Genomic DNA, 57,671 nt, shown 5'->3' with positions numbered 1-57,671 from the left:
ACAAAATCTCTTCCAAGAATTAAAATTCTGAATATACTGAGACTCTGTAACTCACTGGAACTTTTGAAGGATAAATGATGGCAACCGGAGTGCCGATAAAAATATACCCTATGGATTTCAAGATGCATCGCGGCGGCAAGGGAGTGAATCCCCGGGAGCATAGATAACTATGTGACCGGGGTGAGCGAGTGCAGCCAACAAAGAGGCAACTTGAAGGATAACGGGTATAAATTTATTTAAGAAAAGGAAACACAGCATATGCAAAATCCTTACTATATGGCAGGTAAATTCGGGTTCCCACCTTTTGATGTCATAGACTTCATATAATCATGAGAATTTCAGAATGAGCAAATCAGCTATAGTTTTAAATATCACTTATGCTATCTTTTGTGCGTTATTTATATATATGATGTCATACTTAGAAGAAGAGCATTATATCGGTGGTCAGGATATAGATAATCTCTGTACTGTTTACAGAGAGCTGATAGATGATAATCGTGATGTATTTGCTCCAACATGTTTACTGATTATGTCCCCCTTAATTTATGCAACCGTGAAGAAAAGATTCAAATCACTTTCTCTTAATGTCATTACATTTGCTTTGCTAGGATACTGGATGTGGCGATTTTTTATCAGATTAATCGTATGCGTTTAGGATAGTTTCAAATTATTCGGGTAGCGGCCACTGGGTGTTACCTGAATGTCAACTCACGCTATGCGATTATTACTAATACGATACCTTAACAGTTCAGATTTTTACGTTGCTCTTAATACTTTGATACCCTATTTCTAAGCATTTTGGTTTTATCAAATTATTCCTCTTACAAATGTAAATTATCTTAAATTTATAAATTTTTGATTGCTTTTTGCACACACCCTACAGCAGGATAAAAAAAGCACATTAGAGGAACAACCAGTATGGCAAATATCATTTACTTAACATTGAAAGGCAAAAAACAGGGGCTAATCTCCGCTGGCTGCGGCTCCTTAAACTCCATAGGAAATAATTACCAGCACGGTCATGAGAATGAAATTTTTATTTACTCGCTTCAACATTTAATGACAAGGGAACAACACGTATCCCATCATCCGGAGAAGGAACCACTGCACCTATTGAATACATTTCAAGTACCTCTATTGGTTTTGGTGTTACTAAAGGATCTAAATATGTAGAAAAGTTATATAAAGTCAGGGTTGTTCTAAGGTATTCTGAATACAATGGTAAACCATTTTATATATTAACAGCATTTCCAAAGGGCTAATTTAATGACCGGACAATATCCATTTCTAGATATTTTAATGCATGCTTACTTTAATCAGGACTTCGATATAATATCAGGTCCCGAGCTTGATGATGTTATCAATGATTTTCTTAATGATGCATCTCAAGGAATGAGAAAAGGGTTAATAGAAGAAATCAACGATCTTATTGACTCTTCTGAAGATGTAGAGAGCACATTTGATTATCATTACCATGATGCTGACGTTCTCCCCGAAGGGTGGGGTATGACAGCACTTGAGTTTTTAAAGCATGTGTCAAACAAGTCACAAGATTATTTAAACGAGCAGACTGAACAAGATGAGTAATTAAATTATTCTTAAATGAAGAAATAAAGAGGTTAAATATAATGGAAATGAGAGAACAATTGCAGTACATAGATAAGCTGACAAATGCTATTGATAGGAATGATTTTGAATCATTTCAAAAAATATTCAATGAGCTGCAAGGAAATTATATTAATATTGCACCGCTAATGTTATTGGAAAATATTAATCATCTTATCCGTGGCGCTAACAATATAAAAGGTGTTTTAGCAACCATCATGATAATAATGCTGACCCTAAGTTATTGGAAACTATTTCCGCCGTATTAGAACATCTGAATCAGTCATCAAAAATAATGCAAAGTTATACCCGTCATCTTTCAAGTTGCTTCTTTGTTGGCTGCACTCACTCACCCCGGTCACATAGTTATCTATGCTCCCGGGGATTCGCTCCCTTGCCGCCGCGATGCATCTTGAAATCCATAGGGTATATATAAACAAACACCATAAAAAGGATAAATAAATCAACCTTTAATCCATAAAATATTCAAATAAAAAACGCTTTTGAATGTAATTAATTATATATTATACTTTAAAGGCGTCATTTATTAACCAAACTTCAAAAACATTAATCACACACAAAAAAATTCATTTCACCCTCAATGAAAACAAAAAAATATGATGTTATTAAAGATATTTTAACCTCTGACTAAAAATAATTATAAAAATAACAATGAAAACATTATAAATATCCCCATGCCATATGCAAAAATTTGCTTTTCATTCAGTTTTTCTTTAATAATACTGGTTTGTTTGATATTTAATTTCTTAATATAAAACTTTACATGAGAATATTATGCAAAAAATTACATTAATTACCGGCGGATCACGTGGCATTGGTCGCGCAACAGCTTTTTATCTGGCAGAGAAAGGACACCACATTTGCATTGGCTACCACTCCAATCAAGAGCAAGCTCAGGAAGTCATAGAAATCATCCATAATATCGGCGGTAAAGCTATCGCCATTCAGGTCGATGTCGCTGATGAAAAACAAGTTGTAGAACTCTTCCAAAGAATTGATACCGAACTCGGATGCATCACAGGTTTGGTAAATAACGCCGGAATACTTAAACCACAAGCATCGATTGAACAATTAACCGCTCATCGCTTGCATGATATTTTTGCCACCAATGTCATAGGCAGTTTTCTCTGTGCACGGGAAGCGGTTAAAAGAATGTCCTTCCGGCATGGTGGTCACGGTGGATCAATTGTCAATGTTTCATCCGCAGCATCTCGACTGGGATCACCGCACGAATATATAGATTATGCCGCATCAAAAGGAGCGATCGATACTTTGACTATTGGCCTGTCTCTGGAAGTGGCAGATCAGGGAATTCGGGTCAATGCCGTTCGTCCTGGATTCATCTATACCGATATGCACGCTGATGGCGGCGAACCAAATCGAGTTGATCGGGTGAAAAATTCCTTACCAATGAAACGCGGTGGACAACCGAAAGAAGTGGCACAGGCTATCGTCTGGTTGCTGTCGGATGAAGCCTCATATGTAACCGGAAATTTTATTGACCTCGCCGGAGGGAAATAACATTTAAAACAAGTAAATATTGAGCTGAATTTACCAATAACCAATATTTGGATACATGAAAAAGAAACCAGAAAATGAAAGATGCCCCATATTTTCAATTGACTTTAGATCAATATTCAGGATGTATTATTAATTAGTATGGGCTGGCATATTGATAACAGGACTCATCGCTATTTTCTGGAAAAGAATATGCCCAAGTGCCCATTCGGTTGAACGCAGGCCAAACTGCAACAACCAAAATCCTCAATACAACCAAGAGGTAAATCATGAAAAACATTGATCCAAAACTTTATCAACATACGCCCACGATTAGCGTCTACGATAACCGTGGCCTGACCATTCGTAACATCGACTTTCACCGCTCTGTCGCGGGAGGGGATACGGATACTCGTATTACCCGCCACCAATATGATGTCCGAGGACACTTGAGTCAAAGCATTGACCCACGTCTATATGACGCCAAACAGCTCGACAACTCAATAAATCCCAATTTTCTCTGGCAACACAATCTCACCGGCGATACTTTGCGAACAGAAAGTGCCGATGCCGGCCGTACCGTCGCCCTTAATGATATTGAAGGCCGTCAAGTATTGATTGTAAACGCAACCAATGCCATTCAGACCCGACAATATGAAGCTAACACCCTGCCCGGCCGTCTATTGTCCGTAAGTGAACAAGCTGCCGGAGAAAAGATACCCCTCGTTACTGAGCATTTTATTTGGGCAGGTAATACACAAACGGAGAAAGATCATAACCTTGCCGGCCAGTACGTACGCCACTACGACACAGCAGGAGTGACGCAACTGAAAAGCCTGTCATTGACAGAAAATATCTTATCTCAATCTCGTCAGTTATTGGCCGATGGTCAGCAAGCAGACTGGACAGGTAACAATGACCCCCTCTGGCAGACCAAACTCAGCAGCGAAATTTATACAACACAAAGCACCTTTGATGCTACTGGCGCTTTGCTAACCCAAACCGATGCAAAAAGCAACATACAGCGTCTGGCTTACAATGTAGCAGGTCAGTTAAAAGGTAGCTGGCTGACATTGAAAAACCAAAGTGAGCAAGTCATTATCAAATCCCTGACCTATTCCGCCGCAGGCCAGAAACTGCGTGAAGAACACGGTAATGGCGCTATCACTGAATACAGCTATGAACCGGAAACCCTACGATTGATCGGTACCACCACTCGCCGTCAATCAGATAACAAGGTGTTACAAGATCTACGCTATGAACATGATCCGGTCGGGAACATTATCAGTATTCGTAATGATGCAGAAGCCACTCGCTTCTGGCGCAATCAGAAAGTGGTGCCGGAGAATGTCTATACTTACGATTCCCTGTATCAGCTTATTAGTGCAACAGGACGAGAGATGGCTAATATCGGCCAGCAAAGCAACCAGCGTCCTTCTCCGATCCCTCTTCCTACTGATAACAACACGTATACCAACTATACCCGCACTTATGATTACGACCGTGGTGGCAATCTGGCTCAAATTCGGCACAGTTCACCCGCTAGCCAAAATAACTACACCACGGATATCACAGTCTCGAATCGCAGTAACCACGCAGCGCTGAATTCACTGACGACTGATCCGACACAGGTAGATACATTGTTCGATGCTGGCGGCCATCAGAAAAAACTACTACCGGGACAAGATCTGAGCTGGAATGCACGGGGGGAACTGCAACAAGTAACGCCGGTAAACCGGGAGAATGCCAGTGATCGAGAATGGTATCGCTACGGCAACGACGGCATGAGACGGTTAAAAGTCAATGAACAGCAGACCGGTAACAGCACACAACAACAACGAGTGACTTATCTTCCCGGATTAGAACTACGTACAACGCAAAATGGCACAACTACATCAGAAGATCTGCATGTTATTACCGTGGGAGCAGCAGGTCACGCACAAGTACGGGTTCTGCACTGGGCAACTACACCACCAGCCGGTATCAGCAATAATCAGCTCCGTTATAGCTATGATAATTTGATTGGTTCCAGTCAACTTGAACTGGATAACGAAGGACAAATTATCAGTCAGGAAGAGTATTATCCATTTGGCGGTACTTCATTATGGGCAGCAAGAAACCAAATAGAAGCCAGCTATAAAACTCTCCATTATTCAGGTAAAGAACGAGATGCGACCGGGCTATATTATTACGGCTATCGCTATTATCAGCCGTGGGTAGGCAGGTGGTTAAGCGCCGATCCGGCGGGAACTGTGGATGGTCTGAATCTGTACCGGATGGTGAGAAATAATCCAATTACTTTATATGATAATGATGGTTTGGCGCCTCCACGAGTGAGACCCCGTCATCCTGATTCAGAGGGGGAATCAGAAAGCGAAGACAGTAGCATTGGTTATCGTGCCTTGAGATCTGATGAGCATCCCTCTATACATGGCCTTCGTCCTCCAGAAGGAGCAAATCTAAATATTTCTGCTTATGCTCATGTTAGAGCAGGGACAAGTGCAAAGGTCAAATCCAGTTGGATCTCCTATAGTCGTTCTTTGAAAGTTGCAGCAAGCTGGGCAGCCTCAAGTGGTAGCGGTAGAGTTGTTAAATTCCGAATAAAGAAAAATAACCGATCTTTTGATCTAACAAATAAAAGCGATCAGATTAGAATGCTTCAGGAACAAGCTACTTCATCTCATAGCGAAATAAATCTTGATCCTAATAAACACCCAGCAATTAACTTTGCTAAAGGATCTCAGGAGGGACTTGTTTACGGAAAAGTTGATAAATCACAAATTATCGCTGAATATCAGGCTGAAAAAACTACAGAACCTGAATATTCTGAATATAAGAGCTTGAAAGAAAAAAATACTCCTGATGATGCGTGGAAGTTAATAAAATCGCGGACAACGGTTATGAAAAAGATTGATGGAGTAAAAGTTAAAACCACACCAGAACCTGTATTAATAACAGAGACTTACAACGAGAATAGTTTTTTAAATCAAGCCAGAGGAGAATGGGATGAATTACAGAAAAAAGCATCACCGTTATTAATAGGACATTTAGAAAGTGAAGGATTATCACCATACGAAATGGATTACATTTCAAATAAATCTGAATATAAAAAATATCGTGAAGATGTTCGTAATAGTATTGCTAAATATAGAAACAACCTACGTAACTAAATAATATAAAAGCTTTTGAGTCTAAACATAATCCCGTTCAATTATTCTCATCTCACTAATGGTGACCGTCCAAACGGTCACCAAACTCGATAAGAAATAGATGCCTCTTAGCCACAAAAACATCGCCTAGATCACACTTTAGTCACAAATCACCATTTCCCAACGAAAAGTACCAGCGAACCTTCCAAAAATCTATTCAAGAAAAGCCGTTCTGAGGATTCAATTAAGAAACACAAAACAAACACTAAATTAACATTTCCGTGCCAATATTGATTATATTATATCAAGACAGGCGCTTTTTATGACGACTGTGAGGTAGATATGAAACCAGAAGATTTTCGCGCCGACAAAAAACGTCCTTTCACCGGTGAAGAGTACTTGAAAAGCCTTCAGGATGGCCGCGAAATTTACATTTATGGCGAACGCGTAAAAGATGTCACTACACATCCCGCATTCCGCAATTCTGCTGCTTCAATTGGTCAGTTGTACGATGCCCTGCACGCCCCGGAAACCCATGATACCCTGTGCTGGAATACCGATACCGGCAGTGGCGGGTATACTCACAAATTCTTCCGCTTTGCTACCAGTGCGGATGATCTGCGCCAACAACGTGATGCGATTGCTGAGTGGTCACGTCAAACCTATGGCTGGATGGGCCGTACACCTGACTATAAAGCGGCCTTCGGTAACGCACTCGGCGCATTCCCTGAATATTATGGCCAGTTCGCTGATAACGCCCGTGTCTGGTACAAACGTATTCAGGAAACAGGCGTTTACTTTAACCATGCCATTATCAATCCCCCCATCGATCGCCATAAACCCATCGATCAGACACGCGATGTCTATATTAAGCTAGAAAAAGAGACTGATGCCGGTATCATCGTCAGCGGCGCAAAAGTGGTAGCAACTAACTCAGCACTGACTCACTATAACTTTATTGGTTTTGGCTCCGCACAAATAATGGGAGATAACCCTGATTTCGCTTTGATGTTTGTCACGCCAATGGATGCGGAAGGCATGAAACTGATCTCCCGCGGCTCCTATGAATTGGTAGCAGGTGTAACAGGTTCCCCATTCGATTATCCCTTATCCAGCCGTTTCGATGAAAACGATGCGATTCTGGTGATGGATAAGGTCCTTATTCCTTGGGAAAATGTCCTGATTTACCGTGATTTTGACCGCTCACGCAACTGGGCAGTTCAAGCAGGTTTCGCCAATCTGTTCCCATTACAGGCTTGTGTACGACTAGCAGTGAAACTGGATTTTATTACTGCCCTGCTACAAAGGAGCCTGGAATGTACCGGCGTGATAGAATTCCGTGGTGTTCAGGCTGACCTGGGTGAAGTGGTTGCCTGGCGTAACCTGTTTTGGTCGCTGAGTGATGCGATGTGGGCAGAAGCCAAACCGTGGAAAGGCGGCGCTTATATGCCGGATACCCAAGCAATACAAACTTATCGCGTTATGGCACCAACGGCTTACACTAAAATTAAGAATATTATTGAAAGTAACGTCACCAGCGGCCTAATTTATCTACCATCTAGTGTACGTGATATGAATAATCCAGAAATTGATAAATATCTGGCCCGGTATGTTCGGGGTTCCAACGGAATCGATCACGTTGAGCGCATTAAGATTTTAAAACTGATGTGGGATGCCATTGGTAGTGAATTCGGTGGCCGTCACGAGTTGTACGAAATCAACTACGCCGGAAGTCAGGATGAAATTCGTATGCAATGTCTGCGTCATGCTCATGGCTCTGGCAATATGAAAAAAATGATGGATATGGTTGATCGCTGCCTTGCTGATTATGATCAGCATGGCTGGCGGAGGCCACATTTATACAACAATAACGATATTAACCAGTTAGATAAGCTGCTGAAATAATCGGTAGCAGGAGGCCAATATGTCCTTAGAAAATGAACATCGCCTGCGTTTCAGAGATGCGATGGCGAGTCTGTCAGCAGCGGTGAATATCGTCACCACCGATGGTCATGGCGGATGCTGCGGCATCACGGCCACCGCAGTATGCTCAATCACCGATACGCCACCCACGCTGATGGTATGCATTAACCGTAGCAGTGCTATGAATACCGTTTTTCAGGAAAATGGCCGCCTGTGTGTCAATATTTTAAACCACGAACAAGAATTGATGGCACGTCACTTTGCCGGTATGACCGGAGTCAGCATGGAAGAGCGCTTTCGCTGGAATATCTGGCAGAAAGGAATATTAGGTCAACCGGTGTTAACCGGCACCCTCGCCAGCCTTGAAGGTGAAATTGAACAGGTTCAAGAAGTGGGAACGCATAACGTGTATCTGGTTCAGATTAAACATATCACGGTGAGCGAACAAGGCCACGGCCTCATCTATTTTAAGCGTAATTTCCGTCCAGTTATGTTGGAAATTGAAACCGCTACAGTTTAACTGCTTCTCCATCTGGCAGTGATTGTTCTTCCACTATTCAGGCCATTCAGGGCCTGAATAGTGTTCTGTTGTCAACGCATATATCTATACCCGTCATCTTTCAAGTTGCCTCTTTGTTGGCTGCACTCGCTCACCCCGGTCACATAGTTTGCTATGCTCCCGGGGATTCACTCCCTTGCCGTCGCGATCCATCTTGAAATCCATAGGGTATATTCAACTTTTTTCCTGATCATTTTTAATATTCACTTTATGAATATAGTTCTAAATTTGATATTAATTTTTATATTAGTGTGATCAACCACCAAGAACACATTTTAACCATATAATAACCTACCGAGTTCATGATAATTTGGACAAAGTTCAAAAAAACACCACGTTAGCGATACATCATGTTATAAAAATGTCAACTATCAGGCATTTTCGTATGTATTCCAACATATAAATAATGACTCATCAGAGGCAATCAACTATGAATAAACCCGCATCCATCGGTTTATTACAACAACCCAAGCCGTTCTTTATGATTTTCTTCGTCGAGCTTTGGGAGCGATTCGGCTACTACGGTGTACAAGGCGTTCTTGCTGTCTATTTTGTACAGAAATTGGGATTTTCCCAAGAACAAGCGTTTATTACCTTCGGTGCATTTGCCGCGCTGGTTTATGGTTTGATCTCGATTGGCGGTTATGTAGGTGACCACTTACTAGGAACTAAACGAACCATTGTGTTGGGTGCCATTGTCCTGGCAATTGGCTATTTTATGACTGGACTTTCTATCCTACACCCTGATTTAATTTTCTACGCATTGGGAACGATCGCCGTTGGTAACGGCCTGTTCAAAGCCAACCCGGCCAGCCTGCTGTCTAAATGCTATCCCCCCAAAGATCCTCGTCTGGATGGGGCTTTTACGCTGTTTTACATGTCAATCAACCTCGGCTCGCTGTTCTCACTCGCTCTCGCGCCTGTTATTGCGGAAAAATTTAGTTATGCCGTTACCTACAATATTTGTGGTATTGGGCTGATTATTGCTTTGTTAGTCTATATTTTATGTCGCAATACAGTACGTAATATTGGTTCTGAACCCGACCATCAACCAATCAACTATAAAAACCTATTCCTGGTATTAGCAGGAAGTGTTGTGATGGTTTACGTCTGTGCATGGCTGATGCACAACGTGAAAATAGCCAATATTGTGCTGATTACCCTATCTGCTATCGTGGTGTTTATCTTCTTCCGTGAAGCATTAAAACAGGATAAAGCTAGCCGTAACAAAATGTTTGTGGCTTTCATTTTGATGCTTCAAGCTATTGTGTTCTTCATCCTGTATGCACAGATGCCAACTTCTCTCAATTTCTTTGCCATCCATAACGTTCACCACCAGTTGCTTGGTTTTGACATTAACCCGGTCAGTTTCCAAGCGCTTAACCCATTCTGGATCGTCGTTGCCAGCCCGATACTCGCCGCCTTATACACTCACTGGGGCGCTAAAGGTAAAGACCTCACAATGCCAGCTAAGTTTGCTGTTGGTATGTTCCTGTGCTCTTTAGGTTTCCTCACTGCCGCCGCTGCCGGTTTGTGGTTTGCAGATGAACAAGGTTTGACCTCCCCTTGGTTTATTGTTCTGGTTTATCTGTTCCAAGGTGTCGGTGAATTGATGATCAGTGCATTGGGCCTGGCAATGATTGCAGCCCTTGTTCCTCAGTACCTGATGGGTTTTATTCTGGGAATGTGGTATTTAACTCAAGCAACTTCCTCCTTACTCGGCGGCTATGTCGCAGCCCTTACCGCCGCACCGAAAGGGATTACTGACCCATTGCAAACATTGCCAATCTATACCAGCGTATTCGGCAAAATTGGGATTGCGACCTTCATTGTCGCGATCATCATGGCGGTCACCGTGCCGTGGCTAAACAGTATGATGAATGAAAAACAAAAAATATGACTTGAGCTAAAATAAAAAACCTCGCCAAAGGAGAAAATACCGCTCGCTCACCCCGGTCACATAGTTATCTATGCTCCCGGGGATTCGCTCCCTTGCCGTCGCGATGCATCTTGAAATCCATAGGGTATAGAGCATCTAGAATTTAGTCGCTTTGAACATGGCAAAAGGTGGGTAACATCGTAGATCTCCAGTATCCTCTAAAGCATCCGCGTCATTGTGTTCAAAAAGCTCAATAGTTTTGAACCCGGCCTCGTTCAAGATTTGGTAATATGTATCTTTATGCCAATGCGTATCTGAAATCTTAAAAATAGTTCCATTTGACAGCTCTAAATACACTGGCTTGATTTCTCCATCATTGTATTTTTTATTTAGATCGCCACTCATAAAAGATTTGAATTTAATCCCACAAGAATCTGGATTAGTATCCAATACATAAAAAATACCACCAGGTTTTAATGTCCTGTGAACTTCCTTAGCGATTTTCAAAAGATCAGACTTTTCACTGTTAGTAACGAACACGTAACAGCATATAGCTGCGTCGAAAGTATTATCATTGAAGTTAAGGACATCAGTTGTAATTTGATGATAAGAACTATTGCCACGATTGATATTGCTGGCAGCTTTGTCCACCATGGTTTGTGAAATATCTACTCCCGTTACCGTCTTTATGCCTCCAGCAATTAGCCGACGTGACACTTTCCCACCACCACAACCGTAATCAAGAACCGATACGTTTTGCCCCAAGCTCTCCTTAAGGTTCTCAATCAACGGCGTGTACCCAAGTCTGTCCTCCAAATAATCATCATATTGATCGAATAAATTTGAAGCCTCTTCATTCATCCAGTTAGTATTCATTTGTTATCTCATATTCATATGTGTGTATACCCGTTATCTTTCAAGTTGCTTCTTTGTTGGCTGCACTCGCTCACCCCGGTCACATCGTTATCTATGCTCCCGGGGATTCACTCCTTTGCCGTCGCGATGCATCTTGAAATCCATAGGGTATATACCCGTTATCTTTCAAGTTGCCTCTTTGTTGGCTGCACTCGCATTGGTTTTTGCAATAGCTAAATCATATTTAGCAATATTGCTTTTTCTTTAAATTGATCACGCTCCTCCAAAACCCCATTGTGAAAAAAATTCAATATCAACATGACATAAATACAACTATGTGTATATGAGTATTATCTATATATTGAGCCAAATCACAATATTCCTTTTTTTACCGGAGGTTTCTTGTATATATACCTAATCCACTCGAATCCTGCACTTTCAAATTAATTGGGTATATTATCATGCTAAAAATAGTTTTAAAAAATAATAACTACATTCATTAAAAATCACTAATTTATACAGACTAATATATAGTCGCGATAATTATTAAAATAATAACCAAAAAGAAAAAATATCTTTTCTAATTATCCCCTTCGCTCATCACAAAATATTAATCACTTTACTTTCCATAAAACACCATTCAAAACAATAGCAATTATTTCATAAGTTTATCATCAATAAACTTAATTATTATTTACGTGATTATAAATTTTGTTATTGCATTGTCACAGGCATTTAGAGAAACAATAGATAATAACGTTATGAAATAGTTAATGACCGAATGATACCGTTTTATCTACCCGTTACTTTCAGCCTATTTCAACCCGTTATCAGATGTCATATTTGCTGCCTTATTTTAATGAATATCAATAACTTTTTTATTGTATCCATGATACGCAAGGCAGCATCACTACCTTATTTAACATTTAAAAGGAATAAACATGAGCACAGTCACGCCAGAACGCCCTGAAATGACACAACAGGAACAAAAAGCTAACCAACTGCATGAAGCGAGTATCCTCAAACGTGCTAATCCTCAATTACAAAATGCGGTACATCTTGCTTTAACCACACCTCATGCCGATCAACAAGGTTATAACAGTAAATTTGGTGGCCGTGCCAGCCAGTATGTCGCCCCCGACGCAGTTGCTTCCATGTTCTCTCCCGCTGCTTATCTGACTGAACTTTACCGTCAGGCACGGGATTTACACGCAGAAAGCTCCATTTATCATCTGGATAAACGCCGCCCGGATCTAAAATCACTGATACTCAGTCAGCAAAATATGGATGATGAAATTTCTACACTTTCTCTGTCCAATAAAGTGTTGCTGGAAGGGATTCAGACGCAGGCCGGACAGCAAGGCCATACTCATGTGATGAAAGCGCTATCAACCTTTCGTCCTACTGGTTCGATACCGTATCACGATGCTTACGAAAATGTACGTAAGGTTATTCAGTTACAGGCTCCGGTATTTGAGCAATTCAATACCTCCCCAGAAACAACCATCGCTAAACTGAAATACCAAACTTCCCTATTGGGGATTAATATTTCCATCTCTCCAGAACTATTTAATATCCTAACGGATAAAATTACAGATGACGAAGAGGAAATTAAAAGACTCTATAAAAAAAACTTTGACGATATTCAGCCCTCTTTAATGGCAACGTTAGAATATCTAAAAATCTATTATAACTTAACTGATGAAGAAATTAATCAGTCTATTAATCAACGAAATATTGAACGAATACATAATGAAATGAATTCAAAATATGGCAGCCAACAACCCGCTCAATATTATCTCCTCAAGCTTAATAAGATTATTCTTGTGTCACGAGCCACAGACATGGCACCAGAAATCCTTAAAAAAATTGCCTCTAGTAGAACTTATCACGCAATATCCCAACCTATGGAAGTCATCCTAGAATATAACCCTACTATATACGATGAGCTGAATGACATACCAGACATCAATACAGAGATATTAAAGAAAATATTTCGCGTTAAATACTATATGCAACGTTACAATATTGATGCTGAAACTGCATTGATACTGTGCAATGCACCAATTTCAGAAGACTACTATAGCCCTAGCCCCAATCAATTTAATCGTTTATTTAATACCCCACCATTAAATAGCCGGGATTTCTACGCTTCAGATGAAGAGATTGATTTAAGCCAAAACAGTGCTGATAGCCGGCAAAAAGAGGTACTTAAACGTGCTTTTAATGTCGATGATATATCACTTTATCAATTACTCAAGATGACTCATCGTGACAATGGAAATGGAAAAATAATCAATAACTTAACTAATATTTCTTATCTCTATCTGACCAAATTACTAGCAGATGTCCATCAATTAACTGTTAACGAGCTGAATTTACTGCTAATTGCCATAGGTGAAGGATCAACCAGTTTATCTGGGATCAGTGATGATAATCTGTCTGTTCTGATTGACAAACTTTATAACGTTACCCAGTGGTTGCATGCACAGAAATGGAATAAGTGCCTGTTGTTTATGATGACCACCACCGACTATAACAAAACCCTGACGCCAGAAATCCAAAATCTGCTAGATGCTGTCTACAATGGTTTGCAAGACCTTAACAGCGAAAACGAGGCAAATCTTCTGTTGAAGATCTCTCCCTATATCGCCGCCGCTCTGCAATTACCATCTGAAAATAGCGCTTACTATATGCTCACTTGGGCAGATCAATTAAAACCCGGCTCTGGTGCAATGACAGCAAAAAAATTCTGGAAATGGTTGCAATCTCAACACACCCCAGAACAATCAACTACTGAGACAGAAGAACAAGCCGTCCAATATTGTCAATGCCTGGCACAACTAGCGCTGATTTATCATTCCATCGGCCTTAGCGAAAGTACCTTACGTCTGTTTGTCACAAAACCACAACACTTTGGTCTTACCGCAGGAGCAACGTCAACACACAATGCATTATCACTGATAAAACTGACGCGTTTTGCTGACTGGGTTAACTCTTTGGGTGAAAAAGCCTCTTCTGTTCTGACCGAATTTGAAAAGGGAACATTAGAGACCAAACAGTTGGCTGATGCCATGAGTCTTGATAAAAATCTACTGGAACAAGCCAGTACTCATGTACAAGTTAATTTCTCCAACTGGGCATCTCTCGACACCATCCAACAATGGGTGAATATCGCGCGTCAATTAAATATCTCTCCACAAGATGTTTCTACATTGGCGCAAGTATTAGACATAGAACCTTCCACTGACTATAGCCAATGGGAAAAAATAGCGGCCATATTAACCGCCGGGCTCGATACCCAACAGGCCAACACCCTGCACACCTTTCTGGATGAATCTCGCAGTACTGCATTAAGCGCGTACTACACTCGTAAGGTCGCTAACGCAGAGGCAAAAATTAAAAACCGTGATGATCTGTACCAGTATTTATTGATTGATAATCAAGTTTCCGCCGCCATCAAAACCACCCCAATTGCGGAAGCTATCGCCAGCATCCAACTGTATATTAGCCGGGCACTGAAAAACATGGAGGGAAACGCAGTTTCGCAGGTTGCCAACCGACCATTCTTTACCGATTGGGATAAATACAATAAACGCTACAGCACTTGGGCCAGCATTGCTAAGCTCATTTACTACCCTGAGAATTACATCGATCCGACAATACGTATCGGGCGAACAAAAATGATGGATACGTTGCTGCAATCCATCAGCCAGAGTCAATTAAATACCGATACGGTAGAAGACGCCTTTATGTCTTATCTGACGTCGTTCGAACAGGTGGCTAATCTGGAAATTGTCAGTGCCTATCATGACGACATCAATAGCAATCAGGGATTAACCTACTTTATCGGACACAATAAAACAGAAGTGAATCAATATTATTGGCGTAGCGTGGATCACAATAAATTCAATGACGGTAAGTTTCCTGCTAACGCCTGGAGTGAGTGGTACAAAATTGACTGTCCAATAAATCCCTATAAAGACACTATCCGCCCGGTAATTTTCCAATCTCGCCTGTATCTGATCTGGCTGGAACAAAAGAAAATTGCTAAACAGACAGATAATAATCAAACCATCGAATGTTATTATTATGAACTAAAACTAGCACATATCCGTTATGACTGGACCTGGAATACACCAATAACCTTAGAAGTACATGACAAAATATCCGCTGTTTTGAAAACATCAGATTTATTGGACCAATTGCAAGAGTACCAAAAGCAATTAGAAGATAAACTGAAAGAACAGCAGGAAGAAGTAGAGCGACTAAAACCAATCGCACCACTAAATCCAGTAAGTCCACCACAACCTATAGCGCCACTAAAATCATTACAACTATTGCCACCGCTAATAGAACAACGGAAAAAACAACTGGCGCAATGGGAGAGAGAGTTGAATGAACAGGGGCAATCAACGACAGAGATAAGCGTAAGGGAAAAACAACTGGAATTAAACCAACAGGATATTCAGAAGGAGTTGGATCGATTAGAATCAGAGCTAATAAGAAAACAACCAGGGTTCTACTGTGCAAATCACCAAGACAATAAGTTGTTAGTCATATTTTATCAAAAACAGGATGCACTGGATAAATACACAACAGATGCGCCCATAAAAGGGCTATATATCTCCTCAAATATATTACCCGAAGATATCAATCTCGGAGATTACATACCTAACATTCGTAACCAGTTTGATACCGATATTGGCGTCAACGGTATTATTAAGGTGAATAACCGATATGAAGTCTCTTCATCAATAGAAATAAGTGACCATAATATCCTGACCCTTTACCACGACACAAACGGAGCGCAGTATATGCAGTCAGGCGGCTATCGCACTCGCCTTAATACCTTGTTTGCCCGTAAATTAGTCAGTCGCGCCATGTCTGGGATCGATACTATTTTAAGTATGGAAACTCAGAAACTATCCGAACCCCAATTAAAGGCAGGGTTTTTCGCTAATTTTACTCTTCCTAAATACGACCAAAACATACACGGCAATGAACGCTGGTTTAAAATTCACATAGGTAATATTAATGGCGATAATTCAATGAGGTTATATTACCAAGGAACACTAACGGATAATGAAACCAGCATTACCCTATTTGTCCCCTATAAAAAAGACCTCTATACTATGGAAGGCGTCAGAATAGGTGTGCAATACAAGCAAAAATTTTATCAAGATTGGTGGGAACCAGCTTTCTTCTATTTCAACGAAACTCAGCAAAAATTTGTACTCATTAATGATACTGCTCATGACTCAGCTATGACGCATGGAGGCGAACGATCACCAGTCAAAAAATACCAAGGCTTTTCTAATGTTTCTGTTCTATCCGAGCACACGGAACCAATGGATTTCAACGGAGCTAATAGCCTCTATTTTTGGGAACTATTCTACTATGCCCCGATGCTGATTGCTCAACGTTTACTACACGAGCAAAACTTCGATGAAGCCAACCGTTGGCTAAAATATGTCTGGAACCCATCCGGTTATATTGAACATGGTCAAATTCAGCACTACCGCTGGAATGTCCGCCCATTATTAGAAGATACCCGTTGGAACGACGATCCACTGAATTCCGTCGATCCTGATGCTATCGCGCAATATGATCCAATGCACTATAAAGTCGTTACTTTTATGCGCACCCTTGATCTGTTGCTGGAGCGTGGAGATTACGCCTATCGTCAGTTAGAGCGGGACACACTCAACGAAGCCAAGATGTGGTATATGCAAGCACTGCATCTGTTAGGCGATAAACCTCATCTATCGTTCAGTTCAGAGTGGTGTAAACCGAGTTTAGGTGATGCTGCCAGAACGGAAAAACAGGAGGAACACGCCCAGGCAATGACCGCCTTGCGACAAGGTGATATTAGCCGTCACAGCAACCCGACAGATCTTTTCTTGCCACAGGTCAACGAAGTGATGCAAAACTATTGGCAGAAACTGGAACAACGGCTGTATAACCTGCGCAACAACCTCTCTATCGACGGTCAACCGCTACATCTTTCTATTTATGCTACACCGGCAGATCCAAAAGCGTTGCTTAGCGCTACTGTTGCCAGCGCACAAGGCGGAAGCAAGTTACCAACACCATTTATGTCTCTGTGGCGTTTCCCACAGATGCTGGAAAACGCGCGCGGTATGGTGAGTCAGCTAACACAGTTCGGTTCCACGCTACAAAATATTATCGAACGTCAGGATGCGGAAGCCTTAAACACGCTATTGCAGAATCAAGCCGCAGAACTGATATTGACCAATCTCAGCATACAAGACAAAACCATCGAAGAGTTGGATGCGGAAAAAATCGTATTGGAAAAATCCAAAGCCGGGGCGCAATCACGCTTTGACAGCTACAAAAAGCTATACGATGAAAATATCAATGCGGGTGAAAACCGAGTGATGGCATTGCATGCCTCCATTGCTGGCCTCAGCACCGCCCTGCAAGCATCGCGTCTGGCCGGTGCTGCCCTTGATCTGGCACCCAACATTTTTGGTTTCGCTGATGGCGGCAGCCGTTGGGGGGCTATTGCCGAAGCGACAGGTAATGTCATGGAATTCTCCGCCAGTGTGATGAACACCGAAGCGGATAAAATCAGCCAGTCCGAAGCCTATCGCCGCCGCCATCAGGAGTGGGAAATCCAGTGTAACAATGCCGAAGCAGAGATAAAACAAATCGATGCCCAACTTCAATCGCTGGCAGTACGCCGTGAAGCAGCAGTGTTGCAGAAAACCAGCCTAAAAACCCAGCAGGAACAAACTCAGGCACAATTGACTTTCCTGCAACGTAAATTCAGTAATCAAACGTTGTACCACTGGCTACGTGGTCGGCTAGCGGCTATTTATTTCCAATTTTACGATTTGGCCGTAGCTCGTTGCCTAATGGCCGAAATGGCTTATCGTTGGGAAACTAATGATACCGTCGCAAACTTTATCAAACCCGGTGCCTGGCAAGGGACACATGCTGGTCTACTCGCTGGTGAAACCTTGATGCTGAATCTGGCACAAATGGAAGATGCCTATTTGAGGTGGGATCAACGCGCTCTGGAAGTAGAACGAACCATTTCACTGACGCAATTCTATGGAGCACTGCCAGAAAAATCGTTTAATTTGGCAACATGTATTTCTGCCCTGCTAGCAGGTGGTACAACTGACCCCGTTGACCATCCCCCTGTTACATTAGAAAACGACCAACTCAGTGCCAAAATCTCACTGTCAGATCTGTCACTGCATAGTGACTATCCAGAAGGCAACGGCGTAGGCAACATTCGACGTATTAAACAGATCAGTGTCACCCTGCCAGCCCTGTTAGGACCATACCAAGATGTACAAGCCATTTTGTCCTACGGAGGAAGTGAAACCGGATTAGCTGAAAGCTGTAAATCACTGGCGATTTCTCATGGAATCAATGACAGTGGTCAATTCCAGTTGGATTTTAACAATGGTAAGTTGCTGCCATTTGAAGGGATAGCGATTAACGATACCGGCACATTAACACTCAATTTCCCGAATGCGACTGGCAAACAGCAAGCCATGTTGCAGGCATTGAGCGATATTATTCTGCATATTCGCTACACCATCCGCCAGTAACCATCTTAATCAAACACTAAAAACAGGCCCCTAAACGGGGGCCTGAACCTTTCACCACATTCACCATCTGCTTTCTTACCTGTCTAGCGCTCGTTATAACAGAGATATTTCCTTTTCTCGTGAGTCCGATTACCTACTATAAAATATCAACCCTCTTCTTTTTCGTAGCATGCAATATGTAACAAATGCAACTATTTCATTTGGTTATTGTTAACTAATTATATTACTTATGATGTAATTATAATTTTTGTTATTGCATCACAACAGCCATTTAAATAAATAATAACGTTACGAAATAATTGATAGTTAAATGGTGTTTTTATTTGACCATTATTTTCAACCTAATTTCAGACCGCTATCAAACGTTACCTGTGTTGCCTTTATTTGGATGGAGATAAATAACCTTATTTATCTCCACGATATGCAAGCCAGCATAAATGTTTTATTGACTCAATATTTAAAAGGAATAAGCATGAACACACTCAAGCCCGAATATCAACAAGCGTTAGGAGCAGATTTTAATCTAACCGATATTTGCCATCTCTCTTTTGACGAACTTCGCAAAAAAGTGAAGGACAAACTCTCATGGTCACAGACCCAGAGCTTATATCTTGAAGCACAGCAGATGCAAAAGGATAACCTGCTGCATGAAGCCCGTATTCTGAAACGCGCCAACCCTCAATTACAAAGTGCGGTACATCTTGCCCTGACAACTCCTCATGCCGACCAGCAAGGTTACAATAGCCGATTTGGCAACCGCGCCAGTCAGTATGCAGCCCCTGGCGCAATTTCCTCCATGTTTTCTCCTGCGGCTTATCTGACTGAACTTTATCGTCAGGCACGAAATTTACATGCTGAAGGTTCCATTTATCATCTGGATACACGTCGCCCAGATCTAAAATCATTGGTACTCAGCCAGAAAAATATGGATACGGAGATTTCCACACTTTCTCTGTCTAATAACATGTTACTGAACAGTATTAAGACTCAGACTAATTTGGACAGCCACGCTGAAGTGATGGAAAAGTTATCAACCTTCCGCCCTTCTGGCTCAATGCCATATCACGATGCTTATGAAAGTGTACGTAAGATTATTCAATTACAGGCTCCAGTATTTGAGCAATTAAGTGTATTCCCAGAAACAACACTCTCTCAATTGAAGTATCAAGCTTCCCTGTTGGATATTAATGCTTCCGTTTCACCAGAGTTATTTACTATTCTGACAAAAGAGATTACCGGGTCTACTACTGAAACTCTTTATAATAATAATTTTGGTGATATTAAACCTTCTCTGACAAAAAAACTGGAATATCTGAAAAGTTATTACAATCTGAGTGATGAAGAGTTTAGCGACTTCCTTAAAATAAGAACTATACTTCTCCCAGAAGAAGAAATAACAATTACTGAGCCTGCATCGCATACTACTAATACACAACAAACTATCGAAAAGACTGATTATCGTGCTCTGTTGAAAATTAATAAATTTATTTATCTATTCAAAGCTATAAACTTATCACCAACGGTATTAAGTGGAATCCTCCGCAGTATCAGTCCAGAATTCAACATCAATGAAGAAGTGTTAAAAAAAATCTTCTGTATTAAATACTATATGCAACGCTACGGTATTGATGCTGAAACTGCATTAATACTGTGCAAAGCAACCATTTCACAACATAGCAATGACGGTCATCCAAGCCAGTTTGATCGTTTATTTAATTCCCCAAAACTAAATGGTCAGGGTTTTTCCACCAATGGCACTCCAGAGATTAATTTAAACCTCAGCAATACCAATGACAGAAACAAAACTGTACTTAAACTTGCTTTTAACCTCGATGATATTTCATTAAATCGACTACTAAAGGTTACCAATCCGGTCAATACTACCGAAATGATAACTAATGATATAGAGAATCTTTCTCATCTCTATCGGACAAAATTACTGGCAGATATCCATCAGTTAACTATTGATGAGTTAAGTTTACTACTAATTACCATAGGTGAAGAAAAAACCAACTTATCTACCATCAATAATACTGATCTGGTCACCCTGATTGATAAACTCTATGCCGTCACTCGCTGGCTACGTACACAGAAGTGGAGTGTCTATCAGTTATTTGTGATGACCACCACCAACTATGACAAAACCCTGACACCAGAAATCCAAAACTTACTGGATACTGTATATAACGGTCTGCAAAACTTTGACAAGAAAAAGGCAAAAACCAAAGAAGAGCTATTAAAAGCCATATCTCCTTATATCGCCGCTGCTTTACAATTACCATCTGAACATGCGGCATATTTCATACTCACCTGGGCAGATAAACTAGAACCCGGTACAGGAAACATGACAGCGGAAAAATTATGGAACTGGTTGCGAATAAATCCCGTTACCGCTCAACCAGAATTCCAAAAACAAGCTGAACTCGTGGTCCAGTATTGCCAGTGTCTAGCACAACTAGCGCTGATTTACCGTTCCATCGGCCTTAACGAAAATACCTTACGTCTGTTTGTGACAAAGCCACAACACTTTGTTATTAAAACCAAAAAAACCGAAACAATTGAGGCAACTGAAACAACCGAGACAATACCAGCACATGATGTATCAACACTCATGTCACTAACGCGTTTTGCTGACTGGGTTAACTCACTCGGTAAAAACGCCTCTTCTGTACTGACCGAATTTGAAAAGAAAACATTAACAACAGAGCTATTGGCTAAGGCCATGAATCTCGATGAAAAGCTGCTGTCACAAGCTAAGACCCAGGCAGAAACTGATTTATCCAACTGGTCATCTATCGACAGCCTATTACAGTGGATTAACATCTCACATCAATTGAACATCTCTCCACAAGGTGTTTCAGCACTAACGCAAATATTAAATACAGAATCCTCCTCTGACTATACCCAATGGGAAAACGTCGCTGCGATATTAACCTCCGGGCTGAACACCCAAAAAGCCAATACCCTACATGCATTTCTAGATGAGTCTCGCAGTGCTGCGTTAAGTACATACTCTATTTATTCTCATAACCAAAAAGATCGAGAAGAAAGAAAACATACGGTAATTAAAGACCGTGATGATCTATATCAATACCTACTAATCGATAACCAAGTTTCCTCAGCTATCAAAACCACGGAGATTGCGGAAGCTATCGCCAGTATCCAACTGTATATTAACCGCGCATTGAAAAATATGGAGGAAGATACCGACACAAGTGTCACCAGCCGTTCATTCTTCACCAACTGGGATAAATACAACAAACGCTACAGCACCTGGGCCGGCATTGCTAAGCTCCTTTACTACCCGGAAAATTACATTGAGCCAACATTGCGGATCGGCCAGACAAAAATGATGGATGCGCTACTGCAATCCATTAGCCAGAGTCAATTGAATACCGATACCGTAGAAGATGCCTTTAAATCTTATCTAACGTCATTCGAACAGGTAGCTAATTTGGAAGTCATCAGCGCCTATCATGACAACATTAATAATGACCAAGGATTAACCTATTTTATCGGACGCAGTAAAACAGAAGTGAATCAATATTATTGGCGCAGTGTAGATCACAATAAATTCAGCGAAGGTAAATTCCCCGCTAATGCCTGGAGTGAGTGGCACAAAATTGACTGCCCAATTAATCCCTACGAAGATACTATCCGCCCGGTAATTTTCCAATCCCGCCTGTATATTACCTGGCTGGAACAAAAGAAGGTAACTCATCGATCAGAAGGAGAAACTCTACCAAAAGTAGAAGCTCTATCAGAAATAAAAACTGACAAACAAGGAAGCAAAACCACCACAAGCTATTATTATGAACTAAAATTGGCACATATTCGTTATGACGCTACCTGGAATACACCAATTACCTTTGATGTAGATAAAAAAATATCTGATCTCAATCTAGAAGCGAATAAAGTGTTAGGGCTCTATTGTGCGAGTTATCAAGGCAAAGATAAGTTATTGGTGATGTTTTACCAAAAAGGTCCTGAACAGGCGAGTTATATAAATGCTCCCATGCAAGGGTTATATATCTCTTCCAATATGTCACAAGAAGAGATGAATCCTAATGATTATAAACTTAATATTCATAAACAGCTTGATACCCATACTGCAACCAATAGTGTTATAAGAGTCAATAACCGCTATGCAGAAAGCTACGAAATCCCTTCATCGGTAAACAATAATAATGGTTATGATTGGGGAGAAGGCTATCTGAGTATGGTATACGGCGGGAGTATTCTAATTACCCGCAACCAAAGCGATAATTCAAAAATCCAAATCTCACCAAAGTTAAGAATTATTCATAATGGATATGAAGGTCGACAACGTAATCAGTGCAATCTGATGAAAAAATATGGCAAACCAAAAGATAAATTTATTATTTATACCACGCTAGGCATTAACCAAAATAATTTGTCAAATAAAAAATTCATCTACCCTGTTTATCAATATGAAGGAAATGCCAGCCAGCTTAGTCAAGGAAGACTTCTATTTTATCGGGATAGTGCCACTAATTTTGTAAGAGCCTGGCTCCCTAACCTTCCCTCTGGCTCTCAAGAAATGTCCATAACCACCGGCGGTAACATTAGTGGTAATTATGGTTATATTGATAATAAACATAGTAACAACAATCCATTCAAAGAATATTTCTACATGGATGACCACGGCGGTATTGACACTGATGTTTCGGGGCCAATGTTTATTAATACAAATATTCAGCCTTCAAACGTTAAAATCACAGTGAAAACAGTGAAGGAGGATGGAACATTAACTAGTGAACCATATACAGCGAACGACAAAGTTTCAGTTAAACCACCACTCAACTTCGAAGAAATGTGTTACCAGTTTAATGGTCTCAAAGAAATAGACGTCTCCAAACTAGTATTTAAAAATAATGAAGCAAGTATTGATATCACCTTTACAGCATTTGCTGATGCATTTGAAAGTGGTCAGAAAGAACGTAACCTAGGCGAAGAACATTTTAGTATTCGTATTATCAAAAAATCGGAGACTAATAATGTCCTATCCCTTCACAGTAATTCAAGCGGGGCACAATATATGCAATGGGGAGCCTATCGCACTCGCCTTAATACGCTGTTTGCCCGTAAATTAATTAGCCGCGCCAACGCGGGGATCGACACTATTTTGAGCATGGAAACTCAAAATATTCAGGAGCTACAATTAGGAAAAGGTTTCTATGCTACATTCGTAATACCTCCCTATAACCCATCAACTCATGGTGATGAACGTTGGTTTAAGCTATATATCAAACACGTCTCTGATAATAACTCACATATTATCTATTCAGGCCAGCTAAAAGATACAAATATAAGCATCACATTATTTATTCCTCTTGATGATATTCCATTGAATCAAGATTTCCACGCCAAGGTCTATATGACCTTCAAGCAATCGCCATCAGATGGTAGCTGGTCGGGTCCTCACTTTATTAGAGATAATAAAGGAATAGTAACAATAAACTCCGGCTCCATTTTGACCCATTTTGAAAGTGTCAATGTCCTAAATAATGTGAGTAGCGAACCAATGGACTTCAACGGCGCGAACAGTCTTTATTTCTGGGAACTGTTCTACTATACCCCGATGTTGATTGCTCAGCGTTTGCTGCACGAACAAAACTTCGATGAAGCTAACCGTTGGCTGAAATATGTCTGGAACCCATCAGGCCATATTGCCAATGGTCAAAAGCAGTATCCCCACACTTGGAATGTTCGCCCATTACAAGAGGACACGAGTTGGAACGATGATCCGTTGGGTTCATTTGATCCCGATGCCATAGCGCAATATGATCCAATGCACTACAAAGTCGCTTCCTTTATGCGCACCCTTGATCTGTTGATCGAACAGGGAGATTACGCCTATCGCCAATTGGAGCGGGACACACTCGCCGAAGCCAAAATGTGGTATATGCAAGCATTGCATCTCTTGGGTGATAAACCTCATTTATCACTCAGTTCAACATGGAATGATCCAGAACTAGAAGAGGCCGCAGATCTTGAGAAACAAAAGACACATGCCAAAGCAGTAGCAGATTTACGACAAGGCCAGTCTACAGGTGGAAGCAACACAGATCTTTTCCTGCCACAGGTCAATGAAGTGATGCTGAGCTATTGGCAGAAACTGGAACAACGGCTGTATAACCTGCGCCATAACCTCTCTATTGATGGTCAGCCTTTACATTTACCTATTTTCGCAACACCAGCCGATCCAAAAGCGCTGCTCAGCGCCGCTGTCGCCAGTTCACAAGGTGGAAATAATCTTCCGTCAGCGTTTATATCAGTTTGGCGTTTCCCACACATGCTGGAAAACGCCCGCAGTATGGTCAATCAACTCACCCAATTCGGCTCCACGTTACAAAATATTATCGAACGTCAGGATGCAGAGGCATTAAACACGCTATTGCAGAATCAGGCGGCGGAACTGGTATTGACCAATCTCAGCATACAGGACAAAACCATTGAAGAGCTGGATGTTGAAAAAACTGTGCTAGAAAAAACCCGCGCCGGGGCCCAATCACGTTTTGATAGCTACAGCAAATTCTACAATGAAGACATCAACGCAGGTGAAAAACAGGCAATGGCGTTGCGAGCCTCCGTCGCTGGCATCTCTACTGCCCTTCAAGCATCACATCTGGCAGGCGCTGCACTTGATCTGGCCCCCAACATCTTTGGCTTCGCTGATGGTGGTAGCCATTGGGGGGCAATCGCCCAAGCCACAGGTAATGTCATGGAGTTTTCCGCCAGTGTCATGAACACCGAAGCGGATAAAATTAGCCAGTCTGAAGCCTACCGTCGGCGTCGTCAGGAGTGGGAAATTCAGCGTAATAACGCCGAGACAGAGCTGAAACAAATCGATGCTCAACTTGGTTCGCTGGTAGTGCGCCGTGAAGCCGCCGTGTTGCAGAAAACCAGCCTGAAAACACAACAGGAACAGACTCATGCACAACTGACCTTCCTACAACATAAGTTCAGCAATCAAGCTTTGTACAACTGGCTGCGTGGTCGGCTGTCCGCCATTTACTTCCAGTTCTATGATTTAACAGTAGCTCGCTGTTTGATGGCTGAAATGGCCTATCGCTGGGAGACTAACGATGCCGCAGCACGCTTTATCAAGCCCGGTGCCTGGCAGGGAACCCATGCCGGTTTGCTGGCAGGAGAAACCTTAATGCTGAATCTGGCACAAATGGAAGACGCGCATCTGAAACAGGAGCAACGCGTACTGGAAGTAGAACGTACCGTTTCACTGGCAAATATCTATAAAGAGAAAGGTCAATTTTCCCTGACTGAGAAAATTGCAGAACTGATGAAGAATAAATTAGTCACTGCCGGTAGCGGAAATAATACCCTGAAGTTTGGTACCGGAAATGCCCAAACGTCTCTGCAAGCATCCATTTCGTTAGCTGACTTACAAATTCGTCACGATTACCCAGAAAACAGTGGAGTCGGTAACGTTCGCCGGATTAAACAGATCAGTGTCACCCTGCCAGCACTGTTAGGTCCCTATCAGGATGTGCAGGCGATTCTGTCTTACAGCGGAGATGTCACTGGATTGGCTGAAAGTTGCAAATCGTTGGCGGTTTCTCATGGGATGAATGACAGCGGCCAGTTCCAACTGGATTTCAACGATGGCAAATTCCTGCCATTTGAAGGAATCGACATCGATAAAGGTACGCTGACATTGAGCTTCCCAAATGCAATTGGTGAAGGAAGCAAAGAAGGCAAACAAAAAACCATGCTGGAGAGTCTAAGCGACATCATTCTGCATATTCGCTACACCATTCGCCAATAACGATTTCAATTAAGTGCTAAAACAGGCCCCTAAATGGGGCCTGCAAGGAGTCTTTCATGCAAAATTCACAAGATTTTAGTATTACAGAACTATCACTGCCCAAAGGAGGAGGCGCTATCACGGGAATGGGGGAAGCGTTAACCCCCGCCGGACCGGATGGTATGGCCGCGCTATCTCTACCATTACCTATTTCTGCCGGGCGCGGTTATGCCCCGTCACTCGCCTTAAACTACAACAGCGGTGCCGGTAACACTCCATTTGGTCTAGGTTGGGATTGCAACGTTATGACCATCCGCCGCCGCACCCATTTTGGCGTCCCCCATTATAACGAAACCGATACTTTCCTTGGGCCGGAAGGCGAAGTACTGGTAGTCGCGGATCAACCGCGTGATGAATCGACATTACAGGGTATCAACCTAGGCGCTATCTTCACCGTTACCGGATACCGTTCCCGTCTGGAAAGTCATTTCAGCCGATTGGAATATTGGCAGCCCAAGACAACAGGCAAAACAGATTTTTGGCTGATATATAGCCCAGATGGGCAGGTACATTTATTGGGTAAATCACCGCAAGCACGGATCAGCAACCCATCCCAAACGACACAAACAGCACAATGGTTGCTGGAAGCTTCTGTATCACCACATGGTGAGCAAATTTATTATCAGTACCGGGCCGAAGATAACTTAGATTGTGAAACTAACGAAATTACGCTCCATCCACAGGCCACAGCACAACGTTATTTACATATAGTGTATTACGGCAACCGGACAGCCAGCGAAACGTTACCCGGTCTGAATGGTCGCGCCCCATCACAAGCAGACTGGTTGTTCTACCTGGTATTTGATTACGGCGAACGCAGTAACAACCTGAAAATGCCACCAGCATTTACAGCAACGGGTAACTGGCTTTGTCGTCAGGACCGTTTTTCCCGTTATGAATATGGCTTTGCATTACGTACTCGCCGTTTATGCCGTCAGATACTGATGTATCACTGCCTGCAAGCGCTGGATAATAAGATAAAAGAACACAACGGACCAACGCTGGTTTCACGCCTGATACTCAATTATGACGAAAGCGCAATCGCCAGCACGCTGGTATTCGTTCGTCGAGTAGGACATGAGCAAGACGGTACTGCCGTCACCCTGCCACCATTAGAATTGGCGTATCAAGATTTTTCACCGCAACATAACACTGACTGGCAACCGATGGATGTGCTGGCAAACTTCAATGCCATTCAGCGCTGGCAGCTAGTCGATCTAAAAGGCGAAGGATTACCCGGCCTGCTATATCAGGATAAAAACGCTTGGTGGTACCGTTCCGCACAGCGTCTGGGTGAAATTGGCTCAGATACCGTCACTTGGGAAAAAATACAGCCTTTGTCTGTTATCCCTTCCTTGCAAAGCAACGCCTCGTTGGTGGATATCAACGGAGACGGCCAACTTGATTGGGTTATCACCGGACCGGGATTACGGGGATATCATAGTCAACGTCCAGATGGCAGTTGGACACGTTTTACCCCACTCAATGCTCTGCCGGTGGAATATACTCATCCACGTGCGCAACTCGCCGATTTAATGGGAGCCGGGCTCTCTGATTTAGTGCTGATCGGCCCTAATAGTGTGCGTTTATATGCCAATACTCGTGACGGCTTCGCCAAAGGAAAAGATGTGGTGCAATCCGGTGATGTCACGCTGCCAGTACCGGGTGCCGATCCGCGTAAGCTGGTGGCGTTTAGTGATGTATTGGGTTCCGGTCAGGCACATCTGGTTGAAGTGAGCGCAACTAAAGTCACCTGCTGGCCTAATCTGGGGCATGGACGTTTTGGTCAACCCATTACCCTGCCGGGATTCAGCCAGCCAGAGGCTATATTTAACCCGGCTCAAGTTTATCTGGCCGATCTGGATGGCAGCGGCCCAACGGATCTGATTTATGTTCACACCAACCGTCTGGACATCTTCCTGAATAAAAGTGGCAACGGTTTTGCCGCACCGATGACATTGCGCTTCCCAGAAGGCTTGCGTTTTGACCATACCTGTCAGTTACAAGTGGCCGATATACAAGGGTTAGGTGTCGCCAGCCTGATACTGAGCGTGCCACATATGACCCCCCATCACTGGCGTTGTGATCTAACCAGCGCAAAACCGTGGTTACTCAGCGAAATGAACAACAATATGGGAGCCCACCACACCTTGCGTTACCGCAGTTCCGCCCAGTTCTGGCTGGATGAAAAAGCCGCGGCACTGGTTGCCGGACAAACACCGGTTTGTTATCTCCCCTTCCCGGTACATACCCTATGGCAAACGGAAACAGCGGATGAAATCAGCGGCAACAAATTAGTCACAACACTGCGTTATGCTCGTGGCGCTTGGGATGGGCGTGAACGGGAATTTCGCGGATTTGGTTATGTTGAGCAGACAGACAGCCATCAACTGGCCCAAGGCAACGCGTCAGAACGCACCCCACCCGCGATGACCAAAAACTGGTATGCCACCGGGCTACCGGTAATAGATAACACATTATCAACAGAGTATTGGCGTGGTGATAATCAGGCTTTTGCCGGTTTTTCACCACGCTTTACGACTTGGCAAGATGGCAAAGATATTCTGTTAACACCGGAAGATGATAACAGCCAGTATTGGCTAAACCGGGCACTGAAAGGTCAACTGCTACGTAGTGAGCTGTACGGATTGGACGACAGTACAAATAAACACGTTCCCTATACTGTCACTGAATTTCGTCCACAGGTACGTCGATTACAGCAGGCAGATAACCAATACCCGGTACTTTGGTCATCTGTAGTTGAAAGCCGCAGCTATCATTACGAGCGTATCGCCAGCGACCCACAATGCAGCCAAGATATTACGCTATCCAGTGATCTATTTGGCCAACCGCTAAAACAGGTTTCGGTACAGTATCCACGCCGAAAGCAACCAGCAATCAATCCGTATCCTGATACGCTGCCTGATGAATTGTTAGCCAACAGCTATGATGAACAGCAACGCCAATTACGGCTCACCTATCAACAATCCAGTTGGCATCATCTGACCGACAATACCGTTCGGGTGTTAGGACTACCGGATAGTACCCGCAGTGATATCTTCACTTATGAAGCTAAAAATGTACCTGCTGGTGGTTTAAATCTGGAACTACTGAGTATTAAAGATAGCCTGATTGCGGATAATAAACCGCGTGAATATCTCGGCCAGAAAAAAACCATTTATACCAATGGGAAAAATGCAGCGCCATTGCAAACGCCAACGCGACAAGCGCTAGTTGCCTTTACCGAGACAACGGTATTTAGTCAATCCACACTATCAGCGTTTGATGGGAGTATCCCATCTGCTCAATTGTCAACGACGCTGGAACAAGCCGGATACCAACAAACAAATTATCTATTTCCTCGCACCGGAGAAGATAAAATCTGGGTAGCTCATCATGGTTATACCGATTACGGTACAGCCGCACAGTTCTGGCGCCCGCAAAAACAGAGCAACACCCAACTCACGGGCAAAATTACACTCACTTGGGATGCAACCTATTGCGTTGTCACACAAACCCGAGATGCTGCTGGGCTGACAACCTCAGCCAAATATGACTGGCGTTTTCTGACCCCTGTGCAACTCACAGATATCAATGACAATCAGCACCTTATCATGCTGGATGCACTAGGCCGGCCAATCACACTGCGCTTTTGGGGAACTGAAAACGGCAAGATGACCGGTTACTCTTCACCGGAAAAAGCACCGTTTTCTCCACCGTCCGATGTGAACTCCGCTATTGAGTTAAAAAAACCGCTCCCTGTAGCACAGTGTCAAGTTTACGCACCAGAAAGCTGGATGCCAGTATTAAGTCAGAAAGCCCTCAATAGGCTGGCAGAGCAAGATCGGCAAAAGTTATACAATACCCGAATCATCACCGAAGACGGGCGCATATGTACACTGGCCTATCGCCACTGGTCACAAAGTCAAAAGGCAACCCCTCAACTCATTAGCCTGTTAAACAACGGCCCCCATTTACCCCCTCACAGCCTCACATTGACTACGGATCGTTATGATCACGATCCTGAGCAACAGATCCGTCAACAGGTAGTATTCAGTGATGGCTTTGGTCGCTTACTGCAAGCCGCTGCCCGACATGAAGCAGGTATGGCTTGGCAACGCAATAAAGAGGGTTCTCTGATGATAAGTGTCAAGCATACTGAGAATCGTTGGGCAGTGACTGGACGAACGGAATATGACAATAAGGGACAGCCGATACGCACCTATCAGCCCTATTTCCTCAATGACTGGCGATACGTTAGCAATGACAGTGCCCGGCAGGAAAAAGAAGCTTATGCAGATACCCATGTCTATGATCCCGTTGGTCGAGAAATCAAGGTTATCACCGCAAAAGGTTGGTTACGCCGAACCTTGTTCACTCCTTGGTTTACTGTCAATGAGGATGAAAATGACACGGCTGCTGAGGTGAATGAGGTGAATATGTAACTTGATCAATCCCGCCTGCCTAACAGGCGGGAAACAGAGATGGAGGTGAAAGGTGTTGCTCATAATACCGTCAGATACTCAACTTATCATCTGGTTGATCATTGGTTTTATTGCGGCCTGGGGCGGACTCGTAAGGTACCTCATTGATATGCAAAACAAACAATATAAATGGAGTTGGATCAACGTATTCTGTCAACTCATCATCTCCTGCTTTACCGGTGTACTAGGAGGATTGCTGAGTTTTGAAAGTGGCGGCAGTATCTATATGACTTTTGCAATTGCAGGTTTATTCGGCACAACAGGAAGTACCGGACTGAACTGGCTCTGGCGCCGCCTCATTACGTATCATCATGATCATGGAAGGAAGCAATAAGGCCCCACTGCCACAATAAACCATCAGTCTCTAGTTAACCTGCGAAATTATCGACTACACTATCGACTATCGTAAGAAAACTAACATACAGACAACAATTGCGATTGCAGAAAGGATTACACACAACAACCCAACAACGAGGTAACTCATGAAAAACATTGATCCCAAACTTTATCAAAAGACTCCCGTCGTCAATGTCCAAGACAACCGTGGTCTGACAATCCGTAACATCGATTTTCACCGTACCACTGCAAACGGTGATACCGATACCCGTATTACCTGCCATCAATACAATACTCACGGACACCTAAGTCAAAGCATCGATCCACGCCTATATGAGGCCAAGAAAACCAATAGTACGATCAAACCCAATTTTCTCTGGCAGTATGATTTGACCGGCAATCCCTTACGTACAGAGAGCATTGATGCAGGTCGCACTGTCACCTTGAATGATATTGAAGGCCGTCCGCTGCTGACGGTAACGGCAACAGGTGTCATACAAACCCGTCAATATGAAACTTCTTCCCTGCCCGGCCGTCTGTTATCTGTTACCGAACAAACACCAGAGGAAAAAACATCCCGTACCACCGAGCGCCTGATTTGGGCCGGCAATACCGAAGCAGAGAAAGACCATAACCTTGCCGGCCAGTGCGTGCGCCACTATGACACGGCGGGAGTTACCCGATTGGAGAGTTCGTCACTGACCGGTACTGTTTTATCGCAATCCAGCCAACTCTTGCTCGACACTCAAGCAGCTAACTGGACAGGTGATAACGAAACCGGCTGGCAAAACATGCTGGCTGCTGACATCTACACCATCCTGAGCACCTTCGATGCCACCGGCGCTTTACTGACTCAGACCGATGCGAAAGGCAACATTCAGAGGCTAGCCTATGATGTGGCCGGGCAGCTAAACGGGAGCGGGTTAACACTAAAAGGTCAGACGGAACAAGTGATTATCAAATCCCTGACCTATTCTGCTGCCGGACAAAAATTACGCGAGGAACACGGCAATGGTGTTATCACCGAATACAGTTATGAACCGGAAACCCAACGGCTTATCGGTATCAAAACCCGCCGTTCGTTAGACACCAATCCGTCAGACACCAAAGTGTTGCAAGACTTACGCTATGAGTATGACCCGGTAGGCAATGTCATCAGTATCCGTAACGATGCGGAAGCCACCCGCTTTTGGCACAACCAGAAAGTGGTGCCGGAAAGTACTTATATCTACGACTCCCTGTATCAGCTTATCAGCGCCACCGGGCGCGAGATGGCGAATATAGGTCAACAAAGTCACCCATTTCCCTCCCCGGCTCTACCTTCTGATAACAACACCTACACCAACTATACCCGTACATATACTTATGACCGTGGCGGCAATCTGACTAAAATCCAGCACAGTTCACCGGCGACGCAAAACAACTACACCACAAACATCACGGTTTCTCACCAGAGCAATCGCGCAGTACTCAGCACACTGACCGAAGATCCGACACAAGTAGATGCTTTATTTGACGCAGGCGGGCACCAGAACACGTTGATAGCAGGACAAAACCTGAACTGGAATCCACGCGGTGAACTACAACAAGTGACATTGGTGAAACGGGACAAGAGCGCCAATGATGATCGGGAATGGTATCGTTATAGTGGTGACGGGAGAAGGATATTAAAAGTCAACGAACAACGGACCAGCAACAACGCTCAAATACAACGAATAACTTATTTGCCGAGTCTGGAACTCCGTCTAACGCAAGACAACACGACCACAACCGAAGATTTGCAAGTTATCACCGTAGGAGAAGCAGGCCGGGCACAGGTACGCGTATTACATTGGGAGAGCGGTAAACCGGAAGATATCGACAATAATCAGTTGCGTTATAGTTACGATAATATTATCGGTTCCAGTCAGCTTGAATTAGATAGCAAAGGAGAAATTATTAGTGAAGAAGAGTACTATCCCTATGGTGGCACGGCATTATGGGCGGCAAGGAACAAAACAGAAGCCAGTTATAAAACCATCCGTTATTCAGGCAAAGAGCGGGATGCCACCGGGCTATATTATTACGGTTACCGATATTATCAGCCTTGGGTAGGACGATGGTTAAGCGCCGATCCCGCAGGAACAATCGATGGGCTGAATTTATATCGAATGGTGAGGAATAATCCAATTAAATATCATGATACTGATGGTAGAGCCCCTGAAATTAAAGATGTCGAACACACGGTGATATATGGTTTCAGTCATCACCGCGGATCAGAAATGGGGAAGGCATTCGCGGCTAATAAGAATCCTGTTACCATCGATGAATATAATGCTGGGCTTGGTATCATGGGTGAATTAAGTCTGTCTGATTATTTTAGAATTTCTCAAAATCTTAAAGAAGACAGTCCACCTAAATTGAATGAGGAAAATATAAGAACTAACTCAAGTAAATATCTGGTAGCAATGGGTATAGAGGAAAGTTCAGCTACTGATAAAATCAAACAGGAAGCCTATGAACAACAATATGCTTACACTGCGTCATGGAGTTTTCATATGGTAGAAAATAAAGAAAAATTAGATATTCAAAGTAAAGTAAAAAATCTTCTCCCCTCAAAAGGTCTTTTCAGTGGGTTATCCGGCCAAAAAAGATTCCAGAAATTAGATGCATTTATTTTAAAAAATAGTGATGGTAGCGATTTCACTATTCAAAGGCAGAGAGATATATTAACGAAATTTGCTTCCGCAGGAAATGCAGGAGAACTTGAAAGCACCTTATCAGCAGCAGACCAATCATGGCTAAAAAATACTATTGCAACGGCATTCTTTAGACAAACAAGTAAATTAGGTATGGATTGGTTTATAAAACAACTAGCATCACCTGATTTCAGATTTGTTATGGCTGGATATAACGGGGAAAAATTGACTATCGAGCAATTAAAATCAGAACAACCCTGGAAAACAGGAAAAAGAAGGAAAGAAGGTCCGAATGAATATGCCGAAGCAATAACTTTCTCTGAAATTCGTCACGCCTATAGAAAAAAATACGACAGTACAATAAACTTTATCCAGAAATAATTAGGGACAAGCCATGAGGAAATATTTATCTCATGGCTTGATAACTTTTAATATCAAATAATTAAAACAATATCTAACCCATTAAAATAACAATACTTTATCTCCCATTCTAAAATATCAAATCAGAAATTAATGAATTTAATGGTTCTTTATATTTATTTCTGAGAGCATAAGCACAATATCTTACCGATGGTTCTGGATATGATTCAAAATTCAGAAATGTTATACCTTTATCAATATGGGCAGAATAGCGCATTTCATTGGGGGTCATTAAACTTATCGCGACCCCTGCTTTTATCAGTTCCAATCTATTAGTAAAATCAGGGATCGTTAATAACGCTAAATTTTGGTATTCAGGTGGATAATTCAATGGCATAAAATTATCGCATTGTTTTAAAAAGGCACTATTATGCTGAACCAAAGGAAAACTATATATTATTTCATCAACATGACTCTCTGGTTCTAAAATATCATTGGATACAGCAAGAGACAACTTTTGATAAGCTCCATCTATCCTGATGATATCATCATTATCTGGATAACATTCAGTGGTCACATAAACCGTTATATCCTCTTTCATTAAGGAAGAAAATACTGCATCTTGTCTTATTAAATCATCAATGAGGAAATTGTTGATTATACAAATATCGCGGTAATGATAACGTTGCACCGCTCTTTTTACGACCGTAGATATCTTATTAACATATTCTCCACTGGTGCCAATAACCAGTTTATCTCTGCTTGATGATTTGCAATTTCTACGACAATTCCAGTTATCCTCAACTTTCTGAATTCTTTCATAACATGGCAACAACTCTTGATATAACGCCCTGCCCTCTTCTGTGAGCTTGGTTTTTCCCGGTAGTCGCTCGAATAATTGGCACCCCACACGTTGTTCCAGTTGATATACGAGCCTGCTAAGTGGAGAGGGGGTAATACAAAGTGTATCCGCTGCTAACGTGAATGACTCTTTCTTCGCTGATTCCATAAAATACTTTAGTTGCTTTGAACAAAATATCATCACACACCCTCTTGTTTTTATTCCAGAAATAGAATATTAACCATAGAACATGACAACGATGTTTCTACTTTGCATTCTTTTACATTAGGAGATGCATTAATTGATATTGGATTTCACCACCTAAATTATGAAAATTTATTTAACACTTGCATAATGGTTATGAAATAAATATAACTTACCACTATATTAGCATAATGATTTTAATTAAAATTAATATTCTGTTATTGCACATAAATATCTCATTATCATTCATATTTTACATTTCAATTAGTTGCAAAATTATCGGCAATATTCCCATTAAATGAATTTCAATATAACATTAAATAAACTATATAATTTACACTCATCATAACTGAATTTCATTATTCTTTCATTGCTCATCAATCATGATGTATACCCTATTGATTTCAAGATGCATCGCGGCGGCAAGGGAGCGAATCCCCGGGAGCATAGCAAACTATGTGACCGGGGTGAGTGAGTGCAGCCAACAAAGAGGCAACTTGAAAGATGACGGGTATAAGCAATAACAACTTATTCCTTCCATCCTTATTCAAAAAAAAATTGCAAATTTTGCAGCTGCTTTTTTTGCAACAGCTATTTGAAGAAAACAGTGGCATAGTGATGATCCTCATCTTCCTATAGAACGGAATCATTCTCTTCTCTTATTGTATCGATTTGTATCGATGGTACAGAAATCACACGGATGTTTTATTTACCTTATGATTTAAAAGGAATAAACATGAACTCATACGTGAAAGAGATACCTGATGTATTACAAAGCCAATGTGGTATTAATTGTCTGACCGATATTTGTCACTATTCTTTTAATGAATTCCGTCAGCAAGTTTCTGATCATCTCTCCTGGTCAGAGACCAACCGCTTATATCGTGATGCACAACAGGAACAAAAAGAGAATCAATTATATGAAGCAAGTATTCTCAAACGCGCTAACCCACAATTGCAAAATGCAGTACACCTCGGAATTACCCTCCCTCATGCTGAATTGCAAGGCTATAATAATGAATTTGGTGGCCGAGCCAGCCAATATGTGGCACCGGGTTCGGTTTCCTCTATGTTCTCCCCCGCGGCTTATTTAACTGAACTCTATCGTGAAGCACGTAATTTACATGCCAGTGACTCCGTTTATCATCTGGATCAACGCCGCCCAGACCTCCAATCAATGACGCTCAATCAGCAAAATATGGATACCAAGCTTTCCACTCTTTCTCTGTCTAATGAAATTTTGTTGGAAGGAGTTAAAGCTAATCAGCCTAATCTGGACAGCGATACTAAGGTGATGGCAATGTTATCCACTTTCCGTCCTTCCGGCACAATACCTTATCACGATGCTTATGAAAATGTGCGTAAAGCTATCCAATTACAAGATCCTCAACTTAAGCAATTTCAGCAATCACCGGCGGTTGCTGGATTAATGCATCAAGCTTCATTGTTAGGAATTAATAACTCTATCTCGCCAGAGTTATTTAATATTCTGACCGAAGAAATTACCGAGGCTAATGCAGAGGATATTTACAAAAAGAATTTTGGCGATATTGATCCTACCTGGCTGGCAATGCCAGAATATCTGAAAAGTTATTATAATTTTAGTAATGAAGAGCTCAGCCAATTTATTCTAAAATATCCAAACAATGAACTAAATACTCAGAAAATACATTTATTAAAAATCAATAAAATTATTTTATTATCACGATCTGTAAACCTGCCATTTGTAAAATTAGATGAAATCATTCCAGAACAGAGTATTAATCCATCGGTATTAGGAAAAATCTTTCTAGTTAAATACTATATGCAGAAATACAACATTGATACTGAAACTGCCTTAATACTATGTAATAATTCCATTTCACAATATTCCTATCGTAATCAACCTAGCCAATTTGATCGCCTATTTAATACCCCACCACTCAACGGGCAATGTTTCGTTACCGAAGACACCAATATTGACTTAAATCTGAACAGTACCAACACCGATAACTGGCACAAAACAGTACTTAAACGTGCTTTTAATGTCGATGATATTTCTCTTTATCGATTGCTCCATATTGCTAATCATGAAAATAAAGATGGTAAAATTGCTAATAATATAAAAAATCTTTCCAATCTCTATATGACTAAACTACTGGCAGATATTCACCAATTAACGATTGATGAACTGTATTTACTCCTGATGACTATCGGTGAAGATAAGAGAGATTTATATACCATTGATGATAAAGAACTGGAGAAACTCATAAACAGACTCGATAGCCTAAGCAATTGGCTGCGTACACAAAAGTGGAGTGTCTATCAGTTATTTTTGATGACCACCACCAACTATGACAAAACGCTAACGCCTGAAATTCAAAACTTACTCAATACGGTCTACAATGGTTTACAAAACTTTGATGAAAATAAAAAAGATCTTTTGACTACCATATCGCCTTATATTGCCGCAACGCTACAATTACCGTCTGAAAATGTCGCACATTCTATTCTTCTCTGGGCTGATAAAATAAAACCAAGCGAAAAGAAAATAACAACAGAAAAATTCTGGGACTGGTTACAAAATAGGGGAATTTTAGAATTATCAAAACCGCCAGAAATGCAGGAACAAATTATTCAGTACTGTCACTGTCTGGCACAATTAACAATGATTTATCGTTCTTCCGGTATTAATGAAAACGCTTTCCGCCTGTTCATAGAACAACCAACCATTTTTGGCATTTCTGATGAACCTGATAAAGCGACACCAGCCCATAATGCACCAACATTAATCATCCTAACCCGCTTTGCTAATTGGGTTAACACACTAGGTGAAAAAGCCTCTCCTATTCTAACCGCTTTTGAAAATAAAATTTTAACCGCAGAACAACTGGCTAATGCCATGAACCTTGATGCTAATTTATTAGAACAAGCCAGTATTCAGGCGCAAAATTATAAGCAGGTTACTAAAGAAAATACATTCTCCAATTGGCAATCCATCGATATTATTCTGCAATGGACCAATGTAGCAAATGATTTTAATATCTCCCCGCAGGGTATTTCATCCCTGATAGCATTGGATTATATACAACCGTCTCAAAAAACACCGACCTATTCCCAATGGGAAAACGCAGCTATGGTATTAACTGCCGGGTTAGACACTCAACAAATGAATACTCTACACGCATTTCTGGACGAATCTCGCAGTACTGCATTAAGCAACTATTATATTGGCAAGATTGCTAACCGGGCAGCAGCAATTAAAAGCCGTGACGATTTATACCAATATTTACTCATTGATAACCAAGTTTCTGCTGCAATAAAAACTACACGCATTGCCGAAGCCATTGCCAGTATTCAATTGTACGTCAACCGGGCGCTGGAAAATATAGAAACCCATGCCATTTCTGATGTTATTACTCGTCAATTTTTTATCGATTGGGATAAATATAATAAACGTTACAGCACTTGGGCTGGCGTTTCACAATTAGCTTACTATCCCGAAAATTATATCGACCCGACAATGCGTATCGGACAAACGAAAATGATGGATACGCTATTGCAATCCGTCAGCCAGAGCCAATTAAATGCCGATACGGTAGAAGATGCATTTAAATCTTACCTGACCTCGTTTGAGCAAGTCGCTAATTTGGAAGTCATTAGTGCTTATCATGACAATGTTAATAATGACCAAGGGCTGACCTACTTTATTGGACACAGCAAAACAGAAATTAATCAATATTACTGGCGCAGTGTCGATCACAGTAAATTCAACGATGGTAAATTCGCTGCTAATGCCTGGAGTGAATGGCACAAAATTGACTGCGCAATTAATCCCTACCAAAGCACCATTCGCCCAGTTATCTATAAATCCCGCTTATATCTGATTTGGTTGGAACAAAAGGAAATAGCTAAACAAGATAAAGATAATAAAGTCATTACTGACTATTACTATGAATTAAAATTGGCTCATATTCGTTATGATGGTACCTGGAATACACCAATAGCCTTTGATGTGAATAGCAAAATATCAGCATTAGAACTGGCAAAATCTCAAGCTCCCGGACTCTATTGCGCAGGTTATCAAGGGGAAGATACCTTGTTGGTAATGTTTTATAGAAAAAAAGAGAAATTGGACGATTATAAAACTGCTCCAATGCAAGGATTTTATATTTTCTCCGATATGTCCTCCAAAGAGATGACTAATGAGCAATGCAACTCTTATCGAGATAACGGTTATACACATTTCGATACTAATTCTGATACTAATAGCGTCATAAGAATAAATAACCGATATGCAGAGGATTATGAAATCCCTTCATTGATCAATCATAGCAACAGCCATGATTGGGGGGAATATAATCTGAGCCAAGTATATGGCGGTAATATAGTTATCAACTATGAAGTTGCATCAAGTGATTTAAAAATCAAGATTTCACCGAAATTAAGAATAATTCATGAGGGAAAAGAAGGACGAGAACGTATTCAATGCGATCTAATGAAGAAATATGGCAAACTGGGAGATAAATTTATTATTTATACAAATATAAATAAAAACCCAAATCACTCTAAAAATGAAAAACTTATCTATCCTGTTTATCAATACCGCGATAATGACAAAGGATGTTTGCTGTTTTATAGGAGCAACACAACTGGTACTATAAGGGCTTGGTTCCCAACAACTAAAGAAGAAATAACCGCGACTACAAGTAGTAACCAAGATTGTATTATCGATACGATTAATAATATAGATTTATTTAAAGCATATTTCTATATGGAAGATAAAGAAGGCCAGATTGCCACCGATATTAGTGGAGCAACAGATATCAACACGGGAATCTCTTCTGAAAAGGTTCAAATCACAATCAACGCTGGCAAAGAATACTCTCTTACAGCGAATAAAGATGTCTCCGTTCAACCATCACCTAGCTTTGAAGAAATGTGTTACCAATTTAATGCTCTCGAAATAGATGGCTCTAGTCTGAATTTTACTAACAATTCAGCCAGTATTGATGTCACCTTTATCGCACTGGCAGATGATGGACGCAAACTGGGTTATGAAATTTTCAATATCCCTGTTATTCAAAAGGTTAAAACCGATAATGCTCTAACGCTTTTTCATGACAAGAATGGCGCTCAATATATGCAATGGGGAGCCTATCGCGTTCGTCTTAATACCCTATTTGCTCGCCAATTAGTTGAACGCGCCACTACGGGTATTGATACGATTCTAAGTATGGAAACTCAGAATATTCAGGAACCATCGTTAGGAAAAGGCTTTTATGTTAAATTTACTCTCCCTAAATACGATCAAAACACACATGGTAATAAGCGCCAGTTTAAAATTCACATAGGGAATATTGACGGTAATACTGCAATGCGGCCATATTACCAAGGAATATTGGCTGACACCGAAACCAATGCTATTCTTTTTGTCCCTTATGAGCAACAATTTTATACCAATGAAGGCGTTAAATTAGGGGTTGAATACAACAAAGTATTCTATCAAGGTACCTGGGAACCCGCTTTCTTCTATTTCAATGAAATTCAAAAGAAATTTATTCTAATTAATGATGCCAATTATGACTCAGCAACGACTCAATATGGTGAAACAAAAGGAATTATAAAATATAAAGGCTTCTTTGATGTTTCTATTCTATCCCATTATACGGATCCTATGGATTTCAGCGGCGCTAACAGCCTCTATTTCTGGGAACTGTTCTACTATACCCCGATGCTGGTTGCTCAGCGTTTGCTACACGAACAAAATTTCGATGAAGCTAACCGTTGGCTGAAATATGTCTGGAGCCCATCCGGTTATATTGTTCGTGGTCAAATTAAAAACTATCGCTGGAATGTACGCCCGTTCCTAGAAAATACCAGTTGGAACAGTGATCCTCTGGATTCCGTTGATCCCGATGCGGTGGCACAGCACGATCCAATGCACTACAAAGTAGCCACCTTTATGCGCACTCTCGATCTGCTGATGGCTCGTGGCGATCACGCCTATCGCCAACTGGAGCGGGATACGCTGAACGAAGCCAAAATGTGGTATATGCAGGCACTGCACCTGTTAGGCGATAAACCTTATCTGCCGTTGAGTTCTGCATGGAATAATCCACGTCTGGACAATGCCGCAGACACGACCATACAAAAAGCATATTCCTACGCAATAACCACCCTACGACAAGGCACGCAAACACCAGCATTATTATTGCGCTCCGCTAATACCCTGACCGATCTTTTCCTGCCACAAATCAACGACGTTATGTTGAGCTACTGGAACAAACTGGAACTGCGCCTGTATAACTTGCGTCATAATCTCTCTATTGATGGTCAACCGCTCTATCTGCCGATGTATGCCACACCGGCCGATCCGAAAGCGTTACTCAGCGCCGCCGTTGCTACATCTCAGGGAGGAGGCTCTCTTCCACAACCATTTATGTCCCTGTGGCGCTTCCCGCATATGTTAGAAAATGCCCGCAGCATGGTCGCTCAACTCACACAGTTCGGCTCCACGTTGCAAAATATTATTGAACGCCAAGATGCTGAGGCCCTAAATGCTCTGCTGCAAAATCAAGCCAAAGAGCTGATATTAACGACGCTCAGCATTCAGGACAAAACCATTGAAGAAATAGACGCTGAAAAAACCGTACTGGAAAAATCCAAAGCCGGGGCACAATCGCGCTTTGATAACTACAGCAAATTATACGATGAAGATGTCAATGCCGGTGAACGTCAAGCTCTGGATATGCGAATAGCTTCCCAAAGTATTACCAGCGGATTGAAAGGCTTGCACATGGCTGCCGCCGCGCTGGAGATGGTACCCAATATCTACGGCTTTGCGGTCGGGGGAACACGCTTTGGGGCAATTGCCAATGCCATTGCTATTGGTGGCGGGATCGCCGCAGAAGGTTTGTTAATTGAAGCGGAGAAAGTCTCGCAATCTGAAATATGGCGCCGTCGTCGTCAGGAGTGGGAAATCCAGCGTAATAATGCCGAAGCAGAGATGAAACAGATCGATGCTCAACTTCAATCACTAACAGTGCGCCGTGAAGCGGCGGTATTACAAAAAACCAGCCTGAAAACCCAACAGGAACAAACTCAAGCTCAACTGGCTTTCCTGCAACGAAAATTCAGCAATCAAGCGCTGTACAACTGGTTACGTGGTCGGTTAGCTGCCATTTACTTCCAATTTTACGATTTAGTCGTCGCCCGTTGTCTGATGGCAGAGCAAGCTTACCGTTGGGAAACCAATAATACCTCTGCACGCTTTATTAAACCGGGAGCCTGGCAAGGAACCTATGCCGGTCTGCTTGCCGGAGAAACCTTAATGTTGAATCTGGCCCAAATGGAAGATGCGCACCTGAAACAAGAACAACGTGCGCTGGAAGTGGAACGCACGGTTTCTCTGGCGCAGGTGTACCAATCCTTAGAGGGAAAAAACTTTACATTGAAAGATAAAATTGAAGCGTTGCTACAAGAAGATAAAGAGACTTCCGTCGGTAATGACAGTAATCAATTGAAATTAACCAACAATACGCTATCCGCGACGCTAACCCTGCAAGACCTGAAACTCAAAGATGATTACCCGGAAGAGATGCAGTTAGGCAAAACACGCCGCATTAAACAAATTAGTGTCTCCTTACCGTCACTATTGGGACCCTATCAAGATGTTCAAGCGGTTCTGTCTTATGGTGGTGACGCCACCGGCTTAGCTAAAGGTTGTAAAGCCTTGGCGGTCTCCCACGGCCTGAATGACAATGGTCAATTCCAACTCGATTTCAACGATGGCAAATTCCTGCCGTTTGAAGGAATCGATATTAATGACAAGGGGACATTAACGCTAAGTTTCCCCAATGCCACCAGTAAACAAAAAACCATATTACAGATGCTGACCGACATTATTCTGCACATTCGTTACACTATTCTCGAATAACCATCACCTGCCACAGGCCCTAATCAGGGCCTGTTATTAAAAATCATCTTACATACCACTGTTATTTCAATTACCTGAATAGAAAAATTATCCCTATTATATAGAAGGATTGAATTTAACATTAGTTCACTATAACGCAGACAAAATAGCGATTGCAGAAATTATTCAACATAACAAAGGAAGTAAATGATGATGAAAAACATTGACTCAAAACTTTATCACCATACGCCGACCGTCAGTGTTCACGATAACCGTGGACTCGCTATCCGTAATATTAGTTTTCACCGCGCTACCGCAGAAGCAAATACCGATCCGCGGATTACTCGCCATCAATATAATGCCGGCGGATATTTGAACCAAAGCATTGATCCTCGCCTGTATGATGCTAAGCAGACTAACAACGCCGTACAACCGAATTTTATCTGGCAGCATAATTTGACCGGCAATATCCTGCGAACAGAGAGCGTCGATGCTGGCCGAACAATTACCCTCAACGATATTGAAGGTCGCCCGGTATTGACCATCAGCGCAACCGGTGTCCGCCAAAATCACCTTTATGAAGATAACACCCTACCCGGTCGCCTACTCGCAATCACCGAACAAGCACAGACAGAAGAGAAAACCACCGAGCGTCTTATCTGGGCCGGCAATACGCCGCAGGAAAAAGAGTACAACCTTGTTGGTCAGCGTGTCCGCCATTACGATACCGCAGGGCTCACTCAACTCAACAGCCTTGCCCTGACCGGCACCGTTTTATCACAATCTCAACAACTGCTCGTCGATAACCAAGATGCCGACTGGACAGGTGAAGACCAGAGCCTCTGGCAGCAAAAACTGAGTAGTGATGTCTATACCACCCAAAATAAAACCGATGCCACCGGGGCTTTACTTACCCAGACCGATGCTAAAGGCAACATTCAGCGGCAAGCCTATGATGTGGCCGGTCAGCTAAAAGGGAGCTGGCTAACATTAAAAGGTCAGGCCGAACAAGTGATTATCAAATCGCTGACCTACTCCGCCGCCGGACAAAAATTACGCGAAGAGCACGGTAACGGCATTATTACCGAATACAGCTATGAACCGGAAACTCAGCGGCTTATCGGCATTACCACTCGCCGTCCATCAGACGCCAAGGTGTTGCAAGACCTACGCTATCAATATGACCCGGTAGGCAATGTGATCAATATCCGTAACGATGCGGAAGCCACCCGCTTTTGGCGCAATCAAAAAGTCATCCCGGAGAATAGCTATACCTACGATTCTCTGTATCAGCTTATCAGTGCCACCGGACGTGAAATGGCCAATATAGGTCAGCCAAATAACCCACTCCCCTCCCCTGCGCTACCTGCTGATAACAACACCTACACTAACTACACCCGCACCTATAGTTATGACCGTGGCGGCAATTTGATGAAAATTCAGCATAGTTCACCTGCCACGCAAAATAACTACACGACGAATATAACGGTTTCTAATTACAGCAACCGTGCCGTATTAAGCACACTGACCGAAGATCCAACCCAAGTTGATGCCTTATTTGATGCGGGAGGCCATCAAACCAACTTATTATCCGGTCAAGTTCTAATATGGACACCGCGAGGCGAATTGAAACAAGTCAACAGTAGCGCAGGAAATGAGTGGTATCGCTACGATAGCAACGGCACACGACAGCTAAAAGTGAATGAACAACAAACTCAGAATATCGCGCAACAGCAAAGAGTCACTTATCTGCCGGGGCTAGAACTACGCACAACCCAACATGGCAGTACTACCACGGAATATTTGCAAGTTATCACACTCGGTAAAGCTGGTCGTGCGCAAGTCCGGGTATTACATTGGGAGAGCGGAAAACCCGAAGATATCAACAACAATCAACTTCGTTACAGCTACGATAATCTTATCGGTTCCAGCCAACTTGAATTAGATAGCGAAGGACAAATTATCAGTGAGGAAGAATATTATCCATTTGGCGGTACAGCACTGTGGGCAGCAAGGAATCAAACCGAAGCCAGCTATAAAACCATTCGTTATTCAGGTAAAGAGCGGGATGCTACCGGGCTGTATTATTACGGCTACCGTTATTACCAACCGTGGGTGGGTAGATGGTTAAGTGCGGACCCGGCCGGAACCATTGATGGGCTGAATTTATATCGCATGGTGAGAAATAATCCGGTGACACAATTTGATGTTCAGGGATTATCTCCGGCTAACAGAACAGAAGAGGCGATAATAAAACAGGGTTCCTTTACAGGAATGGAAGAAGCCGTTTATAAAAAAATGGCGAAACCTCAAACTTTCAAACGCCAAAGAGCTATCGCTACCCAAACAGAGCAAGAAGCCCATCAATTATTGACCAACAATCCCGGTGTAGATACTAGCCCAATTAAAGATTACACCACGGATAGCTCGCAAATTAATACTGCAATAAGAGAAAACAATATTACATCGATAGTGAAAGATTTAGATTCCTCATTATCTGCCCTGCAAGATAGACAAATGCGGGTAACTTATCGAGTGATGACCTATGTGGATAATTCCACCCCCTCACCTTGGCACTCTCCACAGGAAGGAAATAGCATCAACGTTGGTGATATCGTTTCAGATAATGCTTATTTATCAACATCGGCCCATCGTGGTTTTTTGAATTTTGTGCATAAAAAAGAAACCAGTGAAACTCGATATGTCAAAATGGCATTTTTAACCAATGCAGGTGTCAATGTGGCAGCAAAATCTAAATATAATAACGAAAATGCGGAGAAAATATTTAAGGTGGATTTAGATGATTCGAGGAAAAGCTTTGTTGAAAAATTGAAAATAAGAGCCAATGGACCAGAAGCGGGGCAAGCAGAAATACTATTCCCCAGAGAAACACCGTTCGAAGTTGTTTCAATGAGACATCAAGGTAGAGATACCTATGTATTATTACAAGATATTAAACCATCAGCGATTACTCATAGAAATGTACGTGATACTTATACCGGCAGCTTTAGATCATCCAGTACAAATTAAATTGATAAAATAGTAATTAATAAACGATCCCCTGAACTTTAATTCAGGGGATTTCACAACCAATCATTAAAATTTCAAGAAAGTTTCATTCAATCACGATAATATTTCATTAATCCAGACAAATGGTTTAATTAATGCAATGATAAATATCTCAGATCAATCCTAGACAATTAAATCGGAAATCAATAAATTCAATGGTTCTTTATATTTGTGTCTAAGAGTATAAGCACAATATTTCACTGATGGTGTTGGATACGATTTAAAATTCAAAAAGGTAATACCTTTATGAAGATCAGCAGAACAGATCGCTTCATTAGGTGTCATTAAACTTATCGCGATACCTGATCTCACTAAATCCAACCGATTAGAGAAATCAGGAACAGTTAGCAAAGTTAAATTTTGGTACTCAGGTAGACAATTCAGTAGAATAAAGCCGTCACATTGTTTCAAGAAAGCGCTATTATGCTGAGCTAAAGGCAATGTGGATATAATATCATCAGCATGACTTTCCGATCCCAAAATATCATTAGCGATAGCAAGACGCAGCACCTGATAAGTTCCATCTATTCTTATAATATTATCGTTATCAGGATAATGTTCAGTCGTCACATAGACGGTTATATCTTCTTTCATTAAAGAAGAAAATATTGCCTCTTTTCTTGCTGAATCATCAACCAGAAAATTGTTTTTTATGTAAATATCACGATAATGATAACGTTGCACCGCTCTTTTTATCACTGCCGAAATTTTATTAATATATTCTCCACTGGTCCCAATAATAAGTTTGCCGGCGTTCATTAATCTCTCGCTTCTCCGATAATGCCAGTTATCCTCAACACGCTGCATCCTCTCATAGCACGGCAATAGCTCCTGATATAAGGCCATCCCTTCCTCAGTCAGTTTAGTCCTTCCCGGTAATCTTTCAAATAATTGGCAACCTACACGTTGTTCCAGTTGATATATGATCCTACTTAAGGGAGAGGGAGTAATACAAAGCGTATCCGCTGCTAAAGTGAATGACTCTCTTTTTGCTGACTCCATAAAATACTTCAAGTTCTTTGAACAAAATAGCATCATATATCCTTCTTATTTTAACTAATCATTCCATCCTAAATAGAATGGAATATTAACAAGAAAACATTACAACGACTTTTCTTCTTTGCATTATTTAACATCAAAGTATGCATTAACTGAGATTGAGTTTTATCATCTTTATTCTTAGCAGTTATCAAACAATTTTTATTATTGTTGCAAAATAAATATACCCCCACCTTATGTTACAATAATAATTATAAAGAAATTTGACATATTATCATTACGGAAAAATAGGCGTGATTAGCTCTTTAATTAAACATTTCAATTAGTTGAAAAACACTATCATGCTCAACATGTAATGATTGCAATTTTAAAATTAAATAAACTTAATAATTTATATTAGTTATCACTGAACTTCGCTTCCCTCGTACAGTTCATCATGAGAACAACACAGCGCCATTTCCAGCCAACTCTGATTAGAAAATCAGTTGCAAATTTTGCATCTGCTTTTTTTGCAACAGCTATTTAAAGAAAACAGTGAGATAGTGATTCTCTGAGAGATCAAGATATGCCTCTTTACACCTCGCAAACTATTTCTATGCATATCTCAGCTATTTCTCAAAGCCTGTACTTAATCATCTCTTCTTCCGATGGAACGGAATCATTCTCTGATTGATCCATGATGTAAAGGCAACACGGATGTTTCATTTACTTTATGATTTAAAAGGAATAAATATGAATTCGCCTGTAAAAGAGATACCTGATGTATTAAAAAACCAATGTGGTTTTAATTGCCTGACAGATATTAGCCACAGCTCTTTTAACGAATTTCACCAACAAGTATCTGCTCACCTCTCCTGGTCCGAAGCACACGACTTATATCATGATGCCCAACAGGCCCAAAAGGATAATCGGCTATATGAAGCCCGTATTCTTAAGCGCGCGAATCCTCAATTACAAAATGCCGTACATCTTGCCATCATCGCCCCTAATGTCGAACTGATAGGCTATAACAGCCAATTTAGCGGTAGAGCCAGTCAATATGTCGCACCGGGTACCGTTTCCTCCATGTTCTCCCCCGCCGCTTATTTGACTGAGCTTTATCGTGAGGCTCGCAATTTACACGCCAGCAACTCCGTTTATTATCTGGATACCCGCCGCCCAGATCTCAAATCAATGGCGCTCAGCCAACAAAATATGGATACCGAACTTTCCACGCTCTCGTTATCCAATGAGCTATTGTTGGAAAGTATTAAAACTGAGTCTAAGCTGGATAACTATACTAAAGTGATGGAAATGCTCTCCACTTTCCGTCCTTCCGGCGCGACGCCTTATCACGATGCTTATGAAAATGTGCGTGAAGTTATCCAGCTACAAGATCCTGGGCTTGAGCAATTAAATGCATCACCGGCAATTGCCGGGCTAATGCATCAAGCCTCCCTATTGGGTATTAACGCCTCAATCTCACCTGAGTTGTTTAATATCCTGACGGAGGAGATTACCGAAGGTAATGCTGAGGAACTTTATGAGAAAAATTTTGGTAATATCGAACCGGCCTCACTGGCTATGCCGGAATATCTTAAACGTTATTACAATTTAAGTGATGAAGAACTTAGCCAGTTTATTGGTAAAGCCAGCAATTTTGGTCAACAGGAATATAGTCATAACCAGCTTATTACTCCAGTAGTTAACAGCAGTGATGGCACGGTTAAGGTATATCGGATTACCCGCGAATATACAACAAATGCCTATCAAGTGGACGTGGAACTGTTTCCCTTCGGTGGTGAAAATTATCGGTTAGATTATAAATTCAAAGATTTTTGGAATGCCACTTATTTATCCATCAAGTTAAATGACAAAAGAGAGCTTATTCGAACTGAAGGCGCTCCTCAGGTCAACATAGAATACTCTGCAAATATCACATTAAGTACCACTGATATCAGTCAACCTTTTGAAATTGGCCTGACACGAGTACTTCCTAATACTAATTACGCCTATGCCGCCGCAAAATTTACCGTTGAGGAATATAACCAATACTCTTTCCTGCTAAAACTCAATAAGGCGATTCGTCTATCCCGTGCAACAGAATTGTCACCCACGATTCTGGAAGGTATTGTGCGCAGTGTTAATCAGCAACTGGATATCAACACAGAAGTATTAGGTAAAGTTTTTCTGACTAAATATTATATGCAGCGTTATGCTATTGATGCTGAAACTGCCCTAATACTCTGCAATGCGCTTATTTCACAACGCTCATATGAGAATCAAACTAGCCAATTTGATCGCCTGTTTAATACGCCATTACTGAACGGCCAATATTTTTCTACCGGAGATGAAGAGGTTGATTTAAATCCAGGCAGCACCGGCGATTGGCGCAAAACCATACTCAAGCGTGCATTTAATATCGATGATGTCTCGCTCTACCGCCTGCTTAAAATTACCGACCATAATAATAAAGACGGAAAGATTAAAAATAGCCTAAGGAATCTTTCCAATTTATATATTGGGAAATTATTGGCAGAAATCCATCAATTAACCATTGATGAATTGGATTTATTGCTGTTCGCTGTGGGTGAAGGAGAAACTAATTTATCCGCTATCAATGATAAGCAATTGGCTAGCCTGATCAGAAAACTCAATACCATTACCGGCTGGTTACATATACAGAAGTGGAGCGTGTTCCAGTTGTTTATTATGACCTCCACCAGCTATAACAAAACGCTAACGCCTGAAATTAAGAATCTGCTAGATACCGTTTACCACGGTTTACAAGGTCTTGATAAAGACAAAGCAGATTTACTACATGTTATGGCGCCTTATATTGCGGCTACCTTGCAATTATCATCAGAAAATGTCGCCCATTCAGTGCTACTTTGGGCAGACAAGTTAAAGCCCGGCGACGGCGCAATGACAGCAGAAAAATTCTGGGACTGGTTGAATACTCAGTATACGCCAGGTTCATCGGAAGCAGCAGAAATGCAGGAACATATCGTTCAGTACTGTCAGGCTCTGGCACAATTGGAAATGGTTTACCATTCCACCGGCATTAACGAAAACGCCTTCCGCCTGTTTGTGACAAAACCAGAGATGTTTGGCGCTGCGACTGAGGCAGCTCCTACGCATGATGCACTTTCATTGATCATGCTGACACGTTTTGCGGATTGGGTTAACGCACTAGGCGAAAAAGCCTCCTCCGTATTAGCGGCATTAGAAGCTAACACTTTAACGGCAGAACAACTGGCTGACGCTATGAATCTTGATGCCAATTTGTTGTTGCAAGCCAGTACTCAAGCACAAAACCATCAACACCTTCCTCCAGTGACTCAAGAAAATGCTTTCTCCTGTTGGACATCTATCAATACCATCCTGCAATGGGTTAATGTTGCACAACAATTGAATGTCGCCCCTCAGGGCGTTTCTGCTTTGGTCGGACTGGATTATATTCAATCAATGAAAGAGACGCCGACCTATGCCCAGTGGGAAAACGCGGCGGGAATATTAACCGCCGGATTGAATTCACAACAAGCGGATACATTACACGCTTTTCTGGATGAATCCCGCAGTGCCGCATTAAGCACCTACTATATCCGTCAAGTCGCCAAACCAGCGGCGGCCATTAAAAGCCGTGATGACCTGTATCAATACTTGCTGATTGATAATCAGGTTTCCGCTGCAATCAAAACCACCCGAATCGCCGAAGCCATTGCCAGCATTCAACTGTACGTTAACCGGGCGCTGGAAAATGTGGAAGAAAATGCCAATTCGGGGGTTATCAGCCGCCAATTCTTTATCGACTGGGACAAATATAATAAACGCTACAGCACTTGGGCTGGTGTTTCTCAATTAGTTTACTACCCGGAAAACTATATTGATCCGACCATACGCATCGGACAAACCAAAATGATGGACGCATTACTGCAATCCGTCAGCCAAAGCCAATTAAATACCGATACGGTCGAAGACGCCTTTATGTCTTATCTGACGTCGTTTGAACAGGTAGCTAATCTTAAAGTTATTAGTGCATATCACGATAATATTAATAACGATCAAGGGCTGACCTATTTTATCGGACTTAATGAAACTGATGCCGGTGAATACTATTGGCGTAGTGTCGATCACAGTAAATTCAGCGACGGTAAATTCGCGGCTAACGCTTGGAGTGAGTGGCACAAAATTGATTGCCCAATTAATCCTTACCGAAGCACTATCCGCCCTGTGATGTACAAATCCCGCTTGTATCTGCTCTGGTTGGAACAAAAGGAGATCACCAAACAGACAGGAAATAGTAAAGATGGCTATCAAACCGAGACGGATTATCGTTATGAACTGAAACTGGCGCATATCCGTTATGACGGCACTTGGAATACGCCAATCACCTTTGATGTCAATGAAAAAATATCCAAGCTAGAACTGGCAAAAAATAAAGCGCCCGGACTCTATTGTGCCGGTTATCAAGGTGAAGATACGTTGCTGGTGATGTTTTATAACCAACAAGACACACTAGATAGTTATAAAAACGCTGCAATGCAAGGGCTATATATCTTTGCCGATATGGCATCCAAAGATATGACCCCAGAACAGAGCAATGTTTATCGGGATAATAGCTATCAACAATTTGATACTAATAGTGTCAGAAGAGTGAATAACCGCTATGCAGAGGATTATGAGATTCCTTCCTCGGTAAATAGCCGAAAAGATTATTATTGGGGAGATTATTACCTCAGCATGGTATATAACGGGGATATTCCGATTATCAGTTATAAAGCCACATCAAGTGATTTAAAAATCTATATCTCCCCAAAATTAAGAATTATTCATAACGGATATGAAGGTCAGCAACGCAACCAATGCAACCTGATGAATAAATATGGCAAACTGGGTGATAAATTTATTGTTTATACTAGCTTGGGGGTCAATCCAAATAACTCGTCAAATAAGCTCATGTTTTACCCCGTCTATCAATATAGCGGAAACACCAGCGGACTTAATCAAGGGAGACTACTATTCCACCGTGACACCACTTATCCATCTAAATTAGAAGCTTGGATTCCTGGAGCAAAACGTTCTCTAACCAACCAAAATGCCGCCATTGGTGATGATTATGCTACAGACTCTCTGAATAAACCGGATGATCTTAAGCAATACATCTTTATGACTGACAGTAAAGGGACTGCTACTGATGTTTCAGGCCCAGTAGAGATTAATACTGCAATTTCTCCAGCAAAAGTTCAGATAATAGTCAAAGTGGGTGGCAAGGAGAAAACTTTTACCGCAGATAAAGATGTCTCCATTCAGCCATCACCTAGCTTTGATGAAATGAATTATCAATTTAATGCCCTTGAAATAGACGGTTCTGGTCTGAACTTTATTAACAATTCAGCCAGTATTGATGTTACGTTTACCGCATTTGCAGAAGATGGCCGCAAACTGGGTTATGAAAGTTTCAGTATTCCTGTTATCCGCAAGGTGAGTACCGATAATGCCCTGACCCTGCACCATAATGAAAATGGTGCGCAATATATGCAATGGCAAGCCTATCGTACTCGCCTGAATACCCTATTTGCCCGCCAGTTGGTTGCACGAGCCACCACCGGAATCGATACAATTCTCAGTATGGAAACCCAAAATATCCAAGAATCTATGATGGGAATTGGGGCCTACGTGGAATTAGTTATGGATAAATATAATCCAGAAATCCACGGCACTGATAAATCCTTTACGATTATGTATTATGATATTTTCAAATCGGGTGATAAATTCCCTATTTATCAAGGGACACTAAGCGATATAACACCAACAAAAATACAATTATTCTTATCCCGTTTTGATGATGCTCATGGAAACAAAGATAATCTCTATGTCTATGCGGTTTATCAAAAACAGGAAACAAATGCTATCCGCTTTGTTAAAAAGGATAATAATGATGAACTCGCTATATTCGACACTACCTATAAGAATGGGACTTTCCCAGGGCTTTCATCAGCTAGAGTCGTGCCCACTTTCACAGAACCAATGGATTTCAGCGGCGCTAACAGCCTCTACTTCTGGGAACTGTTCTACTATACCCCGATGCTGGTTGCTCAACGTTTGTTGCATGAACAAAACTTTGATGAAGCCAACCGCTGGCTGAAATATGTCTGGAGCCCATCCGGGTATATTGTCCACGGCCAGATTCAGAACTACCACTGGAATGTCCGTCCGTTACTGGAAGATACCAGTTGGAACAGCAATCCTTTGGATTCTGTCGATCCTGACGCGGTAGCACAACACGATCCGATGCACTACAAAGTCTCAACCTTTATGCGTACTCTCGATCTGTTGATAGCACGCGGCGATCAGGCTTACCGCCAACTGGAGCGGGATACGCTTAACGAAGCGAAGATGTGGTATATGCAAGCACTGCATCTATTGGGCGACAAACCTTACCTACCGCTGGGTACGACATGGAATGATCCTCGACTAGACAGAGCCGCGGATATTACTACCCAAAATGCTCACGCCAGCTCAATAGTTGCTCTGCGGCAGAGTACACCAGCACTTTTAACATTGCGCAGCGCCAATACCCTGACCGATCTCTTCCTGCCACAAATTAATGAAGTGATGATGAACTACTGGCAGACATTAGCTCAGAGAGTATACAACCTGCGTCATAACCTCTCTATCGACGGTCAACCGCTATATCTGCCAATCTATGCCACACCGGCAGATCCAAAAGCGTTACTCAGCGCCGCCGTTGCCACTTCTCAAAGTGGAGGCAAACTACCAGAGTCATTTATGTCCCTGTGGCGCTTCCCGCACATGCTGGAAAATGCACGCGGCATGGTTAGCCAACTCATCCAGTTCGGCTCCACGTTACAAAATATTATCGAGCGTCAGGACGCGGAAGCACTCAATGCGTTATTACAAAATCAGGCCGCGGAGCTGATATTGACTAACCTGAGCATTCAGGACAAAACCATTGAAGAATTGGATGTCGAGAAAACCGTGCTGGAAAAATCCAAAGCGGGAGCCCAATCGCGCTTTGATAGCTATAGCAAGTTGTATGATGAAAACATCAACGCCGGTGAAAACCAAGCTATGATGCTACGAGCGTCCGCAGCCGGGCTCACCACGGCAGTTCAAGCATCCCGTCTGGCTGGCGCAGCGGCTGATTTGGTGCCTAACATCTTCGGCTTCGCCGGCGGTGGTAGTCGCTGGGGAGCTATCGCTGAGGCAACAGGTTATGTGATGGAATTCTCCGCTAATGTTATGAATACCGAAGCGGATAAAATTAGCCAATCCGAAACCTACCGTCGTCGCCGTCAGGAGTGGGAGATCCAACGTAATAATGCCGAAGCAGAACTGAAACAACTCGATGCCCAACTTAAATCACTGGTAGTACGCCGTGAAGCCGCCGTATTGCAAAAAACCAGCCTGAAAACCCAGCAAGAACAGACCCAATCTCAGCTGGCCTTCCTGCAACGTAAGTTCAGCAATCAAGCGTTGTACAACTGGCTACGTGGCCGATTGGCGGCGATTTACTTCCAATTCTACGATTTGGCTGTCGCGCGTTGTTTAATGGCAGAACAGGCTTACCGTTGGGAAATCAATGATGCCTCTGCAAGTTTCATTAAACCAGGTGCCTGGCAAGGAACCTATGCCGGTCTGCTTGCAGGTGAAACCTTGATGCTAAGTCTGACACAAATGGAAGATGCCCATCTGAAATGCGATAAACGTGCACTAGAAGTGGAACGCACGGTGTCGCTAGCCGAAGTTTATGCTGGATTACCGCAAGATAAAGGCCCATTCACTCTGAGTCAGGAAATTGAGAAGCTGGTGATTAAAGGTTCAGGCAAAGCCGGCAATGGTAATAATAATTTGGCGTTTGGCACCGGCACGGACACTAAAACCTCTTTGCAGGCATCATTTTCATTAGCTGATTTGAAAATTCGTGAGGATTACCCGACATCTCTTGGCAAAATTCGACGTATCAAACAGATCAGTGTCACCCTGCCCGCGCTACTGGGGCCATATCAGGATGTGCAGGCAATATTGTCTTACGGTGATAAAACCGGATTAGCTAACGGCTGCGAAGCGCTAGCAGTTTCTCACGGTATGAATGACAGCGGCCAATTCCAGCTCGATTTCAACGATGGCAAATTCCTGCCATTCGAAGGCATCGCTATTGATCAAGGCACGCTGACACTGAGTTTCCCAAATGCATCCATGCCGGAGAAAGGTAAACAAGCCACTATGCTAAAAACCCTGAACGATATCATTTTGCATATTCGCTACACCATTAAATAACCGTCCAAACGTACTAAAACAGGCCCCGAATCGGGGCCTGTAAGGAGTTTTCATGCAGAATTCACAGACATTCAGTGTTGCCGAGCTGTCATTACCCAAGGGCGGCGGGGCAATTACCGGTATGGGTGAAGCATTAACACCAACTGGGCCGGATGGTATGGCCGCCTTATCCCTGCCATTACCCATTTCTGCCGGGCGTGGTTACTCCCCATCGCTCACCTTGAATTACAGCAGTGGAGCCGGTAACAGCCCGTTTGGTCTCGGTTGGGACTGCAACGTTATGACAATTCGTCGCCGCACCAGTACTGGCGTACCGAATTACGATGAAACCGATACTTTTCTGGGACCAGAAGGTGAAGTGTTGGTCATAGCATTAAATGAGAACGGTCAAGCTGATATCCGCAGTGAATCCTCATTGCAGGGCATCAATTTGGGGGAAATCTTCACCGTTACCGGTTATCGTTCCCGTTTGGAAAGCCACTTTAGCCGGTTGGAATATTGGCAACCCAAAACAACAGGTACAACCGATTTCTGGCTGATATACAGCCCCGACGGACAGGTCCATTTACTGGGAAAAAATCCTCAGGCACGTATCAGCAATCCACTCAATGTTAGCCAAACGGCGCAATGGCTGTTGGAAGCCTCGGTATCATCTCACGGCGAACAGATTTATTATCAATATCGAGCCGAAGATGAAACAAACTGCGAAACTGACGAGTTCACAGCCCATCCGAACGCAACCGTCCAACGCTACCTGCAAGCGGTCCATTACGGTAACCTGACCGCCAGCGAAGTTTTTCCCACGCTCAACGGAGATGACCCACTCAAATCTGGCTGGTTGTTCTGTTTAGTATTTGATTACGGTGAACGCAAAAACAGCTTATCTGAAATACCGCCGTTTAAAGCCTCAAGTCTCTGGCTTTGCCGCCAAGACCGTTTTTCCCGTTATGAATACGGTTTTGAATTGCGCACCCGGCGCTTATGCCGTCAAATCCTGATGTTTCACCGTCTAAAAACCCTGTCTGGTCAAGCAAAAGGGGACGATGAACCCGCGTTGGTTTCACGTCTGATACTGGATTACGATGAAAACGCGGTGATCAGCACGCTCGTTTCTGTCCGTCGGATAGGTCATGAGGACAACAATACCGTCATCTCACTGCCACCACTGGAGCTGGCTTACCAGCCTTTTGAGCCAGAACAAAAAGCACGCTGGCAATCAATGGATGTACTGGCAAATTTCAACGCCATTCAACGCTGGCAACTGCTTGACCTGAAAGGAGAAGGCGTACCCGGTATTCTATATCAGGATAGAAATGGCTGGTGGTATCGATCTGCCCAACGTCAAGCCGGGGAAGAGATGAATGCGGTCACCTGGGGGAAAATGCAACTCCTTCCTATCACGCCAGCTTTGCAGGATAACGCCTCACTGATGGATATTAACGGTGACGGGCAACTGGACTGGGTTATCACCTGTCTTTCCTACACAAATATTTTAACCCGCCCCCGCGTTATTGAACTTTTCCCTCATAGATTGATCTCAATAAAAAACACGACTTGAGGTAATCTTTATGTTTTCAACCTGCGCCGAACAATGGGC

24 protein-coding genes and 1 pseudogene are annotated in these 57,671 nt (G+C 42.3%); 20 read left to right on the top strand and 5 right to left on the bottom strand.

The window, feature by feature from the left end; all coding sequences use genetic code 11:
* Window positions 1-343: 343 nt before the first annotated feature.
* From AACQ38_RS10720 to AACQ38_RS10700, 5 genes and pseudogenes are all read left to right on the top strand, one after another.
* A complete protein-coding gene (locus AACQ38_RS10720) occupies window positions 344-655 on the top strand; it encodes a YjeO family protein (RefSeq protein ID WP_011145342.1) in 312 nt (103 codons plus the stop codon).
* Window positions 656-918: 263 nt separating this feature from the next.
* Window positions 919-1,092 (top strand): annotated as a pseudogene (gene tssD / locus AACQ38_RS10715) (type VI secretion system tube protein TssD); the annotation flags it as partial.
* Complete coding sequence (locus tag AACQ38_RS10710) at window positions 1,080-1,262, top strand: RNase A-like domain-containing protein (RefSeq protein WP_157852125.1); 183 nt, start codon at window positions 1,080-1,082, stop codon at window positions 1,260-1,262. The pseudogene tssD and the gene AACQ38_RS10710, both read left to right, overlap by 13 nt.
* 4 nt (window positions 1,263-1,266) lie before the next feature.
* Window positions 1,267-1,587: a contact-dependent growth inhibition system immunity protein gene (locus AACQ38_RS10705; protein ID WP_165578093.1), complete on the top strand. Its 321-nt coding sequence runs from the start codon at window positions 1,267-1,269 to the stop codon at window positions 1,585-1,587.
* A gap of 41 nt (window positions 1,588-1,628) precedes the next feature.
* Window positions 1,629-1,874: a hypothetical protein gene (locus AACQ38_RS10700; RefSeq protein WP_165578092.1), complete on the top strand. Its 246-nt coding sequence runs from the start codon at window positions 1,629-1,631 to the stop codon at window positions 1,872-1,874.
* Here AACQ38_RS10700 and AACQ38_RS10695 read toward each other — a convergent pair.
* Window positions 1,857-2,072, bottom strand: a complete 216-nt coding sequence (locus AACQ38_RS10695; RefSeq protein ID WP_158538113.1) for a hypothetical protein — start codon at window positions 2,070-2,072, stop codon at window positions 1,857-1,859. The two genes, AACQ38_RS10700 and AACQ38_RS10695, sit on opposite strands and share 18 nt — an antisense overlap.
* Window positions 2,073-2,400: 328 nt before the next feature.
* Here AACQ38_RS10695 and AACQ38_RS10690 point away from each other — a divergent pair, with 328 nt between their 5' ends.
* From AACQ38_RS10690 to dtpB, 5 genes are all read left to right on the top strand, one after another.
* Window positions 2,401-3,147 (top strand): SDR family oxidoreductase, encoded by a 747-nt coding sequence (locus AACQ38_RS10690; protein WP_165578091.1) that lies wholly within the window; start codon window positions 2,401-2,403, stop codon window positions 3,145-3,147.
* Between the two features lie 266 nt (window positions 3,148-3,413).
* A complete protein-coding gene (locus AACQ38_RS10685) occupies window positions 3,414-6,293 on the top strand; it encodes an RHS repeat domain-containing protein (RefSeq protein WP_165578090.1) in 2,880 nt (959 codons plus the stop codon).
* 321 nt (window positions 6,294-6,614) lie between these two features.
* Window positions 6,615-8,177, top strand: a complete 1,563-nt coding sequence (hpaB, locus tag AACQ38_RS10680) for a 4-hydroxyphenylacetate 3-monooxygenase, oxygenase component (protein ID WP_011145338.1) — start codon at window positions 6,615-6,617, stop codon at window positions 8,175-8,177.
* Between the two features lie 19 nt (window positions 8,178-8,196).
* A complete protein-coding gene (gene hpaC / locus AACQ38_RS10675; RefSeq protein WP_011145337.1) occupies window positions 8,197-8,715 on the top strand; it encodes a 4-hydroxyphenylacetate 3-monooxygenase, reductase component in 519 nt (172 codons plus the stop codon).
* Between the two features lie 469 nt (window positions 8,716-9,184).
* A complete protein-coding gene (gene dtpB / locus AACQ38_RS10670) occupies window positions 9,185-10,654 on the top strand; it encodes a dipeptide/tripeptide permease DtpB (protein ID WP_011145336.1) in 1,470 nt (489 codons plus the stop codon).
* Window positions 10,655-10,660: 6 nt separating this feature from the next.
* On the opposite strand, the gene AACQ38_RS10665 is transcribed toward dtpB, so the two are convergent.
* Together AACQ38_RS10665 and AACQ38_RS10660 are read right to left on the bottom strand one after the other, a co-directional pair.
* Window positions 10,661-10,789 (bottom strand): hypothetical protein, encoded by a 129-nt coding sequence (locus tag AACQ38_RS10665; protein ID WP_255562928.1) that lies wholly within the window; start codon window positions 10,787-10,789, stop codon window positions 10,661-10,663.
* Window positions 10,790-11,509, bottom strand: coding sequence for a class I SAM-dependent methyltransferase (locus AACQ38_RS10660; protein WP_011145335.1), 720 nt, complete (start codon window positions 11,507-11,509; stop codon window positions 10,790-10,792).
* Between the two features lie 920 nt (window positions 11,510-12,429).
* Between AACQ38_RS10660 and AACQ38_RS10655 the strand changes: the two genes are divergently transcribed.
* The 5 genes from AACQ38_RS10655 to AACQ38_RS10635 all read left to right on the top strand — a co-directional run bounded on the left by AACQ38_RS10655 (window position 12,430) and on the right by AACQ38_RS10635 (window position 34,802).
* Complete coding sequence (locus AACQ38_RS10655; RefSeq protein WP_165578089.1) at window positions 12,430-19,077, top strand: Tc toxin subunit A-related protein; 6,648 nt, start codon at window positions 12,430-12,432, stop codon at window positions 19,075-19,077.
* Between the two features lie 472 nt (window positions 19,078-19,549).
* Window positions 19,550-26,884, top strand: coding sequence for a Tc toxin subunit A-related protein (locus AACQ38_RS10650; RefSeq protein WP_165578088.1), 7,335 nt, complete (start codon window positions 19,550-19,552; stop codon window positions 26,882-26,884).
* Between the two features lie 56 nt (window positions 26,885-26,940).
* Complete coding sequence (locus AACQ38_RS10645) at window positions 26,941-31,368, top strand: SpvB/TcaC N-terminal domain-containing protein (protein ID WP_165578087.1); 4,428 nt, start codon at window positions 26,941-26,943, stop codon at window positions 31,366-31,368.
* 52 nt (window positions 31,369-31,420) lie between these two features.
* On the top strand, window positions 31,421-31,741 hold the full coding sequence (locus AACQ38_RS10640) for a phage holin family protein (protein ID WP_011145331.1): 321 nt from the start codon (window positions 31,421-31,423) through the stop codon (window positions 31,739-31,741).
* Window positions 31,742-31,889: 148 nt separating this feature from the next.
* On the top strand, window positions 31,890-34,802 hold the full coding sequence (locus AACQ38_RS10635; protein WP_165578086.1) for an RHS repeat protein: 2,913 nt from the start codon (window positions 31,890-31,892) through the stop codon (window positions 34,800-34,802).
* A 109-nt stretch (window positions 34,803-34,911) separates the two neighbouring features.
* On the opposite strand, the gene AACQ38_RS10630 is transcribed toward AACQ38_RS10635, so the two are convergent.
* Window positions 34,912-35,823, bottom strand: a complete 912-nt coding sequence (locus AACQ38_RS10630) for a LysR family transcriptional regulator (RefSeq protein WP_011145329.1) — start codon at window positions 35,821-35,823, stop codon at window positions 34,912-34,914.
* Window positions 35,824-36,209: 386 nt separating this feature from the next.
* On the opposite strand from AACQ38_RS10630, the gene AACQ38_RS10625 reads away from it, so the two are divergent.
* From AACQ38_RS10625 to AACQ38_RS10615, 3 genes are all read left to right on the top strand, one after another.
* Window positions 36,210-36,350: a hypothetical protein gene (locus AACQ38_RS10625; protein WP_165578085.1), complete on the top strand. Its 141-nt coding sequence runs from the start codon at window positions 36,210-36,212 to the stop codon at window positions 36,348-36,350.
* Window positions 36,351-36,562: 212 nt separating this feature from the next.
* Window positions 36,563-43,744 carry a Tc toxin subunit A-related protein gene (locus AACQ38_RS10620; RefSeq protein ID WP_165578084.1) on the top strand — a complete coding sequence of 2,394 codons (7,182 nt, stop codon included), beginning with the start codon at window positions 36,563-36,565 and terminating at the stop codon, window positions 43,742-43,744.
* A 192-nt stretch (window positions 43,745-43,936) separates the two neighbouring features.
* The gene (locus AACQ38_RS10615; RefSeq protein WP_165578140.1) at window positions 43,937-46,753 is read left to right on the top strand and encodes an RHS repeat-associated core domain-containing protein; all 2,817 of its coding nucleotides are present in this window, start codon (window positions 43,937-43,939) and stop codon (window positions 46,751-46,753) included.
* 162 nt (window positions 46,754-46,915) lie between these two features.
* Here the strand turns inward: AACQ38_RS10615 and AACQ38_RS10610 are convergent, their stop codons facing one another.
* Entirely contained in the window at window positions 46,916-47,827 is a 912-nt protein-coding gene (locus AACQ38_RS10610; RefSeq protein WP_242685558.1) for a LysR family transcriptional regulator, read from the bottom strand.
* Window positions 47,828-48,523: 696 nt separating this feature from the next.
* On the opposite strand from AACQ38_RS10610, the gene AACQ38_RS10605 reads away from it, so the two are divergent.
* The gene (locus AACQ38_RS10605; RefSeq protein ID WP_165578082.1) at window positions 48,524-56,074 is read left to right on the top strand and encodes a Tc toxin subunit A-related protein; all 7,551 of its coding nucleotides are present in this window, start codon (window positions 48,524-48,526) and stop codon (window positions 56,072-56,074) included.
* 52 nt (window positions 56,075-56,126) lie between these two features.
* Window positions 56,127-57,632, top strand: coding sequence for a SpvB/TcaC N-terminal domain-containing protein (locus AACQ38_RS10600; protein WP_165578081.1), 1,506 nt, complete (start codon window positions 56,127-56,129; stop codon window positions 57,630-57,632).
* Window positions 57,633-57,671 lie beyond the last annotated feature (39 nt).

Source organism: Photorhabdus sp. RW14-46 (assembly GCF_963887965.1).
In the GTDB taxonomy this organism is placed as follows: Bacteria; Pseudomonadota; Gammaproteobacteria; order Enterobacterales; family Enterobacteriaceae; genus Photorhabdus; species Photorhabdus laumondii.
Note: the sequence above shows the minus strand (reverse complement) of the source record. Positions and strands in the feature narration are given on the sequence as shown.

What these genes read in the sequence shown, in the direction of transcription:
- hpaB (WP_011145338.1), top strand. Translation starts at nt 6,615, where the DNA reads ATGAAACCAGAAGATTTTCGCGCCGACAAAAAACGTCCTTTCACCGGT.
- AACQ38_RS10615 (WP_165578140.1), top strand. Translation starts at nt 43,937, where the DNA reads ATGAAAAACATTGACTCAAAACTTTATCACCATACGCCGACCGTCAGT.
- AACQ38_RS10635 (WP_165578086.1), top strand. Translation starts at nt 31,890, where the DNA reads ATGAAAAACATTGATCCCAAACTTTATCAAAAGACTCCCGTCGTCAAT.
- AACQ38_RS10705 (WP_165578093.1), top strand. Translation starts at nt 1,267, where the DNA reads ATGACCGGACAATATCCATTTCTAGATATTTTAATGCATGCTTACTTT.
- AACQ38_RS10660 (WP_011145335.1), bottom strand. Translation starts at nt 11,509, where the DNA reads ATGAATACTAACTGGATGAATGAAGAGGCTTCAAATTTATTCGATCAA.
- AACQ38_RS10605 (WP_165578082.1), top strand. Translation starts at nt 48,524, where the DNA reads ATGAATTCGCCTGTAAAAGAGATACCTGATGTATTAAAAAACCAATGT.
- AACQ38_RS10690 (WP_165578091.1), top strand. Translation starts at nt 2,401, where the DNA reads ATGCAAAAAATTACATTAATTACCGGCGGATCACGTGGCATTGGTCGC.
- AACQ38_RS10700 (WP_165578092.1), top strand. Translation starts at nt 1,629, where the DNA reads ATGGAAATGAGAGAACAATTGCAGTACATAGATAAGCTGACAAATGCT.
- dtpB (WP_011145336.1), top strand. Translation starts at nt 9,185, where the DNA reads ATGAATAAACCCGCATCCATCGGTTTATTACAACAACCCAAGCCGTTC.
- AACQ38_RS10620 (WP_165578084.1), top strand. Translation starts at nt 36,563, where the DNA reads ATGAACTCATACGTGAAAGAGATACCTGATGTATTACAAAGCCAATGT.
- AACQ38_RS10685 (WP_165578090.1), top strand. Translation starts at nt 3,414, where the DNA reads ATGAAAAACATTGATCCAAAACTTTATCAACATACGCCCACGATTAGC.
- AACQ38_RS10655 (WP_165578089.1), top strand. Translation starts at nt 12,430, where the DNA reads ATGAGCACAGTCACGCCAGAACGCCCTGAAATGACACAACAGGAACAA.
- AACQ38_RS10630 (WP_011145329.1), bottom strand. Translation starts at nt 35,823, where the DNA reads ATGATATTTTGTTCAAAGCAACTAAAGTATTTTATGGAATCAGCGAAG.
- AACQ38_RS10600 (WP_165578081.1), top strand. Translation starts at nt 56,127, where the DNA reads ATGCAGAATTCACAGACATTCAGTGTTGCCGAGCTGTCATTACCCAAG.
- AACQ38_RS10645 (WP_165578087.1), top strand. Translation starts at nt 26,941, where the DNA reads ATGCAAAATTCACAAGATTTTAGTATTACAGAACTATCACTGCCCAAA.
- AACQ38_RS10665 (WP_255562928.1), bottom strand. Translation starts at nt 10,789, where the DNA reads ATGCTCTATACCCTATGGATTTCAAGATGCATCGCGACGGCAAGGGAG.
- AACQ38_RS10625 (WP_165578085.1), top strand. Translation starts at nt 36,210, where the DNA reads ATGATGTATACCCTATTGATTTCAAGATGCATCGCGGCGGCAAGGGAG.
- AACQ38_RS10720 (WP_011145342.1), top strand. Translation starts at nt 344, where the DNA reads ATGAGCAAATCAGCTATAGTTTTAAATATCACTTATGCTATCTTTTGT.
- hpaC (WP_011145337.1), top strand. Translation starts at nt 8,197, where the DNA reads ATGTCCTTAGAAAATGAACATCGCCTGCGTTTCAGAGATGCGATGGCG.
- AACQ38_RS10610 (WP_242685558.1), bottom strand. Translation starts at nt 47,827, where the DNA reads ATGCTATTTTGTTCAAAGAACTTGAAGTATTTTATGGAGTCAGCAAAA.
- AACQ38_RS10650 (WP_165578088.1), top strand. Translation starts at nt 19,550, where the DNA reads ATGAACACACTCAAGCCCGAATATCAACAAGCGTTAGGAGCAGATTTT.